We start from the raw sequence: 57,671 nt of genomic DNA, 5'->3' as shown, positions 1-57,671 counted from the left end.
GCCGAAGATGATCGTCTCGACCCGCGGGGAGGCCGTGGCGATCGCGTTGACGTTGTTGAGGCCCTGCGCGTTCTCGATCTGCGCCTCGATGCCGATCTTGCCGACCTCGAAGCCCATCGTCTTCTCGATCTGCGTCAGCAGGAGGTCGAGCGCCACGATCTGCTGGGCGTCCTGGACCTTCGGCAGCATGATGCAGTCGAGGTTCTGGCCGGCGCCCTCGACGACGGTGACGACGTCACGGTACGTCCAGTGGGTCGTCCAGTCGTTGACCCGCACGACCCGCGTCTTGCCGGTCCAGTCGCCCTCGTTGAGGAACTTCACGATGGTGTGGCGCGCCTCGGGCTTGGCGAGCGGCGCGCAGGCGTCCTCCAGGTCCAGGAAGACCTGGTCGGCGGCGAGACCCTGGGCCTTCTCCAGGAAGCGCGGGTTCGAGCCGGGCACGGCCAGGCACGAGCGACGCGGGCGGAGACGGTTCACCGAGGAAGAGGCAGCGGCGGAGCCGCTTCCGGCAAGGGGGGTGGTGGGAGACGGGTGGGCGGTCATGCGGGGACCTCCAGAGGGTCGAGCTTGTTCGCTTTCCGGATCTCGTCGACGATACGGCCGATGATCTCGGTGATACCGAAGTCCTTCGGTGTGAAGACGGCGGCGACACCCGCACGCTTCAGATCTGCGGCGTCGGCGTTCGGGATGATCCCGCCGACGATGACCGGAATGTCCTCCGCGCCCGCCTCCCGGAGACGGTCGAGGACGTCCGGGACCAGCTCGGCGTGCGAGCCGGAGAGGATCGACAGACCCACGCAGTGCACGTCCTCCGCGAGGGCCGCGTTGACGATCTGCTCGGGCGTCAGCCGGATCCCCTGGTAGACCACCTCGAACCCGGCGTCACGCGCGCGTACCGCGATCTGCTCGGCCCCGTTGGAGTGCCCGTCCAGGCCGGGCTTGCCCACCAGGAGCCGCAGCCGCCCGGAGCCGAGCTCGTCTGCGGTCCGCGTCACCTTCTCCCGTACGAGAGCGAGCGGCGTGCCCTCCTCGGCGGTCACGGCGACCGGGGCCGAGGAGACGCCGGTCGGGGCGCGGAACTCGCCGAAGACGTCCCGCAGCGCCCAGGACCACTCGCCGGTGGTGACACCGGCCCGCGCGCACTCCAGGGTGGCGGCGAAGAGGTTGCCGTCCCCGGCCGCCGTCGCCTTCAGCGCGGCCAGCGCCTCCTGGGCGCGGGTCTCGTCACGGTTGTCGCGCCACTCGTGGAGCTTGGCGACGACCTTGGCCTCGTTGGCCGGGTCGACCGTCATGATCGCCGTGTCGAGGTCCGCGGTGAGCGGGTTCTCCTCGGTCGTCTCGTAGATGTTGACGCCGACGATCTTCTCGTCGCCGGCCTCGATCCGGGCGCGCCGCTCGGCGTGCGAGGAGACGAGCTGCGACTTGAGGTAGCCGGACTCGACGGCGGCCATCGCGCCGCCCATCTCCTGGATCCGGTCGATCTCGGCCAGGCACTCCTCGACGAGCGAGTCGACCTTGGCCTCGATGACGTGCGAGCCGGCGAAGATGTCCTCGTACTCCAGCAGGTCCGACTCGTGAGCCAGGACCTGCTGGATACGGAGCGACCACTGCTGGTCCCAGGGACGGGGCAGCCCGAGCGCCTCGTTCCACGCGGGCAGCTGCACGGCACGCGCGCGTGCGTCCTTGGAGAGCGTCACGGCCAGCATCTCGAGCACGATCCGCTGGACGTTGTTCTCCGGCTGCGCCTCGGTCAGACCGAGCGAGTTGACCTGGACGCCGTAGCGGAAGCGGCGCTGCTTGGCGTCCTCGATGCCGTACCGCTCGCGGGTGACCTTGTCCCAGATGCGGCCGAAGGCACGCATCTTGCACATCTCCTCGATGAAGCGGACGCCCGCGTTCACGAAGAAGGAGATCCGTGCGACGACCTCGCCGAAACGGTCCGCCGGGACCTGGCCGGAGTCGCGGACCGCGTCGAGCACCGCGATCGCGGTGGACATCGCGTACGAGATCTCCTGGACCGGAGTGGCCCCCGCCTCCTGCAGGTGGTAGCTGCAGATGTTGATCGGGTTCCACTTCGGGATGTGGTTCACCGTGTAGGTGATCATGTCCGTCGTCAGCCGCAGCGACGGGCCGGGCGGGAAGACGTGCGTCCCGCGCGACAGGTACTCCTTCACGATGTCGTTCTGCGTGGTGCCCTGGAGCCTGGTGACGTCCGCACCCTGCTCCTCCGCGACCACCTGGTAGAGCGCCAGGAGCCACATCGCCGTGGCGTTGATGGTCATCGAGGTGTTCATCTGTTCCAGGGGGATGTCCTGGAACAGCCGGCGCATGTCACCGAGGTGCGAGACCGGGACCCCGACCCGGCCGACCTCGCCGCGGGCGAGGATGTGGTCGGGGTCGTAGCCGGTCTGCGTCGGCAGGTCGAACGCGACCGAGAGGCCGGTCTGCCCCTTGGCGAGGTTGCGCCGGTACAGCTCGTTGGACGCCTCGGCGGTCGAGTGACCGGCGTACGTCCGCATGAGCCACGGACGGTCCTTCTTCTGGCGCTCGGTCATGTCTGGGCCTCAGATGTTCCGGAAGCGGTTGATGGCGTCGATGTGCTTCGCGCGCATTTCCTCGTCGCGCACGCCCAGACCCTCCTGGGGCGCGAGCGCGAGGACGCCGACCTTGCCCTGGTGGAGGTTGCGGTGGACGTCGTAGGCGGCCTGCCCGGTGTCCTCCAGGGAGTAGACCTTGGAGAGGGTCGGGTGGATCTTGCCCTTGGCGATCAGGCGGTTGGCCTCCCACGCCTCGCGGTAGTTGGCGAAGTGCGAGCCGATGATCCGCTTCAGCGACATCCACAGGTAGCGGTTGTCGTACTCGTGCATGTAGCCCGAGGTCGAGGCGCAGGTGGTGATCGTGCCGCCCTTGCGGGTGACGTACACGCTCGCGCCGAAGGTCTCACGGCCGGGGTGCTCGAAGACGATGTCGATGTCCTCGCCGCCGGTGAGCTCGCGGATGCGCTTGCCGAAGCGCTTCCACTCCTTCGGGTCCTGGGTGTGCTCGTCCTTCCAGAACTTGTAGCCCTCGGCGTTGCGGTCGATGATCGCCTCGGCGCCCATCGAGCGGCAGATGTCCGCCTTCTGGTCGCTGGAGACGACGCAGATCGGGTTGGCGCCGCCGGCCAGCGCGAACTGGGTGGCGTACGAGCCGAGTCCGCCGCTCGCGCCCCAGATCAGGACGTTGTCGCCCTGCTTCATGCCGGCGCCGTTGCGGGAGACCAGCTGGCGGTACGCGGTGGAGTTGACCAGGCCGGGCGAGGCCGCCTCCTCCCAGCTGAGGTGGTCCGGCTTCGGCATCAGCTGGTTGGACTTCACGAGCGCGATCTCGGCGAGGCCGCCGAAGTTGGTCTCGAAGCCCCAGATGCGCTGCTCGGGGTCGAGCATCGTGTCGTTGTGACCGTCCGAGGACTCCAGCTCGACCGAGAGGCAGTGCGCCACGACCTCGTCGCCGGGCTTCCACGAGTTCACGCCGGGGCCGGTGCGCAGGACGACGCCCGCGAGGTCGGAGCCGATGATGTGGTAGGGCAGGTCGTGACGCTTGCTGAGGTCGCTGAGCCGGCCGTAGCGCTCCAGGAAGCCGAAGGTCGACACGGGCTCGAAGATCGAGGTCCAGACCGAGTTGTAGTTCACGGAGCTGGCCATGACGGCGACCAGGGCCTCGCCCGGGCCGAGCTCGGGGAGCGGCACGTCGTCGAGGTGGAGCGACTTGCGCGGGTCCTTCTCGCGGCTGGGGAGACCGTCGAACATCTCGGTCTCGTCCTTGTGCACGGTCACCGCGCGGTACGACTCGGGGAGCTTGATGTTGGCGAAGTCTGCGGAGGTGGACTCCGACGACTGGATCGCGTCCAGGATTTCCTTCACGGGATTGCCTCCGGCGGTGCGGTGTCTGAGGGGGGCGATGAGGGAGCCCCCCGCGGGGACGGGGTGGTGTGGTGCTGTGGAGGTGTGCCGTCGGTTCGGCGGGTGGTGCTGTCGGCCGCGCCGGCTCCGCTGCGCTCCGCCTTTGCTCGTGACAAAGGCGCTGAGGAAGCAAAGCTGTGCGCTGAAGTTTGCCTGTGACGCAGGCGTCCGGGCGCACAATCACGATCGCTTGTGGGGACAGCCGGCGCACGAGGAGACCTCTGCGCGCCGGCCGCCCGGACACCATCAACGTATGGCACGGCGTGTCACGTGACAAGGCACTGCGTGCCAACAATTTCACTCAGATGCAATCCGTCGGTCACACATGAGCGATGATCGATCGAAAGTAGGGGAGAAGCCTGTACGAAAACGACGAAAGCCGCCCCCCTCGGGGCGGCTCTCCTCGTGAAAGAGTGCTGGTCAGTCGCTCTTGAGCGCTTGCTGGATGGTCCGCATGACCTCGTCCAGCGGCGCGTCCGTACGCGCCACGGCGACGAGTACGCCCCCCTCGGCCGAGGCGGTGGCCGCAGGGGCCTGGGCGGCCCGCTGCCGGTCTCCCTGCGGCGTGGCCGACGGGGCGGACGCCTGCTGAGCGGCCTGGGCGGAATGCGGCGCCTGCGCTGCCTGCGAGGCCGGGCGGGCGCCTATGCCCGAGCCGAACGTCTCCCGCACGATCGCGAAGGCGTGGTCCAGCTGCGCCTCCACATCGCCCTGGCCCCCCGCCCGCAGCCAGCGCCGCAGCACGTGGTTGTGGGCGGTGACGACCGCCGAGGCGGCCACCTCGGCGAGCAGGGGGTCGTCGTTGCCGTCGTGATGGTCGCGCTCGTCGAAGTGGCCGAGGAGATAGCGCGTGAACAGCCGCTCGTAGCGGGCCACCGAGGCGATCTCGCGCTCCCGCAGGGTCGGCACCTCGCGGGTCAGCCGGTAACGCTCCACCGAGACCGCCGGCGAACCGGCGTACATCTTCATGACTTCCTTGATCCCCCGGCACACCGTGTCCAGCGGGTGCTCGTGCGGCGGCGCGGCATTCAGTACCGCCTCCGCCCGGACCAGAGTGTCGTCGTGGTCCGGGAAGATCGCCTCTTCCTTGGAGCGGAAGTGGCGGAAGAAGGTCCGCCGCGCGACCCCTGCCGCCGCGGCGATCTCGTCGACGGTGGTGGCCTCGTACCCCTTGGTCGCGAAGAGCTCCATGGCCGCGGCCGCCAGCTCGCGGCGCATCTTCAGACGCTGGGCGGCCGCGCGGGTGCCGGCCGCGCTCTCCGTGGTCTCGGAGCCGGACGCGGACGTGGCACGGGGTGACTTAGCGGCCTTGGACATGTCCTGAACGTACTGCATCGGTGCGGGAGTGTGCCCAGGTGGGGGAGGGTCGCCCGGCGCCTGACCCGGGATGCCGGAGGCGCTCCCGGGGCTCAGCAACCCTCCCCAGCCCGCGGCGGGCTCAGCGTCGGGCATATTCGCGGAAGCCGCGCCCCGTCTTGCGGCCCAGGCAGCCGGCCGCCACGAGGTGCTCCAGGAGCGGCGCCGGAGCCAGGCCCGGGTCGCGGAACTCGCGGTGCAGCACCTTCTCGATGGCGAGCGAGACGTCGAGGCCGACGACGTCCAGGAGCTCGAACGGACCCATCGGGTAGCCGCCGCCCAGCTTCATGGCGGCGTCGATGTCGTCCAGCGTGGCGTAGTGCTCCTGGACCATCTTGATCGCGTTGTTCAGGTACGGGAAGAGCAGCGCGTTCACGATGAAACCGGCCCGGTCGCCGCAGTCCACCGGGTGCTTCTTGATCTTCCCGGTGACCTCGCGGACGGTGGCGTGGACGTCGTCGGCGGTCAGGACCGTACGGACGATCTCGACCAGCTTCATCGCCGGGGCCGGGTTGAAGAAGTGCATGCCGATCACGTCCTGTGGGCGCGAGGTGGCGCGCGCGACGGCGACGACCGGCAGCGAGGAGGTGGTGGTGGCGAGCACCGCGCCCGGCTTGCAGACCTTGTCGAGCGTCGCGAAGAGCTGCCGCTTGATCTCCAGGTCCTCGGCGACGGCCTCCAGGGCCAGGTCCACCTCGGCGAACGCGTCCAGCGCGCCGGCCGGGGTGATCCGGGCCAGCGTCTCTTCACGGGCCTCGGCGGTCATCCGGCCCTTGTCGACCGAACGGGTGAGCGACTTCGCGATCCGGGCCTTGGCGGTGTCGGCCTTCTCCTGCGAACGGGCCGCGAGGACGACGTCGTAACCGGCCTTGGCGAAGACCTCGGCGATGCCCGAGGCCATCGTTCCCGAGCCGGCGACACCGACCGAGCGGACCTCCCGGCCCGGGACGGTGCCGGCGCTCTCCAGCGGGGTGAGCGCGTCGCGGACCACGGTGGCGGAGCCCGGCGCGTCGTACGAGTAGAAGCCGCGCCCCGACTTGCGCCCGGTGAGACCCGCCTCGCTGAGCTGCTTGAGGATGGGGGCGGGGGCGTGCAGCCGGTCGCGCGACTCGCTGTACATCGCCTCCAGGACGGTACGGGCGGTGTCGATGCCGATCAGGTCGAGCAGCGCCAGCGGGCCCATCGGCAGACCGCAGCCCAGTTGCATGGCGGCGTCGATGTCCTCGCGGGAGGCGTACTTGGCCTCGTACATGGCGGCGGCCTGGTTGAGGTAGCCGAAGAGCAGTCCGTCGGCGACGAAGCCGGGGCGGTCGCCGACGGCGACGGGCTCCTTGCCGAGGTCGTGCACGAGGTCGGTGACGGCCGCGACGGCCTGCGGCGCGGTCAGGACCGAGGAGACGATCTCCACCAGCTTCATCGCCTGGACCGGGGTGAAGAAGTGCAGGCCGAGGACGCGCTCCGGGTGGGCCGAGTCGGCGGCCAGGCGGGTGACGGAGAGCGCGTTGGTGCCGGTGGCGATGATCGCCTCGGGCCGGACGACGGCGTCCAGGGCCCGGAAGACCTCCTGCTTGGCCTCGTACGACTCGGGCACGACCTCGATCACGAGATCGGCGTCCGCGGCCGCCTGGAGGTCGGAGAAGGTGCGGAAGCGGGCGAGAACGTCCTGCCGCTCCTCCTCGGTGATCCGCTCACGGGCCACCGCACGGGCGGTGGAGGCCTCCAGCGCGGCGACGGCACGGGTGGCGGCGGCCTCGCTGATGTCGATGCCGATGACCTCACGGCCGGACCGGGCGAGGACGTCGGCGATGCCCGCGCCCATGGTGCCGAGACCGACGACGGCGATGGTGGAGAGAGGGGTGTCCATCAGGGGACTCCAGGGAGGGAAGAGTGACGACTGAAGGCGGCGATACGGGCGCGATCAGGGATCGCCCGCGGGGCGCGAGAGAACGCGCGGGAAAAGGTGCGGCGGACTCTGTCCCGGAGCCACGCCGAAAACTGCCGAACCGACAAACTCGGTCTCACGACAACTGCGTCACCTGGTTGTCGCGAGGGTGCGGGGGTGACCCGCTCACCTGAGATTAACCGGCGGGTAACGAGCGCGCCAGTCCCGGGGAGTTCGGAAAATGTGATCTGGATCGCGGATACGCTGACCGCCATGGATATCGCTCAGAACCCTGAATTCTGCTCGATGATCGATCGATTGCGGGACGAGATCCAAAACGACTCGGAAGCCGATCGGAAATCCATCCGGGAACTCGAAGAACTCGTCGTCGCCGACGCCCCCGAGGAGTTCGTCCGCGTGCTGGCCGCCCCCGGGCAGCCCCTCTGGGCGCGCGAGATCGCCGCCTTCCGGCTCGGCCTCGCCGGTGACCCCCGCGCCTTCGAGACCCTGGTCCTGCTCCTCAACCACCGTGACCCGGAGCGCTGCGTCTCCGCCGCCTACGCGCTCCTGCGGCTCGGCGACCCCCGCACCGCGCGGGCCGCCGCCGCACTCGCCACCAACGAACTCCGCGTCGGATACGCCCTGTTGCCGGTTCGGCTTCTTGCCGACCTGCGCGCGCCCGAGTCCGTGCCCGCGCTGATCACCGTCCTCGAACGGCGCCTCGCGCGCACCGACCCGCACTGGCGGGTCGGCCTGGCCTGCGTGGAGGGCCTCGGCGCGCTCGGCGACCCGCGCGCCCGGCCGGCCCTGGAGGCCGCCCTGCCCCACCCCCGCCTCGGCGAGGCGGCCGCTCAGGCCCTCGCCCGGCTCCAGGGCCCGACGGCGGGGCGGTCTGGCTAGGCGGTGTCTTGTGGCTCAGGCCGGATCAGTGAGCGTGCGTGCCAGGCGGCGCGAGTCCGGCGAGATCCACAAGCCACCCCTCAGGAAGCCTCCGGGACGAGTGCGTACGCCTCGATCTCGAGCAGCAGCTCCGGGCGGACCAGCGCCGAGACCTGCACGGCCGAGCTCGCCGGGAGCGGAGCCGAGCCGAAGGCCTCGTCCCGGGCCTCCCGCACCGCCGGGAGGTGCGCGACGTCGGTGACGAAGTACGTCAGCTTCACCACGTCCCCGAAACCGGCGCCCGCCGCGGCCAGGCAGCGGCGCAGGTTCCAGAAGATCTGACGGGCCTGCATCCCGGGATCGCCCTCACCCACGACCGCGCCCGAGGCGTCGAGGGAGCACTGACCGGATATCGCGACGAACCGGCCCGTGCCCCAGACGACGTGGCTGTACTGGGGGCTCGGGGCGACCCCTTCGGGTGCGGACAGGTGGGTGAGATGCGTACTCATGCCCGACATCCTCCCGTACGCCACTGACAACGCGGTCGGCACCCACCCCTCAGCCGCCCACCCCTCAGTCGCCCGCCGCCCGCGGCCGGCCCGCCCCCTCAGCCGCCCTGGCCCAGCAGGCCGTGCAGCACCGCGGCGCCGGTGCGGGCCTTCGGCGGCGCCACCGGCTTCGGCTCCGGGAGCGCCGCGCAGACCGCGTCCGCCTCCGAGGTGCCGTCACCGCGCGGCACGACCCCCGTGTCGAGATAGGCCGTCAGGTGCTCGTCCAGACAGTCGTTGCCGCTCAGCGTCACGCCGTGGTTGCCACCGCCCTCCTCGACCACGAGGCTGGAGCCGCGCACCATCCGGTGCAGCGCCACGCCCCCTTCGTACGGGGTCGCCGCGTCGTCCGTCGCCTGGACGATGAGCACCGGCGGCACCTTGTCGTTCGTGACGTCGGGCGGGGTGAGCGAGTCCACCGGCCAGAACGCGCAGGGAGCGTTGTACCAGGCGTTGTTCCAGGTGGAGAAGGGCGCCTTGGCGTGTACGTCCCAGTTGTCCTTGCGCCAGACGTTCCAGTCCCGCGGCCAGTTCGCGTCCCGGCACTGCACGCTCGTGTAGACCGAGTAGCTGTTGTCGGCCACGGCGTCGGCCGCCGCGTGGTCCTCGTACGCCTTCGTCAGCGGCGCCGGGTCCTTGTCGTTGACGTACGCCGCGAACGCCGCGGCCAGCTTCGGCCAGTACCCGTCGTAGTACCCGCCCGGCAGGAAGGTGTCCTCCAGCTCGCCGGGGCCGACCTTCCCGCCGGCCGGGCTCTCGCGCACCGCGTCCCGCATCCGGTACCACGCGGCCTCGACCTCGGCCGGGTCCGTGCCCAGCCGGTACGTCGCGTCCTGGCGGGCCACCCACGCCATGAAGTCCTTGTGCCGGGTGTCGAACGCGTAGTCCTGCGCGATGTTGTCCTCGTACCAGACGCCCTGCGGATTGACCACGGAGTCGAGGGCGAACCGGCCGACCCGCTCCGGGTGCAGCCGGGCGTACACGGCGCCGAGGTAGGTGCCGTAGGAGTACCCCAGGTAGTTCAGCCGGGGCGCGCCGAGCGCCGCGCGGATCGCGTCCATGTCACGGGCCGCGCTGACCGTGTCGATGTACGGCAGGACGTCGCCGTGCTTCTTTCCGCACGCCTCCGCGAAGGCCCGCGCCCGCTCGACGCCCCGGCGCTCGCCCTCCGCGCCGCTCGGCACCGAGTCGTGCCGCACCGGGTCGAAGTGGCCGGGTCTGCAGTCGAGGGCGGGCTCGCTCCTGCCCACGCCCCGCGGGTCGAAGCCGATCACGTCGTACCGCGCCGCCACCCTGGCGGGCAGCGCGCCGGCCACGAACCCGGCCATCAGCCGCCCGCTGCCGCCCGGCCCGCCCGGGTTGACGAGCAGCGGTCCCTGCGACTCCTTCGCCGTGTGGGCGACCCGGGTCAGCGCGAGCGTGATCGACCGGCCGGCCGGATCGTCGTGGTTCAGCGGCACCTGGAGCGTGGCGCACTGGAGCTTCGGATACGCCGGTGTGGCGCAGCCCGTCCAGACGAGCGGGGCGATCGGGCGGGCGGTCGGTTCGGGGCGGGGCTCGGCGGACGCGGGCAGGACGGTGACCGTCCCGGCGATCAGGGCCCCAGTGGCGATCAGCGTTCCTGCGCGTGGGTTCATAGGGCGTCCGTGCCCGCAAGACCGTGCGGAAGGACGCGTTCCGCCGAGAGCTCACCCGATCAGAGGAGGGTGAGCTGGGTCGGCTCGGGTTGCGCGGGCCCTTCCGGTACGGGTGTCCGGCCCGCTCCCCGCCGGCCGGGCCCGATCCCGAACTCGGCCGCCAGCTCGTGCACCTGACGGGTGATCCGGCGCTGGTACCAGGTCGGCGCGTACGCCCCGTCCGCGTACATCCGCTCGTACCGCCCCACCAGCTGCGGGTGGTGCCGCCGCAACCAGGCCATGAACCACTCCCGCGCGCCGGGCCGCAGATGCAGTACGAGCGGGGTCACGGAGGTCGCCCCCGCCTCGGCGACGGCGCGGACCGTCTCGCGCAGCTGCTCGGGCCGGTCGCCGAGGAACGGGACGACCGGGGCCATCAGCACCCCGCACCCGATGCCGTGCTCGCCGAGTGTCCTGACGACGTCCAGGCGGCGCTGGGGGGAGGGCGTGCCCGGCTCGAGCGTGCGCCACAGCTCCTGGTCGGTGAAACCGACGGAGACGGAGATGCCGACCTCGGTCAGCTCGGCCGCCCGTACGAGCAGGTCCAGGTCCCGGAGGATCAGGGTGCCCTTCGTGAGGATGGAGAAGGGGTTGGCGTGGTCGCTCAGCGCGGAGATGATCCCCGGCATCAGTTGGTAGCGGCCCTCGGCGCGCTGGTAGCAGTCGACGTTGGTCCCCATGGCGATGTGCGCGCCCTGCCAGCGGCGGGAGGCGAGGTGTCCACGCAGCAGCTCCGGGGCGTTGATCTTCACGACGATCTGGGAGTCGAAGCCGAGGCCGGTGTCGAGGTCCAGATAGCCGTGGGTCTTGCGGGCGAAGCAGTAGACGCACGCGTGCGTGCAGCCGCGGTACGGATTGACCGTCCATTCGAACGGCATGCGCGAGGCGCCCGGCACCCGGTTCACGATGGACCGCGCCCGCACCTCGTGGAAGGTGATCCCGCGGAACTCCGGGGTGTCGAAGGTCCGGGTGGTGACCGCGTCCGTACCGAACAGGGCGGTGTCTGCGGGGGCGACGGGGTCGTCGCCCAGATGGTCCCAGCGCATGGACGCCTCCTCGGTGGCTGCGGTGGCCTGAGCCGTGTCGACAGAATAGAACACATGTTCCCTTGATCGCTGCGACCCGGATTTGGGAGGGCCGGGCCCAGATGGTTGGCTGGTCCCACACCCCCGAGGAACCAAGCTGGAGGAAGTGCCATGGCGCAGGTCGAGGCCACGACGGAGCGGATCATCGCGGCGGACGCGGAGACGGTGTTCGACGCTCTGGCCGACTACAGCGGCACCCGCGCGAAGCTGCTGCCGGAGCACTTCAGCGAGTACGAGGTGCGCGAGGGTGGCGACGGCGAGGGCACCCTCGTCCACTGGAAGCTCCAGGCCACCAGCAAGCGCGTCCGCGACTGCCTCCTGGAGGTCACCGAGCCCACCGACGGTGAACTCGTCGAGAAGGACCGCAACTCCTCGATGGTCACCACCTGGACCGTCACGCCCGCCGGCGAGGGGAAGTCCAGGGCTGTCGTCAGCACCGTCTGGAACGGCGCCGGCGGCATCGGCGGCTTCTTCGAGAAGACCTTCGCGCCCAAGGGTCTCGGCCGCATCTACGACGCCCTCCTCGCCAACCTGGCCGCCGAGGTCGAGAAGTAACCTCCCCGGTGAGCCCCGCTCACCGATTCGAGTGGTTTCCCCGCGACCCCCACGAGAGCGCCCCGCGCGCCGAGGGGGCGCGGGCGCTCTCGCAAACGCGGATGATGAGCGCGCCAAGCGCCACCCGGCACACCCGGCACGGGGCGTTCGCGACCTGGCGCGCCATCGGCGCTCCGCGCCGCCCGACTTGTTCCCGCTTCGCACCCGATGCGAAGAACGGCGCGGTGCCGACGCCGTGACGAGGGGAGCGGCACGGGGGTGCGATCACGCCGGCGAAGGACGACGTGCCGCTCGTCGCGGGCGACCCGCCCTCCGGCCACGAACCGCCGCCCGCCACGGACCCGGCGCTTCGACCCCCACAGGGTCCGGCTCGTTGAGCGTCCACTCCTCCCGCGAAACCCGGCAGGACATCGGACGCACAGGCGGCGTCGTGCTGCGCGGGACGGTCCGCGCCGGCGGCGGCCGCCCGGTCGAGGACGCCCGGGTCACCCTTCTCGACGCGGCGGGCCACGTCGTCGACACGCTGACGACGGGACCGGACGGCACCTTCCGCTTCGTGGACCCGTCCTCGGGCGGGTACACGGTGATCGCGGCCGGCTACCCCCGGTCGCTACCGTCCTCCGGCTCGCGGGCGGCGGCCGCACCGAATGCGACCTGCGGCTCGGCGACGAGGACTGACGGAACGCCGGACCACCGGTGGACACGTCCTCGCCGTCCCGGTGAGGACGTGTCCACCGGTGACAAGGGGCGGCCCATGAGCAAGGATGCTCTGGCCGGTGCCTTCGAGCGGCTCTGCCCAGAAGGCCCGACCGACCTCGGGGAACTGGGAGAGCCGTGAAGATCCTGATCAGCGCCGACATGGAAGGCGCCACCGGCGTCACCTGGCCCGCCGACGTGCTGCCCGGGACTCCGCAGTGGGAGCGGTGCAGGTCCATGTTCACCTCGGACGTGAATGCGGCCGTCCTCGGGTTCTTCGAAGGCGGCGCCGACGACGTGCTGATCAACGAGGCGCACTGGACCATGCGGAACCTGCTGCTCGAACAGCTCGACGAGCGGGCCGAGATGCTGACCGGGCGTCACAAGTCGCTCTCCATGGTCGAGGGCGTGCAGCACGGCGACGTCGACGGCATCGCCTTCGTCGGGTACCACACCGGTGCCGGGGCCGAGGGGGTGCTCGCGCACACCTACCTCGCCAACTCCATCACCGGTGTCTGGCTCAACGGGGAGCGCGCGAGCGAGGGGCTGCTCAACGCCCATGTGGTCGCGGAGTACGGCGTGCCGGTGGTGCTGGTCACCGGTGACGATCTGACCTGCGAGGACGCCCTCGGTTACGCGCCCGAGGCGCGCAAGGTCGCGGTGAAGGACCACGTCTCGCGGTACGCGGCGGTCTGCCGGACCCCGCGTCGTACGGCGGCCGAGATCCGGGACGCGGCGAGGGCGGCGGCGGCCCTCGCCGTACGGCACGAGCCGGTGCGGGGCGGGCCGTTCACGGTGGAGCTGGAGTTCGACGCCGAGCACCTGGCGGCCGCCGCGACGGTGGTGCCCGGGGTGGCGCGCAGCGGTGAACGCCGGGTCGCGTACACCAGCGAGACGATGTACGAGGGCATTCGCACGTTCAAGGCGGTCACCACGATCGTCTCCGCAGCGGTGGAGGAACAGTATGGCTGAGCCGGTCCATGGCCCAGACGCCACGGCGCTCGACGAGGTGGTGACCTTCACCTCCGAGCTGATCCGGATCGACACCACCAACAAGGGCGGCGGTGACTGCTTCGAGCGCCCCGCGGCCGAGTACGTCGCCGAACGCCTGGCCGCCGCCGGGCTGGAACCGGCGCTGCTCGAGCGGACCCGGGGTCGCACCAACGTGGTGGCCCGCATCGCGGGGACCGACCCCACCGCCGACGCCCTGCTCGTCCACGGCCACCTGGACGTCGTCCCGGCCGAGACCGCCGACTGGTCCCTCCACCCCTTCTCCGGCGAGGTCCGCGACGGAGTCGTCTGGGGGCGCGGCGCCGTCGACATGAAGAACATGGACGCGATGGTGCTCGCCGTCGTCCGTTCCTGGGCCCGCCAGGGCATCCGGCCGCGCCGGGACATCGTCCTCGCCTACACCGCCGACGAGGAGGCCAGCGCCGAGGACGGCTCGGGCTTCCTCGCCGACCACCACCCGAGCCTCTTCGAGGGCTGCACCGAAGGCATCAGCGAATCGGGGGCCTTCAGCTTCCACCCGCACCCCGGCATGACCCTCTACCCGATCGCCGCAGGCGAGCGCGGCACCGCCTGGGTCAAGCTCACCGCCCACGGCAGGGCGGGGCACGGCTCCAAGGTGAACACCGCCAACGCCGTCACCCGGCTCGCCGCGGCGGTCGCCCGCATCGGCGCGCACCCCTGGCCGGTCCGTCTCACCCCGACCGTACGGGCGGCCCTCACCGAACTGGCCGCGCTGTACGGCATCGAGACCGATGTGACGGCGGACGGCTTCGACGCCGACGTGCTCCTGGAGAAGCTCGGCCCGGCCGCCGCCCTGGTCGAGCCGACCGTACGCAACAGCGCCAACCCGACCATGATGGAAGCCGGTTACAAGGTGAACGTCATCCCGGGCCATGCCGTCGCGTACGTCGACGGCCGCATGCTGCCGGGCGGCGAGGAGGAGTTCGTCGAGACGATGGACCTGCTCACCGGACCGGACGTGGAGTGGGAGTTCCACCACCGCGAGGTCCCGCTGCAGGCCCCGGTCGACTCGCCGACGTTCGCCAAACTCCGTGCCGCCGTCGAGCACTTCGACCCCGACGGGCACGTCGTCCCCTTCTCCATGTCCGGCGGCACCGACGCCAAGCAGTTCTCGCGGCTCGGCATCACCGGCTACGGCTTCTCCCCGCTGAAGCTGCCCCCGGACCTGGACTACGGAGCGCTCTTCCACGGCGTCGACGAGCGCGTCCCCGTCGACGCCCTGCACTTCGGTGTCCGCGTCCTCGACCACTACCTGCGGTCCGCGTAAAGGAGTCGAGATGGTCCCCACGGCCGCCTACGGCACCTGGCCTTCCCCCATCGACGCAGCACTCGCCGCCTCGCACGACGGGCGCCCCGAATACGTCGGCGTCGTCGGCGACGAGGTGTGGTGGACCGCCCCACGCCCCAGCGAGGGCGGCCGGCGCGCCCTGGTGCGCCGGCGCGCCGACGGCACCGAGGAGTCGCCGCTCCCCACCCCCTGGAACGTCCGCAGCCGCGTCGTCGAGTACGGCGGACAGCCCTGGGCCGGTCACGCACGGGAGGCCGACGGCCCCCTGATCGTCTTCAGCCACTTCCCCGACCAGCGGCTGTACGCGTACGAACCCGACGCCGCCCCGGGCGGACCCGCGGCCGCGCCCCGGCCGCTCACCCCCGTCTCGGCCGTCGGAGGCGGACTGCGCTGGGCCGATCCGGTCATCCATCTCGACCGGGGCGAGGTCTGGTGCGTCCTGGAGGAGTTCACCGGGCCCGCCCCCACGGACGTACGCCGGGTTCTCGCTGCGGTCCCCCTGGACGGATCGGCCGCCGAGGACCGCTCCGCCGTACGGGAACTCGCCGAGGGGCGGCACCGGTTCGTCACCGGCCCGCGGCTCTCCCCGGACGGCCGCCGGGCCGCCTGGATCGGCTGGGACCACCCGCGGATGCCCTGGGACGGTACGGAGGTGCTGGTCGCCGACGTCACTCCCGAGGGGGTCCTCCGGGACGCCCGTCCCGTCGCGGGCGGCCCCGAGGAGTCGGTGCCGCAGGTCGGCTGGAGCGCCGACGGCCGGCTGCTGTACGTCAGCGACCGCGGCGGCTGGTGGAATCTCTACCGGTCGGACGTCGAGGTCGACGCCGACACCGCCGGTGACACCGCCGGCGACGACCGCGCACCGGTCGCGCTCTGCCCTCGTGCCGAGGAGTTCGGCGGACCGCTGTGGAAGATCGGTCTGAGCTGGTTCCACCCGCTGGAGAACGGCCTGATCGCCGTCATCCATGGCAGGGGAGCCACCGCGCTCGGCATACTCGACCCGGAGAGCGGCGAACTCGTGGACACGGCGGGCCCCTGGACCGAATGGGCGTCCACCCTCGCCGGGCACGGCACCCGCGTCATCGGGGTGGCCGCGAGCCCGCGCAGCGCCTACGAGGTCGTGGAACTGGACACCCGTACCGGCCGGGCCCGGGTCATCGGCTCGGCCCACGACGACCCGGTCGACCCGTCGTACTACCCCGAACCCCAGATCCGCACCTTCACCGGACCCGACGACCGCGAGATCCACGCCCACGTCTACCCGCCGCACAGCCCCGACCGGATCGCCCCCGCCGCGGAGCTGCCGCCCTACGTGGTGTGGGCGCACGGCGGCCCGACCGGGCACGCCCCGCTCGTCCTCGACCTGGAGATCGCCTACTTCACCTCCCGGGGGATCGGGGTCGCCGAGGTCAACTACGGCGGCTCCACCGGATACGGGCGGGAGTACCGCGAGCGGCTCCGCGAGCAGTGGGGCGTGGTCGACGTGGAGGACTGCGCGGCCGTCGCCGAGGCGCTCGCCACCGAGGGCACCGCCGACCCGGCCCGCCTGGCGATCCGGGGCGGCAGCGCGGGCGGCTGGACCGCCGCCGCCTCCCTCGTCACCACCGACGTCTACGCCTGCGGCACGATCATCTACCCCATCCTCGACCTGCTGGGCTGGGCCACCGACGAGACCCACGACTTCGAGTCCCGTTACCTGGAGTCGCTGGTCGGGCCGCTCGCCGAGGTGCCCGCCCGCTACCGGGAGCGCTCGCCCCTGCAGCACGTCGAGCGGATCTCCGCTCCCTTCCTGCTGCTCCAAGGGCTCGACGACGTGATCTGTCCGCCGGCGCAGGCCGAGCGGTTCGTCGCGCGGATGGCGGGGCGGGGAGTCCCGCACGCCTACATCGCCTTCGAGGGCGAGAGCCACGGTTTCCGGCGCGCCGACACGATGATCCGCGCGCTGGAGGCGGAACTGTCCCTGTACGCACAGGCCTTCGGTATCGAACGGCCCGACGTTCCGCTCCTGGAGCTGAGGAAATGACGGAGACCCCGGCGGCGTCCGTGCCCCCGGCGACCTCGACGCCGGTGACCCCGCCGACTGCGGTGGCTCCGCTCGCCCGGCCGGCCCGGCTACGCCCCGGCGCCAGGGTCGCCGTCGTCGCGCCCAGCGGACCCGTACCCGAGGAGCGCCTCGCGGCCGGGCTCGACATACTGCGCGGCTGGCACCTGGAGCCGGTGGTCGCCCCCCATGTCCTCGACACCCACTCGGAGCTGAGGTACCTGGCGGGCACGGACCGGGCCCGCGCCCGGGACCTCCAGGAGGCCTGGTGCGATCCGTCCGTCGCCGCGGTGATCTGCGCGCGAGGAGGCTACGGCGTCCAGCGGATGGTGGATCTGGTCGACTGGGCGGCGATACGGGCGGCCGGCCCCAAGGTGTTCGTCGGCTACAGCGACGTCACCGCGCTGCACGAGGCGTTCGCCGTCCGCGCGGGCCTCGCCACCCTGCACGGCCCGATGGTGGCGGCCGGGACCTTCCTCAAGGACGCCCGCACCCAGGAATCGCTGCGGGCGACCCTCTTCGAGCCAGAATCGGTGCGGACCATCGGCCTGGACACCGCGCGGACCCTGGTCCCCGGACGGGCACACGGCGTCACCCTCGGCGGCTGCGTCAGCGTCCTCGCGGCCGACCTCGCCACCCCGAACGGCCGGCCCTCGGCCCGCGGCGGCCTGCTGCTCCTGGAGGACGTGGGGGAGGAGCCGTACCGCCTGGACCGGATCCTCACCCAGCTGCTGCGCTCCGGCCGGCTGGACGGGGTCGCGGGCATCGGACTGGGGTCGTGGGAGGAGTGCGGACCCTACGAGGAGGTGCGGGCGGTGCTTGCCGACCGGCTGGGCGGCCTCGGGGTCCCCGTCGTGGAGGAGATGGGGTTCGGTCACAGCGCGACGGCGCTGACCGTGCCGCTGGGGCTGCCCGGGACGCTGGACACGGAGTCGGGGACGCTGACGCTCGACGTCCCGGCCCTGGTCTGAGCTGACCGGCCGTCATGCAACAGCTGCACCGGCCGGCCTTCACTGAATCTCCGTCAGCAAGCGCTGCCCCGCGTGTTGACGCGGTTATGACACGTGTCACACCATGGGCGCGGCTCGGTACTTACCAGTCGGTAATCCTCAGTGTGGAGGCCCCCGTGTCCGTGTCCGCGTCCCGCGCCCTGCTCCGATCCCGCAAGGCCCGCGCCCTGGCGGCCGGCACGGCGGTCGCCCTGCCCCTCACGTTCGCCGCACCGGCGACCGCCACCGAGGCCGGTTCGTACACCGTCACCCCGCTGAGCTTCACCGTCCAGGCGGGCGGCCGGACCTGCACCGTCGACGCGGACCTCTACCGGCCCGCCGGGGTGGACGCCGCTCACCCGGCGCCCGCCGTCCTCGCCACCAACGGCTTCGGCGGCGGCAAGAAGGACGGGTCCACCGACGCCATCGGCAAGGCCTTCGCCGCCCGGGGGTACGTCGGACTCGTCTACTCCGGCCTCGGCTTCGGCGCGTCCGGCTGCCTGATCTCCCTTGACGATCCACGCATCGACGGACAGGCCGCCACGCGGCTCGTCGACTTCCTGGCCGGCACGCATGCCGCCGACGACGGCACCCGCGCCGACTTCGTGCTCAAGGACGGGGCGACCGACCCGCGCGTCGGCATGATCGGCGGCTCCTACGGCGGGGCCATCCAGCTCGCCACCGCCTCCGTCGATCCCCGGCTGGACGCGCTCGTCCCGCTCATCACCTGGAACGACCTCGCCTACTCCCTCGCCCCCAACGGCGCCGACCGCGCCACCCCCGGCGTCTTCAAGTGGCAGTGGGCCAACGGCTTCTACCTGATCGGTGAGGGCCAGCCGCTCCTCGCTCCCTCCCTCGACCCCACCCGCATCAACTCGCTGAGCTGCCTGCACTTCGTCACCGACGCCTGCGACACGGTCCGGCTGCTCAACTCCGGCCGCTACCCGGAGGCCGGCACGAAGAAGATGCTCGACTTCGCCCGGAGCGTCTCTCCGGTCTCGTACCTCGACCGGGTCAAGGCACCGACGCTGATCGTCCAGGGCCAGTCCGACAGTCTCTTCAACCTCAACGAGGCGCGGGACACCTACGAGAGGCTCCAGGCGCGGGGCGTCGACACGAAGATGATCTGGCAGTCCTGGGGGCACAGCGGCGGCGTCAGCGACCCGGCGGCCGGTGAACTGAACCTGGGGGAGGGGAACCTGGAGACGAGTTACGTCGGGCAGCGCGTCCTCGCCTGGTTCGACCGGTACCTCCGGGACGACCGGTCCGCCGACACCGGAGCAGAGTTCGCCTACTACCGCGCCTGGCGGAGCGGGTACGGCACGGCCGACCGTGTCCCCGCCTTCAGTCAGAAGCTCTACCTCTCCGGCGACGGCAAGCTCGTCGACAACCGTGCCAAGGTCGCCCGGGGTTTTCGCTCGTACAGCAACTGGCTGGTGCCCACCAGCCATTCGGAGTCCTCGCTCGCCGGGATGATCGGACTGCCCGACCCGCAGCCCTACGACACCCACGGCACCTACCTCGGCTGGACCAGCGCCCCGCTCACCGCGCCCGCCGACGTCGTCGGCTCCCCGAAGGCCACGCTGAGGGTCGTCTCCCCGAAGACCGAACGCGTCCAGGACTCCGGCGACGCCGCCGACAAGCTGGTGCTCTTCGCCAAGGTGTACGACATCGCGCCGGACGGCAGGAAGACCCTGGTCAACCGGCTCGTCGCCCCGGTGCGGGTGCCGGACGCGACCCGGCCCTTCACGGTGGAACTCCCCGGGATCGTGCACCGGTACGAGACGGGCCACCGGCTGGAGTTCGTGATCGCCGCGAGCGACACTGCGTACGCCGGCAACCGGGGCGTCAAGCCGGTGACCGTCGTGAGCGCCCCCGAGGACACGGGCACGCTGGAGCTGCCGGTCGTCCGGGGTCGGGTGGGGTAGGCGGGCGGGTCGGTCGGGCGACCAGGAGGGGGGTTAGGCCAGGGGTGTGGATTCACGCGACCGTCCGCCGTTCTTTACCTGTCCTTTTCCCATTTCGCGGCCGGTGGGACGGAGACTGTGCCTCCGCCTCTCGCACCGTGAATCGCCGGTGCGTGGCACATCCCCCCTCCTAGAAAGACCGAAGGCCCCGTGCCGCTTCCCGTTGTGCTCACCGGCCGCACCGTGCGGCTCGAGCCTCTCGCTCCGCACCACGCCGCCGCGATCGCCGCCGCAGGTGCCCAGGACCGTACGACGTACGCGTTCACCCCCGTCCCGCACAGCCCGGAGACGGCACAGGTCTACATCGAACGCGCCCTCGCCGAACAGAGCGCGGGCCGGGCGCTCCCCTTCGCCGTCGTAAGCACGGCCGACGGGCGGGTCGTCGGCGCGACCCGGTTCCTTCAGCTCGACTACTGGCAGGGGCCGCTGGTCTGGCCCGCCGTGCCGGGTGTGCCCCACGGCGACCCCGCCACGGCGGTGCCGGACGCGGCGGAGATCGGCAACACCTGGCTCGCGCCGGGCGCCCAGGGCACCGGCATCAACACCGAGGCGAAGCTGCTGATGCTCCGGCACGCCTTCGAGGTGTGGGGCGTGCGGCGGGTCTCGATGCGGGCCGACGCCCGGAATCTGCGCTCGCGGGCCGCGATCGAGCGCCTGGGTGCCGCCTGCGACGGCGTGCACCGGGCCCATTCACGAGGTCTCGACGGAGCCGTGCGGAGCACCGCCTTCTACTCGATCCTCGACGAGGAGTGGCCGGCCGTGCGAGCCGTCATCGAGGCCAGGCTCGACCGGTCGCCCCGGTCGGACCGGTCGCCCCGGTCGTCCCGGCTCGACGCGGCGGCGTCGCGCGGCCCGCTCGTACCGGCATAGCAGAGAGCCCGACGACCGCAGGCCCCCGCCCCGGCGGGGGTCCGCGGCCGTCGAGGGGCCGGGTGGCGTTTCACAGGCTGCGGGCGGTGCACGGCCGCCGACCGGGCCCTGCTCGGCTTCCCCCGCAGACCTCCGTGAACAGCCGAGGCCATGCTCTTCGGCAAGGCAGACCTTGTGTCGTGAGCAGCTCAGTCGGACGTCTGATCCGCGTCCATGCTTGCGAAGTCCTCGGCGGCGGTGAGGCCTTCGAGGAAGGACCGGAAGTCCCGGGCGAGTGTCAGTTCAGTTCGGAGTTCGGCGTCGAACCAGGTCACGGAGGGTTCTCCGTGTCGGCCGCAGGCCCGGTAGTCGAGCCCGATCCAGCACGGCGCGCTGGCTGAAACGAGTACCACCGCGGTGGGCAGTCCCCACTCCTCGACGAGGTACGGGGTGTCGAGGATGGAGAGAGTGTCCTCGCGGTGGCCGATGCCCATCACGAAGTCGAACGGAACGTGGTCGGCACTCCAGGAGGTCGGTTGAGCCGTGGGGAAGGCATCCCGGCTGTCTGCGACCACCCCTCCGTTCTGGTGACGCAGGAGGTCGAGCAGGGAACTGGGGAGCGTGACGTTCAGCAGTCGCTGGGCGTCCACGATCGCCTGGCCGGTCAGGGCCGGCTGGGCCGCGTGCTCGCTACTGGTGTCCCACAGGGAGCGGCAGAGATCCTCGAAGCGTGCCATGGCCGGCATCGTAGGCGACACGCCGCGTCGTCGGCCTCATCGGCGGCAAGCACCGCCGCCGCGGGCGCCGCAGGTGGCGCGCTCCTCTGGTGGCGCCGCCGTCGGACGAACACCGAGAGCTGACCGGCACGGCATCCGTAGAGCAACACCAGGGGGCCCTTACCGACTTCGGAGAGGGCCCCTCTCGCCCGTCGGGGCCGACCCGTGTGGTGACCCGAGGAGACCGCTGCCTCGCCGCCCTCACCCTCCTCCGGCTCGAGACGGCTGAGCCGCCCGAGAACGGGCTCGGGCGGCCGGGCCACGCCACCGCTTGAGCTCGTCGACGCGCCCGTTCGACCCTCCGCGGCCTGGGTCGTGTCCGTGAAGTTTCGCCTGGGACGCGACGCCTGGCCCGACGCTCGCCGCGTTGTCGGGATCACCCGAGTACGCCCCGTACGAGGGCGACCCTCCGCCTTGCGATCCCAACGCACCGGACGCCGCGGGCCTGCCCTGCGGGCAGACGGCGCTACTTTCCGGACACGGCCTAGCGGGCCGCGAGCGCCGCGTAGCCCGGGCGGACGACCTCGTCGATCAGCCGCTGACGCTCCGGCAGCGGCAGGAAGGCGGCGTCGAGCGCGGCGACCGTGAACTCCTCGAAGACCTCGGGGCCGTAACCGAAGGCGTCCACCATGTGCTGGAACTCCTCGCTCATGGTGGTGCCGGAGACCAGTCGGTTGTCCGTGTTGAGGGTGATGCGGAAGCCGAGCCGGCGCAGCTCGTCGATCGGGTGCGAGGCGTAGTCCTTGGCCGCGCCCGTCTGCAGGTTGGAGGTCGGGCAGACCTCCAGGGCGATGCGGTTGTCGCGGACGTACGAGGCGAGCCGGCCCAGCGTGCCGTCCTCGGCGATGTCGTCCGTGATCCGCACGCCGTGACCGATCCGCTCGGTGCCGCAGACCTGGACGGCCTCGTGGATCGACTCCGCGCCGACGGCCTCGCCGGCGTGGATGGTGAAGTGGCAGTTGTGCTGCTTGAGGTGCTGGAAGGCGGCCAGATGGCGGGCCGGCGGGTTGCCTATCTCGCCGCCGGCGATGTCGAAGCCCGCCACGCCCTGGTCCCGGTGCGCGACGGTGAGCCGCGCGATCTCCAGGGAACGGTCGGTGTGGCGCATACCGGTGAGCAGGGTACGGACGGTGATCCGGCCGCCGGCGCGGCGCTCGCCCTCGCGGAAGCCGTCGTTCACCGCCTCGACGACCTCGTCGAGGGTCAGCCCGCCCTCCAGGTGCTGTTCGGGGGCGTAGCGGATCTCGGCGTAGACGACCCCGTCCGCCGCCAGGTCCTCGGCACACTCGGCCGCGATCCGGTGCAGCGCCTCGCGGGTCTGCATCACCGCGCAGGTGTGGGCGAAGGTCTCCAGGTACCGCTCCAGCGACCCGGAGTCGGCGGCGTCCCGGAACCAGACCGCGAGCTCGGCGGGGTCCTCGGTCGGCAGGGCGGTGTAGCCGCACGCGCGCGCCAGCTCGACGATCGTCGCGGGGCGCAGCCCGCCGTCGAGGTGGTCGTGGAGAACGGCCTTCGGGGCCCGGCGGATCCAGTCGGCGACGGTGGGCGCGGCAGAGGCGGCGGGGTTGTCAGACAAGTGCATGGCGCGGAAGTGTACGCCACGGTGGGCCACCGCCGCTGTGACGGCGGCGACAGGGTGCCCGGGCCGATCAGTTGGACTGAAGCACCGGAAGGGCCGGCGCGCCCGTCGGCAGCATGTGCTTGGCCGCCAGGACCGGGGTGTCCCCGACCCGCACGACCTGGGTGACCAGGACAGCCGGGGTGTCGGCCGGGCGGCCGAGCTGCTCGCCGCGACGCTGGCCGACCAGGGTCGCGGTCACACTGCTGTGCGCCCCCAGAGGCACCCCGCGCGAGGCGCCGGCGAGCACCGCCAGCATGGAGGTGCGCTCCGCGGCCTCCACCGTGCGCAGTGCCCGGGCGAAGTCGGGGTGCACCCGCTCCAGTACGTCGTCCGCTGCCGCCCACTCCTGGCTCAGCGCCGCCGCCGTACCCTCCCCGGCCAGCAGGGACTCCCAGAACCGCAGCTCCGCCCTGGCCGGCGCGAGCAGGTGCTGGGTGGTGAAGTCGGTGGGTTCCTCGACCGCCCGGAGCAGGGCCCGGACGCGCAGCGGCGTGCCGGTCCCGATCAGCTCCTCCAGGGGCTGGATGTGCTCGAAACCGCGCCGGGGCGGGTGGTCGTTGACGGTCCGGCCGACCCCGCGTCGCACCGAGAGCAGTCCGTCCTCCTGGAGGAGCAGCAGGGCCTCGCGCAGGGCGGGGCGGCTCACGCCCAGCTCGCCGGCGAGCTTCGGCTCGGAGGGGAGGGTCGAGCCGGGGGGATAGGTGCCGTCGTGGATGGCGTCCGCGATCCGCTCGTAGAGCACCACGACCGGTCGGCGCTGCTGACCGCTGACTGCCACTGTCCCTCCTCCGCCTCACTTGTCGGCAGGTCAAAGCGTATCCGGATTCACAAGGGCCGGGGTCTTGACGTTTTACGCGCGTAGAGTCCAGCCTGTCTGGGCGCTACTTGTCTGACAAGCCCAGGCGGCTGGGGTGAGTGGCGTGCCCAACGAACATGACATCCAAGGCAAAGGGGCCGATATGTCAGCCAAATCCGACCTCACGGGCCGCGGGCCCATGCTCCTGGCGATGGTCCTCGCCGTCCTCGGCTACCAGATCAATGCCACGATGCTCAGCCCCGCACTGCCGGATGTCATCGAACGCCTGGGCACGACCACGGCCGCCGCCGGTCTCTCGCAGACGCTGTTCTTCCTGATGGCGGCCATCGGCCAGGTGACGCTCGCCCGCCTCAGCGACCAGCGCGGCCGCAAGCCGATGATGATCGTCTGCGCCGTCGTGCTGATCGCCGGAAACCTGCTCTGCGTCTTCGCGCCGAACATCGAGGTCTTCATCGCCGGCCGCGTTCTCCAGGGCATCTCGGCCGCGATGTTCACCCTCGCCTTCCTCACCCTCAACCAGCTGCTGACCCCGGCCGCCTTCGGCAAGGCCGCGGGCATCATCACCGCCGTCAACGGCGGCCTCGCGGGGATCGACGCCATCGCCGGAGGTCAGATCGCCGACACCATCGGCTTCCGCGGCATCTTCGTCTGCTCCACCCTGATCGCGGTCGCGGGTCTGCTCGGCGTACGGAAGTACGTCCCCGACGTCCCGGCCACCGCCACCGACGGCCGCTTCGACTCCCGGGGCATCGGGGCCCTCGCGCTCGGCCTCACCGGGGTCCTCGTCGGCCTCGCCCAGGGCGCCGCCTGGGGCTGGACCTCCGTCCTCACCCTCGGCTTCCTCCTCGGCGGCCTCGCCTCGCTCGTCTTCTTCGTCGTCTCGCAGAAGAGTGCAGCCAACCCGGTCATCGACATCGACGTCCTGGCCTCGCGCCGCGCCTGGCCTCTGCTCCTGACCACGATCTGCACCCTGGGCGGCGCCTTCGGCGCCATCGCACTCACGATCCCGCTCTTCTCGCAGGACGCGCGCGTCGGCCTCGGCCTCTCCGCCGTCACCGCGGCCGTCCTCTTCCTCACCCCGATCCAGCTCATCGGCGTCGTCTCCGCGCCGTTGACAGGACGCCTGGGCCCGAAGGTCGGCTGGCGCACGGTCGTCGTCACCGGCGCGGTCGCCAACTTCGCGATCTTCCTCTTCGCGACCTTCTTCCTGCACAGCGAGTGGATCCTGGTCGCCTCGCTGGCCGCGCTCGGTGTCACGTACGGCGGTTTCATGCTCACCGGCCTCAACGGCCTCGCCGTCACCACCGCGCCGAAGGACAAGCCGGGCTCGCTCTCCGGGCTCAACGGAGCCTGCTTCGGCATCGGCGCCTCACTCGGCATCGCCCTGGCCTCCGCGATGATCACGGCTGGCAGCGACGCGGGCGGCGTGACCGAGGCCGGCTACCAGCACGCCATGTACGTGGCGCTCGCCCTGCTCGGCATCGGTGTCGTCACCGCCCTGCTCATCCAGCGCCCGGAGCCGGCCGATGCCGACGCGTCCGAGGACGAGCCTCAGCTGGTGATCGCCCACCACTGACCGGACCGGCGAGACCCCTGCCGACCGGCCACCGACCGGGCCCGTCGGGTGACGCCCGCACCCTCACCCGTACGGCCCTTCCACCGCCCCCGTGGGACAGGATCCCTCCATCCCGGTCCCACGGGGGCGGTCGCGTACGGCGGCCGCGCGCGACGGAGGAGAGCGCCGGCCATGAGTTCCCAGGAGCCGACGAACGCGGGCGCGGTCACGTCCCGGGCCGCCCGAGCCGTCACCCCCGGCCGGATCGCCGTCGCGGCCGCCCGGCGGTGCGCGTGAGACGGGCGGCGATCCTCGGCGCCGGCGCCGTACTCACCCTCGCGGCCGTGGCCGGACCTCGGGCGAGGCCACGGCCGCGGTGGACGCCCCGCCGATGCCCCGCTTCCCGGGCAGAGGGCCGTGGCGCGTCTTCACGGCGCTCGACCACCGCACGCGGATGGACGTCCATGACGGGAGCGGTAGCAACCGGCCTGTGCTGCGGCCCCGAGCCGGCGGGTGTGCACGCAGCATCCGCCGGAGGGCGTGTCGCTCGACGGCCGTACGGCCGCGACGGTCGGTGTGGTGAAGCAGGGAGAGGTGCCCGGCTCGCGTCCGGTCCGCCCGGTGCCGAACCGCGCGCAAGCCTCAGCTCAGCGCTTGTAGTTGATCTTCATCGTGTCCATGTCCGTCACGGTGGACCTCAGTTCGCCGTGACCGTGGCCGAGTGCGGCGAGCGCCGTCTCCGCCCGGTCCTCGGCGATCGCCGCCGCCATCTCCTCTCCCTCCGCCGCGTCCGAGAGGACGACCAGACGGTACGAGAAGTGCTTCAGGGTCCGGTCGTAGGCCAGCGAGCCCTCCGCCGTGAACCGCATCGCCGCCATCCCGTGATCGTCGACCTCGGCGAGCAGCCGCGCCCGGCTCTCCTCCGACAGGTCTTCGAACGCGCCGCGCACGATCACCCGGTAGGTGTGCTGGGTACTCATCTCTCTCCGTACTCCCGTCAACCGTTGAAGATCCAGACTACGGCGGCGAGGATGACGCGCATGCGGAATATCGTGACCGTCGACGCCCCCTCCAATCTCGGGCTGCGCCCACCCGCCCCGGGCACCGTCCCCGGCTGCTACAAGCTCGCCGGCGCCCTGCGCGAGAACCGGATCGTCCAGCGGCTCGGCGCGCGGGACGGTGGCGTCGTCGTCCCGCCCCGCTACGACAGGGGCGACTGGCAGGAGGGCGACGGTGTCTTCAACGCGGCGGCCCTCGCGACCTACACCCGTGCCCTCGCCGACCGGATCGAGCGTCACGTACGGGCCGGGGACTTCCCCCTCGTCCTCGGCGGCGACTGCTCCATCCAGCTCGGCGCCTCCCTCGCCCTGCGCCGCATCGGCCGCTACGGCCTCGCCGCCGTCGACGCCTCGCCGGACTTCCGTCACCCCGGCAACTCCGACCGCGTCGGGGCCGCCGGGGGCGAGGAACTCGCCCTGGCCACCGGCCGAGGCCAGGACGACCTCACCGACCTGGAGGGACGACGCCCCTACCTGCGGGACGAGGACGTCCGCCTCCTCGGCATCCGCGACGCCTTCCACGACGACCCCGAACTCGTCGAGCTGCGCGCCCTGAAGGTCCCCACCGTCACCGTCTCCGAACTGCGCGCGGGAGGACCGGCCGAGATCGCCGCCGCCACCGTCGCCGGCCTCGGAACCCCCGCTCTCGACGGCTTCTGGGTCCACCTCGACGCCGACGTCCTCGACCCGTCCGTCATGCCCGCCGTCGACAGCCCCGACCCCGACGGGCTGCTGCCCGACGAACTGACCGAACTGTTGCGTCCGTTGGTGCGATCGGAGCGCTGCGCCGGGCTCAACATCACCATCTACGACCCAGATCTCGACCCGGAAGGCACCGCCGGGGCCCTGCTCACGGACCTCGTCGTGGCGGCCTTCGCCGCCGCCTGACACACGAGAACCCCCTGACCGTCACCGGCCCTGGCCAGTACGGCGTCCGGCGTGTTCCACGGTCGACATGAAGACCGCACGACGTGCCGTACCGACCCTGTCGGCGGCCGCGTCGGGCCCGGACAACCCGCTGCCCGCCCTGCGGACGCGCGACACGGCGACACGCGCGGTCGACGCACGGGGTCGACACGCGCGACCGGTGGGCCATGTCGCACGTCATGCCGCACGCCATGGCCCGGCAGCTGGGGTACGGGCTTCTGCGCACCGCGCTGCCGACTCCCGTCCGGGACGGCTCCGGGCGCGAGCGCGTCCGTAGCCGTCCCGGACGCGGAAGTGATCGAGAACGAGCGGCTGCGGGCGACCGTGCCGCCCGGACCCGGCCGCCCCGCGCGGCGCGGACACGCGGCGCGTTGCGGTTGCTCGAAGCCAGGCTCCTCTTCGCCGAGGGCGGGGAGAGCGAGGTGTGGTCCGCCCTGACCGGCCAACCGCCGCCGCAAGCCGACGAGTTCAGCGTGCGTCCGGGGCCTGGGGAGATCGGGCGCTCAGGAGCGGAGGTCGACGTACTCGAAGACGGAGCCGTCCGGGTGGACCGCGATCAGATTGCGGCCCACCGGAGTCGGCACCGGACCGGCCACGATCTTGGCGCCCGCCTCGGTCAGCGCCGCGAACGCCACGTCCACGTCCTGGACGGAGATGGTCGCGGCGACCTTGCGCAGGATCTCCAGCTCCGCCTCCGGCCCACTCATCAGCAGGAAGCAGCCGACGGCGGCGACCGCCACCCCACCCCGCTCGAAACGCTGGGCGCGGCTGCCGGTGAGCCGCTCGTAGAAGTCCACCGCCGAATCGAGATCGTCGACGCAGACACGCAGTGTGGTCCCGAGAATCTCCATACGGGCGAGCCTAGTTGAAGAGGTGCCCGCAGGTCCGGGGCGTCAGGAGACCCGGCACAGGATCTCGCCGTGCGGAACCATGTACCAGGCGTCCTCGTGCCGGCCCCACTCCCGCCACGCCCCGGCGATCTCGGCCAGCTTCTCCGGCCCGGCGTGACCGCCGTCCACGGCCAGCCGCGCGTACACGGACTCCGTCGTGCGGTCCGCCCACAGCCCGCTCCACCACGCCCGCTCCTCGGCGGTGGCGAAGCACCAGGTCGCGGCGGTCGTGGTGATGTCCGTGAAGCCGGCTCGCCGGGCCCAGGAGAGCAGCCGCCGCCCGGCGTCCGGCTCGCCGCCGTTCGCCCGCGCGACCCGGTGGTACAGCTCCTGCCAGGCGGTCAGGGCCTGCGACTCCGGGTACCAGGTGAAGCCTCCGTAGTCGCTGTCGCGGGCGGCGACCACGCCACCGGGACGGCACACGCGCCTCATTTCGCTCAGCGCCCGCACCGGATCGCCCACGTGCTGCAGCACCTGGTGCGCGTGGACGACGTCGAAGGAGTCGTCCGGGAAGTCCAGGGCGTGGACGTCGGCGACCGCGAACTCCACGTTCTCCAGCCCTCGTTCGGCGGCCACCGCGCGCGCCTTGTCGAGGACGTCCCGCACCGCGTCCACCGCGGTCACCCGGCCGGGTGCGACCAGCGCGGCCAGATCGGCGGTGATGGTGCCCGGTCCGCAGCCCACGTCGAGGACGTCCAGGCCCGGTCGCAGTTCCGGGATCAAGTAAGCCGCGGAGTTGGCGGCGGTGCGCCAGCTGTGCGAGCGCAGCACCGACTCGTGGTGCCCGTGGGTGTAGACGGCGGTCTCCTGGGGCGTGGACGACTCGGAGGCATGGGTCATGACCGGACTCCCTCTGTGGGTGGGTACGCGCCACGGTACGCGTCCGGGCCGCATGGTGAGACCGAAATCTCACCATGCGGCCCAGCAGCTCGCGGTCGGCGCGCATTCCGGGCATACGGCCCGAAGCCCCGGGTACCCGCCGAGAGACCTGCACCGGATGTCACCGGAGGGACCCGCCCGGCCCTCGCGACGGCTCGTGGAGGAAGACCCTGATGCGCTACGAAACGATGTCCTCGCTCGCCCAGCAGCTCCGCGTCGACGCCGTACGCGCCGCGGACGCGGCCGGCTCCGGCCACCCCACCTCCTCCATGTCGGCCGCCGAGATCGGAGCGGTCCTGCTCGCCCGTCATCTGCGCTACGACTTCGACCGCCCCGACCATCCGGGCAACGATCACTTCGTCCTCTCCAAGGGCCACGCCTCACCCCTGCTGTACGCCATGTACCGGGCGGCGGGAGTCGTCGGCGACGGCGAGCTGCTCACCTTCCGCCGCCGCGGGAGCCTCCTCGAAGGCCACCCCACGCCCCGGCTGCCCTGGGTCGACGTCGCCACCGGCTCCCTGGGTCAGGGACTGCCCGTCGGCGTCGGCATGGCGCTGGCGGGGAAGTACCTCGACCGCGTCCCCTACCAGGTGTGGGTCCTGTGCGGGGACAGCGAGATGGCCGAGGGGTCCGTCTGGGAGGCCGTCGAACACGCCGCGTACTGCCGCCTGGACAATCTCACCCTCATCGTCGACGTCAACCGGCTCGGCCAGCGCGGCCCCACCCGCCACCAGCACGACCTGGGCGCCTACGCGGCCCGCCTGGAGGCCTTCGGCTGGCACACCGTCCAGATCGACGGCCACGACGTCGAGGCCGTCGACGCGGCGCTGCGCGAAGCCCGCGCGACCGTCCGGCGCCCCACCGCCGTCCTCGCCGCCACCCGCAAGGGCCGGGGAGTGGCGGCCGTCGAGAACCGGGAGGGCATGCACGGGAAGCCCCTGCCCGACGCCACGGCGGCCGTGGCCGAGCTGGGCGGCTACAGCGACCTGCGGGTCCAGGTGACCGACCCGCCCGCGGCCATGCCCCCGCGGCTCGTCAGGGGCGGCGCGCCCACGCTCCCGCGCTACGACAAGGGCGACGAGGTCGCCACCCGGGACGCCTACGGGCGCGCGCTCGCCGCCCTCGGGGACGTGCGCGGCGACGTCGTCGGGCTCGACGGCGAGGTCGGCGACTCCACCCGTACCGAGTACTTCGCGAAGGCGCACCCCGACCGCTACTTCGAGTCCTGGATCGCCGAACAGCAACTCGTCGGCGCGGCCGTCGGACTCCAGGCCCGCGGCTACGTCCCGTACGCCTCGACGTTCGCGGCCTTCCTGACCCGCGCGTACGACTTCGTCCGCATGGCGGCCGTCAGCCGGGCGGGGATCAACCTCGTCGGCTCGCACGCCGGCGTCTCCATCGGCCAGGACGGACCCAGCCAGATGGGGCTGGAGGATCTGGCGATGATGCGGGCCGTGCACGGCAGCACCGTGCTCTACCCCTGCGACGCCAACCAGACCGCGAAGCTGGTGGCGGCCATGGCCGACCTGGACGGCGTCCGCTACCTGCGCACGACACGCGGCAAGACCCCGGTGGTGTACGGGCCCGAGGAGGAGTTCCCCGTCGGCGGCAGCAAGGTGCTCCGAAGCCACGGCGAGGACGACCGGGCGGCCGTCGTCGCGGCCGGGGCGACCGTCCCCGAAGCACTGCGCGCCGCCGACCGGCTGGCCGAGGCGGGCATCCCGGTGCGGGTGATCGACCTCTACTCGGTCAAGCCGGTGGACCGCGCCACGCTCGACCAGGCCGCCGGGACGACCGGCTGCGTCCTGACGGTCGAGGACCACCGCCCCGAGGGGGGCCTCGGCGACGCGGTCGCGGAGGCGTACGCCGACGGCCACGGCAACACGCCCCGCCTGGCCCGGCTCGCCGTGCGCTCGATGCCGGCCTCGGCGACACCGGAGGAGCAGCTCCACGAGGCGGGCATCGACGCGGACGCGATCGTCTCGGCCGTCGAGCTGCTGGTCGAGCGCGTCCTGGTCCGCTGATCTTCGGGCAGGAACTCCGTCCGGCGCCGCCCGGCGCGTTCCTCCTCATGGACGCACCGCGAGGGACGCTACCGGAAGCCGCTGGTGGGCGAGTTCACCGCACGGCGGATGTGGCTGCTCGCCCAGCGCATCGGGCGGATCACCACCGGACGCCTGCGGGCCAGGGAGAAGACCGGCCCGCCATCGGGTCTGGTGACCGGGTTCGCCAGGCCCGTCCCCACCCTCGTCATCGGTGAGCTGCTCCCGAGTGCCGTACGAGGACCGGGAGAGCCCGGGACGCTGTGCCCGGCCGTACCGGCCGAAGAGGTGGCCCTGCGCCCAGAGACCGCGGGCATCAACGGGGTGAAGAACCTCCGGTCGCCTGGGACGTGTGACAGCGACCGGTGGCGGTCGAGGCGCGCGCTCGCCCGCGCCACCGCCGATACCGTACGGCACCGGTACACACCCCCCCCACTCCCACCACCGTCCTCCCGAACCGAGATCCCGGTAGCTCAAGAGAACCTCTGATTCCTATGGAGGTTTCCCAGCAGGGGTCAACAGGCCGTCCATGAACGGGAATTGTGGCTGCCGCCCATAGATGTGACATGTCACAGACAAGGTTTGGGAGGGATTGTGCCAAAGAGGCCCCAGTGGTCCAGTACGCGCAGATCGACCCGTCGACCACTGCGCATGATCGCCGGTGCGGTAGCCGTCGTGCTAGCCGCCGAGACGGCCGTGGTCGTCGCCACCACCGGTCAGGCCGTCGCCCTCGGCTCGCAGCAGACCGGCGCGCGGGCAGCCGCAGTGGAAGCCGCGCCCAAGGGACCCGCCGTGGCCCAGGACGAGGCGTCCGCCCGGCTGATGGCCCGGTTGCAGAAGCGCAGGATCGAGGTCCTGTCGGCGCGCACCGAGACCTCGGCCACCTATGCGCTGCCCGACGGGCAGATGCAGACCGCCGTGTACGCGGCGCCCGTCCGGGTCAAGAAGGACGGCGCCTGGCAGGACATTAACACCACGCTCGCCGACGCCGGCGCGGACCTGCGGCCCAGGGCCGCGACGGCGGACGTCACCGTCTCGGACGGCGGAGACACGAAGCTCGCCTCCGTCGCTCGCGACGGGCGCGGCTTCGCCATGGGCTGGGAGAAGAACCTGCCCGCGCCGAAGCTGAAGGGGGACACCGCAGCGTACGACCTCGGCGGCGGCGAGACGCTGACCGTCACCGCGCTGCCCCAGGGCTTCTCGCAGAACGTCCACCTGGCCAAGGCGCCCACGGAGCCGGTCAGTTACCGGATACCCGTCGAGGCCAAGGGGCTGAAGCTGTCCCAGGCGCCCAGCGGACGGCTGCTGCTCAAGGACTCGGCGGACAGGCTGGTCGCCGAGGCGCCCGCGCCGATGATGTGGGACTCGTCCAAGGACCCGCGTTCGGGCGAGTCCAAGCACCTGGCCAAGGTCCCGGTGAAGATCGAGACGGCGAAGGACGGGAAGCAGACCCTCGTCCTGTCGCCGGACCCGAAGTACTTCACCAAGGACCTGACCTACCCGGTCACGGTCGACCCGACCTCGACCCTGGCCGCCTCCACCGACACCTGGGTGGCCACCAACTACCCGGACTCGCAGGTCTCCTCGGCCGAGCTGAAGTCCGGCACGTACGACGGGGGCACCACCAAGGCCCGCGCCTACCTGAAGTTCGACGTGTCGGCCTTCAAGGGCAAGCGCGTCAACGACACCAACCTGGGCCTCTACTCGTACTACTCGTCGACCTGCTCGACCACCGGCTCCGGCACGCAGGTGCGGCGCATCACCGGTGACTGGAACTCCTCCACGATCACCTGGGGCGCGCAGCCGGCGACCACCGACGCCGGCGCGGTGACCAGCACCGCCGCCAAGGGCTACAACTCCACCTGCCCGGCAGGCACCGTCGACTTCGACATCGACGCGATCGTGCAGGCGTGGGCCGACGGCCAGCCCAACCACGGTCTGCAGATCCGCGGTACCAGCGAGACCGACTCACTGACATGGCGGCGTTACCGCTCGGCGAACTACGTCAGCGGCGACCACGCCCAGGAGCCGCACCTGACGGTCACCTATGACTCGTACCCGGGTTCGCCGACCGCCTCCGCGATCTCCCCGTCCGCCGTCAACGCGTACAACGGCATCCGGTACGTGACCTCGGTGACCCCGACGATGTCCGCGAAGGTCACCGACCCCGACGGCGCCACGGTCCGGGCCCAGTTCGAGATCACCCCCGACCCGGCGTACAACGAGACCACGTACACGTACACGGGCACCAGCGCCGCCGTGGCCTCCGGGTCGACCGCGACGCTGACCGTCCCGTCGGCGAACCCGTTGCCGTCGGGGCCGAAGCTGCGCTACCGCGTACGGGGCTACGACGGGACGTTCTACGGCCCGTGGAGCGCGTACATGCCGTTCGGCGTGAACACCGCCAAGCCGGCCGCGCCCACCATCAGTTGCCAGACGTATGCCAAGGACACCTGGACCGCCCGCGCGAGCGGCGCGGTGACCTGCACCCTGGACACCGCGTCCACCGACGGCCAGGGCTTCCTGTGGGGTCTGGACGACGCCAACCTGCCCCAGCGCGTGGACGACACCGTCAACGGCACCGGCGGTGACGCGCTGACCATCTCGGTCAACCCGGAGGACGGCTGGCACACCCTGCGCGCCAAGACGATCGACTCCGGCGGCAACCTCTCCACGGACGTCACCAGCTACAGCTTCGGGGTGGGCGCCGACGGCGCGGCCGTCATCTCCCCCTCCGACGGTGACGACACGGCGCGGCGCGTGTCCCTGCAGGCCAAGGGCAAGGCCGAGTACACCGGCGTGACGTACGAGTACCGGCGGGGCGAGACCGACGCCTGGAAGACCGTGCCGACCGCCCAGGTGACGACCACCACGGGCGGGGCCGTCAGCTGGCCGGCCCAGGTCACCTCCGGCACCGCGCCTCCGCTCGTGTGGGACGCGGCCACCTCGCTGGCCGAGGACGGCGTGCTCGAACTGCGGGCCGTGTTCGACTCCGGCACGACCGCGAAGTACAACTCCCAGGTCGTCGAGGTGACCCTGGACCGGCAGGCCGGCAACGCGCCGAGCGTCGAGGTGGGCCCCGGTACGGTCAACGCGCAGACCGGTGACTTCACCTTCAGCGACACCGACGCGGACGTCTTCGGGCTCTCCGCCGAGCGTTCGCACTCCTCGCGCCGGCCGGTGGCGCAGGAGGTCCAGGAGGGCCAGGCCGCGATCTTCGGCCCCAACTGGTCCTCCGGTGTGGGCGCGGAGGACGCGGGCACCGACTGGACGGTCCTGCGCAAGACCTCGGCCACCTCGGTCGAGATCCTGGACTCCACCGGTGTCGCCACCGCCTTCACCGCGACCAGCGGCGGCGGCTGGAAGGCCGAGTCGGGCTCCGAGGACCTGACCCTGACGGGCTCGCTGACGGGCTCCTTCACGCTGAAGGACACCGGCGGCACCGTGAGCGTCTTCCGCAAGGTCGACACGGCCGCCGCCTCCTGGACGCTGGCCACCACGGCTCTGTCGGTCGACGACTCCACCACCACCGTCGTCTCCGAGAAGGTGACCGTCGGCGGCGCGGTGCAGTCCCGGCCGAAGTACCTGATCGGCGCCTCCCCCGCGGTCGACGCGGCCACCTGCCAGGCCACCCCGGCGACCAACGGCTGCCGCGTCCTGGAGTACGTGTACGCGTCGTCCACCACGGCGACGGCGACCGCGTTCGGCACCTACGCCGGACAGGTCGCGCAGCTCAAGCTCTGGGCCACCAGCCCGGGTGCGAGCGCGGCCACGGCCGAGACGGTCGCGCAGTACGCGTACGACGCCTCCGGGCGGCTGCGCGAGGTGTGGGACCCGCGGGTCAGCCCGGCGCTGAAGACCGCCTACGCATACGACAGCGCGGGCCGGCTCACCACGCTCACCGAGCCGGGCGAGCTGCCGTGGACTCTGACGTACGGCAAGGCCGGCACCGCGGTCACGGCGGGCGAGGGCATGCTCCTGTCCGCGTCGCGGCCCACCCTGAAGCAGGGCAGCGCCACCGAGACGGACGGCGGCAAGGCGGTCACCACGGTCGTCTACCAGGTGCCGGTCTCCGGCTCCAACGCCCCCTACCAGATGAACGCGGCCGCGGTCGCCGTCTGGGGCCAGAGCGACGCCCCGGTCGAGGCCACCGCCGTCTTCCCGGCGGACCAGGTCCCGGCCTCCAACGTCGGCACCTCGCTGACCGCGGGCGCGTACAAGCGGGCGACGATCGTGTACGCCGACGCGTCGGGCCGTGAGGTCAACACGGCGCAGCCGGGCGGCCACATCGACTCCGTCGACTACAACCAGTTCGGCTCCGAGGAGCGCTCCCTGACCCCGGGCAACCGGGCTCTGGCGGTCGGCGCCACCGACGCGGCCAAGGCGGAGCTCACCCGGCTCGGCATCATCGACGCGACCGTCGCCGAGCGCGCCGAGCAGCTGTCCACCCGCACCGTGTACAGCGCGGACGGAAAGCGCGAGACCGAGGAGTTCGGTCCGCTGCACCTGGTGACCCTGGAGCGCGCCCTGACCGGGGGCACCGCCGAGGGGACGCTGCCCGCGGGCACCGAGGTCCCGGCCCGTACGCACACCGTCAACACCTACGACGAGGGCCGTCCCGCCGACGCGGCGGTGGCGGACCTGGTGACCACCACGGTCACCGGGGCCGCCGTGCAGGGGTACGCCACCGACGCCGACCGCCGCACCACGGCGACCGGCTACGACTGGGCCTCCGGCCGGCCGACGCGCAGCGTCGTCGACCCGGGCGGCCTGGGCGTCACCACCACCACGGCGTACGACGCCGCGGGCCGCGAGATCCGGAAGACCTCCGGCCGTTCCGACGGCGGCGACGCGCTGACCACCCTGACCGAGTACTGGTCGGCGACCGGCACCGGTGCCTGCGCGGGCAAGCCCGCCTGGGCCGGTCTGGTGTGCCGCACCCGTCCGGCCGGGACGGTCACCGGCGGCGGCTCCCACCCGGCCGAACTGGTCACCAAGACCTACGGCTACGACCGCTGGGGCAACGTCTCCACGGCCACGGAGACCGCCAACGGCGCCACCCGCACCACCACGGTCACCACCGACGCGGCGGGCCGGCAGATCAGGTCCGCCGTCACCGGCGGCGCGGGCACCGCGGTGCCCGAGGCCACGACCGTCTACCACCAGCAGAACGGCGAGGTCGCCTCGCAGACCGCCGCCGGTGCCACCGTGGCGTACGGCTATGACGCGCTCGGCCGCCGGATCAGCACCACGGACGGCAGCGGAAACACCGTCACCGCGGCCTACGACGCCCTGGACCGGCCGGTCCAGGTCTCCGACTCGGCTCCGTCGACCACGACGTACGCCTACGACACGGCCGTCGAGCCGCGCGGTCTGGCCACCAAGGTGACCGACTCGGTCGCCGGGACCTTCGCCGGCACCTACGACGCGGACGGCGAACTCGCCACCGAGTCCCTGCCCGGCGCGGTCTCGCTGACCGTCGACCGGGACCCGGCGGGCAACACCACCGCCCGCACCTACGCGGCCGCCGACGGCACGGCCCTGCTGTCCGACACCACCGGACACACCGCGCACGCGCAGCAGGCCGGGCACAACCAGTCCGACGGCACCGCCACCTCCACCGCGTACACCTATGACGCGGCGGGGCGGCTCGTGACCGCGAAGGACACCGCGGACGCCCTGTGCACCCGCAGGTCCTACGCGTTCGACGCCAACAGCAACCGCACCGGTCTGACCACGGCCGACTGCTCCGAGGGAGGAACCGCCTCCACCAGCACCTCGCACACGTACGACAGCGCCGACCGGATCGTCGACAGCGGCTACGCCTACGACGCCTTCGGCCGCACCACCGCGACGCCGTCCGGTGCCCAGCTGACGTACTACGCCAACGACCTCGTCCACAGCGAGACCGTCGGCGACCGCCGCCAGACCTGGAACCTCGACGCCACCGGCCGCCTGGCCGCGTGGACCGTGGAGGCCAAGGGGACGGACGGCACCTGGACGAGGACCGAGGCCAAGACGCACCACTACGGCACCGGGGACAACCCGACCTGGACCGTGGAGGACGCCCAGGGCACCCTCACCCGCTACGTCAACGGTCTCAGCGGGCAGCTGACCGCGACGACGGACAAGACCGGCGGGCTCGTCCTGCAGCTGCTCAACCTGCACGGCGACGTCTCGGTGCAGCTCCCGGCGGACACCACCCAGGCGCCCGTGGTGCTGCGCACCGACGAGTACGGCAACCGGACCGAGGGCACGACCGCCGCGCGGTACGGCTGGGTCGGCGGCCACCAGCGCTCCTCGGAGACACTGAGCGGCTCCACGCTGATGGGCGTCCGCCTCTACTCGCCGGCCACCGGCCGCTTCCTGCAGACCGACCCCGTCCCGGGGGGCTCGCTCAGCGCCTACGCGTACCCGGGCGACCCGGTGAACTCGCAGGACCTGGACGGCCAGCGCTGGAAGAAGAAGAAGGTCTGGCACGTCAAGAAGAAGAAGGCCAAGAAGCTGGCCCGCGCCCTCAAGGCGGGCGCGCGTCTGGCGTCGGCCTTCGGCCGGGTCGGCCTGGTCATGCCGTCCTTCTGGGCCAAGATCGCGGGCCTGGCGCTGGAAGCCATCGGCGGTGCGATGCGGTGGTTCGCCACCGAGATCCAGATCAAGAACGCGATGCCCAAGAGCAAGGGCGTCAAGATCACGGTCGGGATCTGGCAGCACAAGGGGTTCTGGTCATGGGTCATGTACCCGAAGATCAAGGTGAACCGCTGGAAGAAGTAGCGGGCTGAGGGGAGGGGGTCGGCACGACCGGCCCCCTCCCCGCACCTCTCCGTTTTCCCGGACTTCCCACGAAGCGAGGACGTCTCAGTGATCGTGTTCCAAGCCGCTTTCCTGCTGCTCCTGGCCACCCAGGCCGTACTGGTCGTGCGGCACGGCCGTGGCTGGAGACTGGAGTCGGCCGTCACCGCCGGATTCGCCCTGGCCTTCCTCCTCCTGCCGCCCGACGGCGGATGGAACCTGATGGAGACGGCGGTCAGGGTGTACGTGGCGGTGGGCGTCGCTCCCCTCGTCGAGAAGGCCCTCCGCAAGGCCGGCACCCCGCGCAAGGCCCTCGACGACCCCCGCTCCCCGCGCTTCTGGGCGGCGGCAGCGGCCTGTGTCCTGCTGGCGGCCCTGGTCGCGCGCGTCCCGCTCTAGGTCGTGTCCGAAAGTAGCGCCGTCTGCCCGCGGCCAGGCGCGACTTCACGGACACGGCCCAAGGCTCCCCGACCGGCCCGGTCGGGCCCCTCGCGTCAGGCGTCCGCCAGGCGCAGCTCCCAGCGGACCTCGCCGTCCTGGCGGAGGTCCGTGGGGGTCAGGCCGACCGCCCGTGCGACGGCGGCCGAGGCGTGGTGGTCGGGGTGGATGCGGGCCAGGACGGTACGGACCTCATGGGACCGGAGCCAGCCGACCAGCGCGGAGGCCGCTTCGGAGGCGAAGCCCCTGCCCTGCCACGCCGTACCCACCACCCAGGCGATCTCGGCGACCCGCCCGGCCGGAACCGCGTCCGAGCCGGCGTCCGTGTCCGTGACGGTCGCCTGGACCGTGCCCGCCAGGCTGCCCGCCGCGCGCGGACGCAGGACCCAGTTGCACCACGAGACCCCCGGGTCGGGCGAACCGGCGAGCATCCGCGCGTACCGCCCGCGCAGCCCGGGCTCGGAGTCGGGGGCGCCGCCGATGAACGTGTGCAGGGCCGGGTCGGCGAGGACCGTCGCCATCTCGGGGGCGTGGTCGATCCGCAGCGGCACGAGGTCGATGCGAGCGGTCCGTAGGGGGACGGCGGTGAGATCGCTCATGGGACCAGTCTGCGACCGGTCCGCGGCGGGCCTGCTCCGTTCCCTGGTGGGGGAGCGGCACCGCCGGGCGGCGGCTCGACCCCGCCGTCACCCGGACGGCCCTCGTCGAGTCCGCCGGAAACGGCCGGCCCGCGTGGGCGGTCCGCCGCACGCGGGGCGTCACCCCGGCACCGCGGTGAGGCGCCCGGTCGCCGTCGTCCGAAGCGGCGCGCCCGCCCGAACCTTCGTATAAAGGCACTGTGGCGCCGTGCGGGGCGCCCGCCGGTGTTCAGGAGGTACGGGAGATGGGGCAGACGGGTCCGGAAGGCCGCGGCCCGGTGCGCTACGGGCCGCCCGCCCCGGAGCCGGGGCTGCCCGTGCCACCGGGACTCGCCGCCGTCCTCGCCGCGGCGGCCGGCCGCACCGCCGCCGAGCCCTCGGGCGGCGGCCCCCTGCTGCGCGACGCCGCCGGCGGCTACTGGTGGCGCCGTGGCATGCGCACCCACGCCGAGGACGTGGTCGCCGCGCCCGGCGCCCAGCCGCTCCTGCTCGCGCTGATCGCCGCCCACGGCGGCGACGTCCTCATGCCCCGGCCCTGCCCCGCCTGGTGGACCCCGCAGGCCCGGCTCCTCGGCCGCCCCGCCTACCACGTGCCCACGCCCGCCGAGTGCGGCGGTGTCCCCGACCCGTACGCCCTGCTCGAAACCGTGCGGCGGGTCCGCGCCGAGGGCGGTCACCCCCGGCTCCTGCTGCTCTCGGTCCCCGACGACCCCACCGCCACCCTCGCCCCACCCGAACTGGTCCGCGAGGCGTGCGAGGCCGCCGTCGCCGAAGGGCTGCACATCGTCAGCGACGAGACCTGGCGCGACACCCTGCACCGGCGCCACGACACCGTGCTCGTCAGCCCCGCCGAGATGTGCCCGGACGACGTCACCGTCCTCACCGACCTCGCCGGAGCTCTCGCGCCGGCCGCCTGGCCCTGCGCCGTGGCCCGCTTCCCGCCCACCGACCCCTCCCGCGCCGACCGCTGGACCGACCCGCGCGCCCGCACCCTCGACATCCTCACCGCCCTGGGCGCCGTCGTCGCCGGCCCGATCGCCGCCGCCGCGGCGTACGCCCTCGACGAACCGGAGGACGTGACCGTACGGGCCGGCCGCGCCGCCTCCCTCCACGCGCGGGTCGCCGCGGCCGCCCACCGCGCCGTGCTCACCGCCGGCGCACTCGCCCTGCCCCCGCAGGCCGGGCGCCATCTCTACGCCGACCTGGGGCCACTGCGGCCGGGGCTCGCCGCCCGGGACGTCACCGACTCCCTGGAGCTGGAGAACCACCTCACCCGGCGGCTCGGCACACCGGTCCCCGGCGGCCACCGCTTCGGCGACGAACTCGGCGCCCTGCGCGTCCGGTTCGACACCAGCGTGTTCCTGGGGTCTACCGAAGAGGAGCGGGCGGAGTCCTTCACTTCCCCCGAGCCCCTGGAATTGCCGCACGTGTCACGCGCGTTGAGCTCCTTCGGAGCCGCCCTGGAGGAACTCCGCCGGGATCCGGGGGAGTCCGGCACCACGGCGCACCGCTGAGGAACCGAGCACCCGACGACCCGACCCGCGTCCACCACGTCAGGACGGAGCCCCCAGATGACGGACCAGACGGAGCGCGCCTCCCGCGACACCCCGGCCGCGCCGTCCGGGCGCCCGTCGGTGGCCGGGGGAGGCCTCCAGCCCCTCGGCAGGATCCGGAACGACTGGCCGCGCTCCTTCGCCGACCGGCTCACCGCACCGCTCCCCGGCCTGCGCGCCATGGCCCGGCTCGCCCGCGAGGGCGCCGTGCGCCCCGGCCCCGACGGACTGCGCGACATCCCGCTCCTGCCGTTCGCGCCGGGTCCGCTGCCCCCGGCCGGGCCCGGGACCCTCGCCGTCACCTGGGCGGGCCACGCCAGCTGGATCCTCCACGTCGGCGGCCTCACGGTGCTCACCGACCCCGTCTGGTCCCGCCGCATCCTCGGCACCCCCGCCCGGATCACCCCGGTCGGCGTCCGCTGGGAGGACCTGCCGCCCGTCGACGCGGTCGTCATCAGCCACAACCACTTCGACCACCTCGACGCCCCCACCCTCAAACGGCTGCCGAAGGACACCCCGGTCTTCGTCCCCGCCGGACTCGGCCGCTGGTTCGCCCGCCGCCGGTTCGCCCGGGTCACCGAGCTCGACTGGTGGGAGGCAGCCGAACTCGGCGGCGTACGCTTCGAGTTCGTCCCCGCCCACCACTGGTCCAAGCGGACCCTCCTCGACACCTGCCGCTCACTGTGGGGAGGCTGGGTCCTGACCGACCGGGACGACCGGAAGGTGTACTTCGCCGGGGACACCGGCTACGGCCACTGGTTCGCCGAGATCGGCCGCCGTCACCCCCGTATCGACCTGGCGCTGCTGCCGATCGGCGCGTACGACCCGCGCTGGTGGCTCAGCGACGTCCACACCGATCCCGAGGAGGCCGTCCGGGCCTTCCAGGACCTGGGGGCGCGACGGATGGCGCCGATGCACTGGGCGACCTTCGTCCTGTCCTCGGAGCCGGTCCTCGAACCTCTCACCCGGGTCAGGGCCGCCTGGAGCCGCGCCGGCCTGCCCCGTGAGGACCTGTGGGACATCCCGGTGGGGGCCTCACGGGTGCTGGCCCCGTGAAGCAGCCCCCCGGCGGGCGCTCCGTCGGGTACGCCGGGCCTCCCGCAGGCGACGCCACAGCGCCGGCCCCGCGCTGATCAGCACCGTCAGGACCACCGCCGCCACCACGCCCTGCCACGGCTCGGGGAACAGCGAGCCGCCCAGGATCCCGATGAGCTGGTACGTCGCCGCCCACGCCAGACAGGCCGCCACGTCCCCGCGCAGGAACCGGCGCAGCGGCATGCCCGACAGCAGGCACGCCAGCATCACCGGGATCCGCCCCGCCGGCACCAGCCGGGACAGGACGAGTACCGACACCTGATGGGCGTCCAGCTTCGCCTGCGCCTGCGCGAGCCGGTCGGGGGTGACCCGGCGGCGCAGCGCCGCCAGCCACCGGGATCCGTTCTTCGAACGGATCCCGCGCTGCCCCAGCCAGTACAGCGCCGCGTCTCCCAGGAGCGCGGCGAAGGCCGCCACCAGGAACACGAACAGCAGCGCGAGCGGCGACGTCTGATGGAACGCGACCACGGCCGCCGAGCTCACGACGGCCCCGGTAGGCACCACCGGCACCAGCGCGCCCAGCGCCACGAGGAGGAACAGCGAGGGGTAACCGACCGCCTGCTGCGTCGACTCGGGCGGCAGGCCCCCCATGAGCCTCATCAGGCCGTCGATCACCGGGCGACCTCGGGCCGCACCCGCTCGCCGTGGCCGAGCAGATGCACCACCACCTTCGGCGCGAGCCGCGCCGCGTGCCGCACGAACTCGTCGCCCGGGGAGTGGAACTCGTGCGGGCGCACCCCGTCCATCCCGATCGGCCAGTACGTGCCGTAGTGCACCGGCACGGCCGCCGCGGGGGAGAGCGCCGCGAGCGCCCGCGCCGCCCGCCCCGCGTCCAGATGACCGTGCCCCAGATACGGCCCCCAGCCACCCACCGGGAGCAGCGCCACGTCCACCGGCCCGACCGCCTCCGCCATCCCGTCGAAGAGACCGGTGTCGCCGGCGAAGTACGTCCGCGCCTCGCCTTCCACGACGTACCCGAGCGCGGGGGAGCGGTGCGGCCCCACCGGCAGCCGCCGGCCGTCGTGGAGCGCCGGCACGGCCCGTACCGTCACGCCCTCCACGCTCACCTCGTCCCCCGGCCCCATCTCGGTCAGCCGCAGCCCCCGCCCGTCGAGCCGCCGCAGCGCCGGTACGGCGCGGGGCGCGCCGCGCGGCACGAGGAGCCGGGTGCCGGGGGCGAGCCCGGCGAGCGAGGGCAGATGGAGATGGTCCGCGTGCAGGTGGGAGACGAGCACCGCCTCGGCGACCGCGGCCCGGGCGGGCGGCAGCGCACCGCGCCGCCGCCGCAGATGCGCGAGCCGGCGCGCGAAGAGCGGATCGGTCAGGAACCGGACACCGGAGTCCTCGACCGTGCAGGTGGCATGACCCCACCAGGTGACCTCCACCGCACGCCGTCCTTCCACCGAGCCGATGGGACTGGTACCGAGGGTAGATGTCCACGGCGGGTGACGCGGGGCGTCCGCGGTGGGTCGCGGGGGCAGCCATCGGTCAGCAAGGGGACGGGAGCCGCGGTGAGCACGAGAGGAACGAGGGGCGTCACGGGAACGAGGGGCACGACCGGGAACGGGGGGCACGATCGGGAACGCGGCGCGGTGTCCGCGGTGCGGGGGCGTCCTGGCCGTCACCCAGGACGGGTGGAGGACCTGCCACACCTGCGGATACTCCTCGCCGCCGTGACGCTGGGGCGCGCCCTCCTCGACCGCCGCCGTTCGGAGTAGGGTCGCTCCATGGACGACGTTCGGGTGGCGGCGATCGCCAGCCTCACCCCGCTCGAGGAACTCGACAGCGACCCCTTCCTTGTCGACACGCGCAGCCAGCACGCGATGTGCGCCCGCTGGGCCCACGACAAGGGCTATGTCGTGACGAGGCAGCTGCTCTTCTACGGGATCCGGCCCGACCACGACGCGCTCTGGGCGGACGTGGACGCCGGGCACGTCGACCTCTTCGTGGCCCCCAACGAGCGGGTCCTGGCACGGGCCTTGACCGACGTGCCGGGGTTCTTCGCGGAGTGCGAACGCAGAGGTGTACGGCTGGAGACCGCGGGACTCGACGAGCCGTCGTACGACGCCGCCGGGAAAGCCGACGTACACCGCAGGCTCTCCATGCCCACCGCAGGCTACGACGGCTGTTAGACCCCCCGGGGCGCCCCGCGACCCCGCGCCCTGTCACCGGCCCGATCCGGCCGACGGCCCCGGGCCCGACGGGCGTTGTGCCACGCTTGAGGCAGGAAACGGGTGAAAGGCGAACCAGGCGTGGGTGACGGGCGATGGCGTACCGCCGGCCGGTGGCGGACCGCGGGCAGCGCCCTGGCGCGGGTGATCGTGGTCTGGGCGGTGTCGACCCTCACCATGCTGGCCCTGGCCGGGTTGCTGCCCGACTTCCAGCTCCAGTCCCCCGACGGCGACAGCATCACCCGTACCGCCCTCACGGCCGTCTGGGGCGCCGGCGCGTTCGGCCTCCTCGGCGCGCTGGTGTGGCCCGCGATCGTGCGGGCGCTGCTGCTCGTACCGGCTCTGGTGCTGGGCTTGTTGGTCTTCTTCCTGAACGGCTCGCTGCTGCTCGTCGCGCTCTGGCTCATCCCCGACGGGCGCGGCGCCGCCGACCCCGAGACCGCCGTCGTGGTCGCCGCCGTGATGTCGGCCGTCGCCTCCGCCACCTCCACCGCGTTCGCCGTGCGCGACGACGAGGCCTACCGCCGCCGCCTCTACCGGCTCGCCGACCGCAAGCGGCCCCGGCGCGTCACCGGCGACGGTGCGGAGCCCGTCCACGGCACCGTCTTCCTGCAACTCGACGGCGTCGGACACCAGGTGCTGCGCGACGCCGTCGCCGACGGGCTGATGCCGACCGTCGCCGACTGGCTCGGCACCACCCACCGGCTCACCCCCTGGCGCACCGACTGGTCCAGCCAGACCGGCGCCAGTCAGCTTGGCATCCTGCACGGCTCCAACGAGGACGTGCCCGCCTTCCGCTGGTACGAGAAGGACACCGGCCGGCTGATGGTCAGCAACCGGCCCGCGAGCGCTGTCGAACTCCAGCGGAGGGCCATCGAACGCACCGGTGACGGCGGGCTGCTGACCCTCGACGGCGCCTCCCGCGGCAACCTGTTCAGCGGAGGCGCCGACCAGCTCGCCCTCGTGCTGTCGATGGCCGCCCGGCGCGGCCGGCGCAACCGCTCGCGCGCCGGCTACTTCGCCTACTTCTCCGATCCCGCCAACGCCGTCCGTACCGCGGGCTCGTTCCTCGCCGAGGCGGCCCGGGAGATGGTCCAGTCGACCCGGTCGCGGCTGCGCGGGGATGCCCCGAGGGTCTCGCGCGGCGGCGCCTATCCCTTCATCCGGGCCTTCGCCACGGTCGTGGAGCGCGATGTCGTCGTCGCCGCGGTGATCGGGGACATGCTGGCGGGGCGGACCGCCGTCTACGCCGACCTCGTCGGCTACGACGAGGTCGCGCACCACTCCGGGCCGCACGGCCGGGACACCGATCAGGTCCTCGCGCGGCTGGACCGCTCGATCGCGCTGATCGCGAAGGTCGCCGAGCACGCGCCCCGCCCGTACCGGATCGTGCTCCTCTCCGACCACGGTCAGAGCCCGGGCGAGACGTTCGAGTCCGCGTACGGCCTGACCCTCAAGGACCTGGTCCGGGCCGGCTGCGGGCTGCCCGTGCCGCGCCGGGTGCGGCGCACCCGCAGCGGTTCGGAGGCCAGGGACGCGGCCCGCGACGCGCTGCGCAGCGCCCTGCACCGGCCGGTGGACGCCTACGACGAGTGGGCGACGGAGGGCGCGGAGGCCGGGTCGCCGGCCGCCCGGCCGTCCGAGCCGGTGGTGCTGGCCTCCGGGAACCTGGGCCTGATCTCCTTCCCCGACGTGCCGCACCGGGCGACCCGCGAGGAGATCGACCGCCGCCACCCCGCTCTCCTGGGCACCCTCGCCAACCACCCGGGCATCGGCTTCCTGCTCGTGGCGAGCGCCGAGCACGGTTCGGTCGTGCTGGGGCGGGACGGGGCGGAGGTGCCGGTCGCCGAACTCGCCGAGGACGGGCCGCTCGGGCCGCTCGCGGTCTTCGGGCCGGGCGCGGCGGACGCGGTGCGGCGTACGGACGGATTCCCGCACGTCGCCGACATCATGGTCAACTCGATGTACGACCCGGCGACCGGCACGGTCCACGCCTTCGAGGAGCAGATCGGCTCGCACGGCGGTCTCGGCGGCGAGCAGTCGTACCCCTTCCTGCTGGCGCCGGTGGACCTGTCGGCGCCGGTCGCGGACGGGGCCGAGCTCGTGGGCGCGGAGCGGGTGCACCGGGTGCTGCGCAGGTGGCTGAGAGAGTGCGCGGGTCCGCAGGTGCCGCTGAAGATTTCACCGCCGACCGGCGATGTGGAAGCACTTCTTCCGGTTGATGACCCCGTAGTACCGGACAAAAACGGGTGATTTGGTGGGGCGTCTCGTATCCCGGACCATGTTCGGGTTTGTACGACGAGAGGCGCACCACCCCCCATGAGCACGGCCATGTCCGAAGAACAGAACACGCACGCCCCGCGCGCCGCACAGGCGCCCCACGCCGCCGAGGCCCCGCAGGCCGAGGAAGGCGAGCGCGGCACGCAGGGCACGCACGCCCGGCGGTTCGGCCTGCCGGTCGCCACGGCCCTGGTCATGGGCAACATCATCGGCGGCGGAATCTTCCTGCTGCCCGCCTCCGTCGCCCCCTACGGCACCGTCAGCCTCGTCGCCTTCTGCGTCCTCACCCTCGGCGCGATCGCCCTGGCCCTCGTCTTCGGCCGCCTCGCCCGACGCCATCCGCTGACCGGCGGCCCCTACGTCTACGCCCGCGAGGCCTTCGGCGACTTCGCCGGATTCCTCGCCGCCTGGTCGTACTGGATCACCACCTGGGTCTCCAACGCGGCCCTGGCCGTCGCCGCCGTCGGCTACCTCGACGTCCTCCTCCCCGTCCAGGGCTCCACGGCCGCCACCATCGCCGCCGCGCTGGCCCTCCAGTGGCTGCCGGCCCTCGCCAACCTCGCCGGCACCCGGTACGTGGGCGCCGTGCAGCTCGTCGCGACCGTCCTGAAGTTCGTCCCCCTCCTGCTGGTCGCCGTGGGAGGACTGTTCTTCTTCGACAGCGCCAACCTCGGGCCCTTCCAGGCCGAGGGCGACAGCGCCCTCGGCGCGATGTCCGCCTCCGCCGCGATCCTGCTCTTCAGCTACCTCGGCGTCGAGTCGGCGGCCGTCAGCGCGGGAGAGGTCCGCGACCCGCGGCGCAACGTCGGCCGGGCCACCGTCCTCGGCACCCTCGGCGCCGCCACGATCTACCTCCTCGGCACCCTCGCCGTCTTCGGCACCGTCGCCCACGACCGGCTCGTCGAGTCCGACGCACCCTTCTCGGACGCCGTGAACGTCATGTTCGGCGGCTCCTGGGGCGGGATGGCCGTCGCCTGCATGGCCCTCGTCTCCATGGTCGGCGCGCTCAACGGCTGGACGCTGCTCAGCGCCCAGACCCCCTACGCGGCGGCGCGGGACGGCCTCTTCCCGAAGGTCTTCGCGCACAAGCGACGCGGGGTCCCCACGGTCGGCGTCGCCGTGACCGTCGTCCTCGCCTCGCTGCTCACCGTCTACAACTACACAGCGGGCACCCAGGGCGTCTTCGAGATCCTGGTCCTCGTCACCACCTTCACCGCCACCGTGCCCTACCTCCTGTCCACCGCCGCGCAGATCTACTTCCTGCTCTCCGGCCGGACGGAACGCGTCCACCGAGCCCGCCTGATCCGGGACGCGGTCCTGGCCGGGGCCGCCTTCACCTTCTCCATGTGGCTGGTGGCGGGCTCCGGCTACGCGGCGGTCTACCAGGGAGTGCTGTTCCTCTTCGCCGGTGTGCTCGTGTACGCGTGGATGGCGGCCCGCAAGGTCCGGGACCGGGCCACGGTGACGGCGGCGGTCGAGGACGCACCCGAGCCGGTGAATTCCGGCCTGCCCGCGTAGGCCGCGCGGGCGGATCCGTGACCGCTCCCGGCAAGGCGCGCACGCCACGGGGCAGTACGCAGTCTCGTGAGCCACGCGCCCGTCCCCGCGCACCGCGCCGAACCGCCCGCCCCCGTGGACGGCTCGGCGCGCGGGTCGTCCACGGCCGCGACCGGGGCGATCGGCCGGGCGCGGCGTGGCTTCCTCGTCCTCGGGCTGGTGCTCGCCGCGCTGTTCGGGGTCTGCGCCGGGGGCGCGGGACCGGTGGGCGCCGAGGCCAGGCCGCCCGCCGCGAGCACCGCTCCGGACCTCGGCGGGGAGGGCCAGGAGGTCACCGAGACCGAGGCCGCCCCGCCCGGCCGGGCCCGGCCCCGGTACCGGGGCGTCCGTACCCGGAGCGCGCGGCCAGGCCCGGCCCCCGCCCGGCCGTCGGCCCTCGCCCCCGTCTCCGCACCCCGCACGAGCGACGCCCACCGGTGCGTGGTGATGCGCTGCTGAGAGGCCCCGCCTCTCCCAGCCCCCACCCCAGCGCACCCCAAGGAGCTCGCCATGCCCGTCGACCCCTTCGCCGTTCTCAACGCCATGCTGCGCGCCGAGGCAGCCCGCCACGACAGGACCGCCCGCCCGGCCCGTGCCCCCCGCGCCACGGAGTCCGAATCCGAACGCTCCCGGTTCCAGGAGAGCCCGTCCGAGGCGGCGCCCGCCCGGGAGGCGGCCGCCGGCCGCTGACGGAAACGCCGCCCGACCCCCGGGTCCGGGGCCGGGCGGCGACGGCTGGGCCGCGCCGGCACCGCCGACGGGACGGACGGGCGCCGACACGGCCCTGTCGTCCGCCTTCGTCCCGGGCCCCCGGGCCGCCTCCCGCGCCGGTCGGACCCACGCGGCGAGGCGGACGGGGCGCGGCAGTGGAGCGTGACGACCAGCATGAGGCCGGCGGCGAGCAGCGCCGGCGCCATGAGGGCCGGGACCAGGCCGACGAGCGGCCCGGCCACCAGACGGCAGAGACCGCCCACGGCGAGGGCCGTCGGCCGGTCCACGCGCAGGGCGATCACCGCCGCCCCCCAGCGGGAACACGCCGACGCCGCCGGTCGACGACCAGCCCACGACGCCGTGCGACGGCTCGGCGAGACCGTGGTGGCCCGTGCCGGCGACCCGTTGCAGGACCTTCTTCATGCCGATGGCGCTCGGCACGGCGCCGCGCGAGCAGCAGCCCGGCGGCCGCGGCACCGAGCACCGTTCACCGAGCACCGCGACGGTGAACGGAGCGCCGGACGCCTCCGCCCATCGCCACGATCGACTCACCGAGCACGATGGCGACGATCAGGCGGTGCGGTGCGGTCCGGTTCGGCGAAGTGCGCGGGCGAGCCGCCCCGCCACCCGGAGGGCCGGGTGAGGTGGAGCCCGCCCTCGTCGACGGCCACCGCGCCGAGCCGCAGCAGGAGTTGGACGATGCCGCGGGCCCCAAGAGCGGCAGCACCAGCGGCGGCACCACCGGGACCGGTGCCGTGGGCCGCAGGGTGACCGACGGCGGTCCCCCGGCCGTCCGGCGCGAACAACACCCGTGCACGGCGCCGCCGCGGCTCTTTGGCAGACTTCCCCTGCCCCGGCGGGAGACGCCGGAAGTGGACCGAGGAGCGGCAGCGTTGAGCGTCACCATCGAAGGACAGATAGACCTCGCGGGACCGGTGGGCAAGCTGCTCCACCGGCGCCCGCTGAAGAACTCCACCGTCATGCAGTCGTTCGGCATCGACCCGGTCTCGGGCGACGTCTTCGTCCTCCAGCCGATGTCGGGCGGCATCCAGCTCACCGGTGAGCCGGCGGCCGTCGACTACGCCACGCGGATCGAGCACGGGGACCTGTGCGTCACCCGCCTGAACCCGGCGGGAGCGATCACCGGCCACATGTATCTGCGCGGCTTCGGACACGGAGTCGGCATGGGCCTGGAGAACCGGGCCGGCGTCATCCGCCTCTGGACCGAGACGGCGTCCTTGCCCAACGGTTCGAAGAAGGGCTTCGGAACGGCCGTCACCAGCTTCGAGTTCCGTTCCGGCACCGTTCTCGACCACGGCTCCCCACTGCACACCCCGCCCTACCGGCCGGGAGCGGGTGCCCGCTTCGTCACCTGCACCGTCGACCGCTCCGCCGGCGAGCTGGTGCTCCGCTTCGAGCTCGACCTGAAGATGTACTTCGAGCGGTACGACCTGGCCAAGGCGTCGGCCGGTGTGTGGGAGCCGATCCAGCGCATTCCCCACCCCGACCAGAAGGGCTGGTTCCAGGGGTACACCTCTCACGGCGGTGTCCTGTACATGCTCTCGGGCATGCCCATCCACCCCGACTACCCCGAGAACCCACCGCCGGGCAACACCTATCTGACGGCGGTCGACTGGACCACCGGCGCCATCCTCGACCAGCGGCTGTGCGTGGCCGCTCCCGGCCTCGAGTACCGCGAGCCCGAGGGCATGACCGTCGCGCTGCGCGACGGCGTCCCGCACCTCTACTTCGGCTTCGCCTGCGAGGAACCCGGCCCGCGCACCTGCACCATCCTGTTCCTGTCGGCGGCGCCGGAGACCGACGGCGTGAAGGTCCTCACCGACTGGCAGCCCCTCACCCTGAACGCCGGCGTCACCGCCGACCAGAACGCCCCCAAGGGGCGGCTCGTCAGCATCGCCGGCGCCACGACGCTCCAGCTCAGCGGCGGCGTCAAGGGCTCCTTCGCCGCCGACACCGCCGTCGCGACCCTGCCCGACTCCCTGACCCCGACCATGCCCGCCCGCGCCAACGTCCCCCGCAACAACACCGGCGGCCAGTGCGTCGCCCGCCTGGAGGCCGGCACGGACCGGCAACTGCGGCTCTTCGGCGGACGCGACACCAACGTCATCACCTGGGCCCAGCTGGACAGTTTCAGCAGCGTCTGGCGCTGACCGGCCCGGCGGCGGCCGCGTCGGTCCCCACGAGCCGCGACCCCCCTCACCCGCATTACCTCGGACGTAATCGACCCGCCGCACGCGTCGCGGCATCGTGGTGTCCACCGGAACTCGGCCGGCGCACTCCGGCCGAGCTCCGGGTCCACCACCAGCGCGAACGTCCCCCATGGAGGGTGATCCGTCATGTCCCAGGCCCTGCTCGCCGGTCTCTCCCGCACCACCGAGCCGCAGTCGATGGTGCGCCGGTTCCTCGCCCTCGACGCCGTCGTCACCGGCGGCAACGGGCTCGCCTACGTCGCCGCCTCCGGACCCCTCGGGGAGCTGCTCGGCGTCGACTCCGGGCTGCTCCTCGGACTCGGCCTCTTCCTCACGGTGTTCGCCGCCGGCGTCGGATGGCTCGCGAGCCGCCCGCGGCCCTCCGCCCTCGGGGTGAAGCTCGTCGTCGACGCCAACATCGCCTGGGCCGTGCTCAGCGTCGTCGCCCTCGTCGCCTGGCTGGAGCCCACCACCGCCGGACTGCTGTGGACCCCGATGCAGGCCGCCACCGTCGCCGGCTTCGCCGGACTGCAGTGGTCGGCGCTGCGGGCTACGGAGTAGGACGCGACGACCGCAGATACGCGACCGTCGCCGGGTCGGCCGGGAGGAACGTCTCGATGGCCAGCTCGGCGACCGTGACGTCCATCGGCGTGTTGAACGTCGAGATCGACGACACGAACGACAGCACCTGCCCGTCGTGCTCGATCCGCATCGGCAGCGCGAAGTACGGATACGGCTCCGGGTCCTCCCGGTCGTCCGGCGCGCCGGCCGCCTCCGGCGGCGGGTAGGCGGCGACCTCCTCGTACAGCTCGCGCAGCGCCTTCGAGCGGGCCAGACCGATCTGACGCTCCATCTGGGCCAGCAGGTGCCCGCGCCATTCGCGCAGGTTCCGGATCCTCGGCGCCAGACCCTCCGGGTGCAGCGTGATCCGCATCGCGTTCATCGGAGGGGTCAGCAGATGCGCCGGAAGCCCCGTGAGCAGCATCCCGATGCTCTGGTTGGCCGCCACCACCGTGTACGAACCGTCCACGACGAGCGCCGGATACGGGTCGTACCCGGCGAGCAGTCGCTCGATCCCCTCCCGCAGGGTCTCCAGCCGCGGATCGTCGAGCGCCGACTCCGTGTACCGAGGGGCGTACCCCGCCGCCAGCAGCAGCGCGTTCCGCTCCCGCACCGGCACGTCCAGGTGCTCGGCGAGGCGCAGGACCATGTCCTCGCTGGGCCGTGAGCGACCCGTCTCCACGAACGAGATGTGCCGGGCCGAGGAATCGGCGCGCAGCGCCAGCTCCAACTGGCTCAGCCGCCGCCGCTCGCGCCAGCCGCGCAGCAGCGGTCCCACCCCCGTACCGGTCGCCACAGTCGTCATGGTCAGACGGTAACCCAGGTGTCGAGCGGGGTATCGACCCGTGGAGGGCCGTATCGTCACCGTCAGCAACCCCGACCGGAGGGAGTACGGACGTGCCCACGGAGCCGCTGTCGCAGAAGGAGATCGAGGACCGGCTGAGGGAGCTCCCCGGCTGGTCCCTCACGGGTGACCGGATCGCCCGCACGTACCGGCTCGGCGACCACTTCGCCGCGACCGCGCTCGTCGTCCACGTGGCCCGGATCCAGCAGGAGCTGGACCACCACTCGGATCTGACGCTCGGTTACAACACCGTGTCGCTCTCGATGAACACGCATTCCGCCGGAGGCGCCGTCACCGAGAAGGACTTCGAGCTCGCCGAGCGGGTGGAGAGCATCGCCCCGGCCCACGGCGCCGGTTGACCCGCGTGGGCGCCGTAGCATCTGCCGGGTGAGGGACAACCTGCCGGACTACGACGCCGAGGCGGACCGCTACGACGAGACCCGCGGCGGCGTGCCCCGGGCGGCTGCCGCCGCCGAGGCCGTGCTGCGCCTGATCCCGCCCGGGGCCCGCACCCTCATCGACCTGGCCTGCGGCACCGGCCTGGTCACCGAGCGGCTCACCCGCGACGGGCTGCGGGTGTACGGCGCCGACGCCTCGTACGGCATGGCCCGCAAGGCCGTGGAGCGCGTCCCCGGGAAAGTCGCCCTCGCCGACGCCCGACGCCTGCCCCTGCCGGACGCCGCCGTCGACGCGGTGAGCGCGGTCTGGCTGTTCCACCTCGTCCCCTTCGTGGACGAGATCGTGGCCGAGGCGGCCCGCGTCCTGCGCCCCGGAGGTGTGCTGATCGCGACCGTCGACAAGGACGCGGCCCACGACGTCGGCAGCGACATCGACCGCGTGCTCGCCCCCCACCGTTCCTCGGCAGGCGCCTTCGACCGGGGCGACCGGGTGACGGCGTACGCGGCCGTCCACGGCCTGGAGCCCGCCGACAGCACCCGCTTCACCGGCCACGGCCAGGGCGGCACACCACGCCGCACGGCCGAGAAGCTGCGCAGCGGCTACTTCACCTCCTGGTTCCGCGGCGGACCGCGCGCGATCGACACGCTCGCCACGGAGCTGGCCGCACTGCCGGACCAGGATCGCCGCCGTGACGACCCCCGGTACCGGCTGGTGTCCTACGTCAGGCGCGGCTGAACTCCATCACCCAGTTCGTCACCCAGTCCTCGCTGCCGACGGGCGCGAACGCCTGCTCCCATCGGGCCGTGGTGGACGAGATGCCGGACCAGCGGAAACGGACCCGGACGTCCTGCCCGTCGTAGGTGTCGAGCCCCTGGAACTCGCCCGTGCCGTCCTCGGCGAACCGGCCCCTGACCGGCGGATAGAGCCGCCCCGTCGTGCTGTTGGACCAGTTGAGCGTCCATTCGCCCGTCTCCGGCTCGTACAGCCGCAGGGTCAGCCCGCGGAACCCCTTCGACGGGAAGGCGATCTCGTCGACATGGGCACGGCCGTCCCAGAAGAGCCGGCCCGTGGTGTGCCCGTCGAACTCCTCCCAACCGCTGTCCGGATCCAGGTGGTCGGCGAGTCTGCGGTTGCGGACGGTCCACTGTCCGTCGAGGAAGCCGAAACCGAAGTCGTCGGCCGTGAGCGAATTCTCTGCGGGAGTCATGGCCGGATTGTAGGAGCGTCCCCTCGTGACGTGCCCGACACGACCTCACCCCATGCCTCGGCGGCGAAGGCCGTGAAGTCGCGCGGCTCGCGGCCCAGGACGCGCTTCACCCCGTCCGTCACCGACGCGTTGCCGCCGTCGAGCAGCGTCGCGAACAGGGCTGCCAGCCAACGCGCTTGGGGCTCCGGCAGGCCGAACCGCTCCAAGAGGTCGGCGTATTCGCTCTCGCTCATCGGCACGTACGCGACCTCGCGGCCGGAGGCGCGGGAGATCTCCGCCGCCGCCTCCGCGAAGGTCAGCAGCCGCGGTCCCGTCAGCTCGTGCACCCGGCCCGCGTGCTCCCGCGCCGTCAGCGTCTCGACGATCACGTCCGCCAGATCGTCGGCGTCGACGAACGGCTCGGCCGTCCCGCCCGCCGGAAACGCGATCGTGCCCGCCGCGACGCCCTCGGCCATCACCCCCTCGGAGAAGTTCTGCGTGAAGAACGCGGCCCGTACGACGGTCAGTTCGGCGCCCCCGGCGCGCAGTGCCTCCTCCGCCCGGACCGCCTCCGGCTCGCCGCGCCCGGACAGCAGCGTCAGCCGCCGCACGCCGTTCGCCACCGCCAGCTCACCGAAGCTCCGCATGGCCTCGACCGCGCCCGGCGCGGCGAGGTCCGGGTAGTAGTTCACGTACGCGGCGTCAGCGCCCCGCAGGGCGGGCGCCCAGGTCCCGCTGTCCTCCCAGTCGAACCGGGTCGTGCCGGTACGGGACCCCGCACGGACGGTCGCGCCGCGCTCCGTGAGCCGCTCGGCCACGCGCCGCCCGGTCTTGCCGGTGGCGCCCGTCACCAGAATCGTGTGCGTTCCGGCCATGTCCGTCCGCGTGTCGATGGTCGTGCCGGTGTGCGTGTTCGGGTTCGTCGTCATGTCCTCAGACTCGCGGGCGGCGGGCCGGCTTCCCATGCTCCACAGGCTCATTCCCATACGCCTGCGTCTACGCTTCCCACCCATGGACGCTCTCGCCGGACTCCTCGACGGACCGCGGGCCAAAGGGGCCTTCCTCCTGCGGATGGTCATGGAGCCGCCCTGGTCCGTCCGGATCGAGGATCGCGCACCCCTCTGCCTGATGTGCGTCACCGAGGGCGAGGCCTGGATCGTCCCCGGCCGGGGCGCGCCCGTCCCGCTGCGCCCCGGCGACATCGCGATCGCCCGCGGCCCCGAGCCGTACACCGTCGCCCACCGCGCCGACGCCCCGCCGCACGCGGTGATCGGCCCCGGCGGCGTCTGCACCACCCTCAGCGGCGAACCGCTCGCCGAGACCATGCACCTGGGCGTGCGGACCTGGGGCAACGCCGTCGACGGCTCCACCACCGTCCTCGTCGGCACCTACCCGATGGACGGCGAGGCCGGCCGACGTCTGCTCGACGCCCTGCCGCCCCTGCTGCACCTGCCGGCAGAGGTGTGGAACTGCCCCCTGATGCCCTTCCTCGACGAGGAGATCTCCCGCGACGAACCCGGCCAGAGCGTCGTCCTCGACCGGGTCCTCGACCTGCTCCTGATCGCCGCGGTCCGCGCCTGGTTCTCCCGGCCGGGCGCGCAGGCCCCGGCCTGGTACCGCGCCATGGCCGACCCCCTCGTCGGCCGCGCCCTGCGGCTCCTCCAGAACGACCCCGCCCGCCCCTGGACGGTCGCCACGCTCGCCGCGGCGGCGGGCGCTTCACGGGCCGGGCTCGCCCGCCGGTTCACCGACCTCGTGGGGGAGCCCCCGATGACGTACCTCACCGGCCGGCGGCTCGCGCTCGCCGCGGATCTGCTGCGGGAGACGGACGCCACCGTCGAGGCCGTGGCCCGCCAGGTCGGCTACAGCAGCGCCTTCGCGCTCAGCGCCTCCTTCAAGCGAGTACGGGGCGTCAGCCCGCAGGAGCACCGCACCCGCCTCTGAACGCGGGGCCCCCGTCCGAGCCGTCGGACATTTTGCCGGAACGGCAAGAGTGTTCGCCGTTCCGGCGGCTGCTGTCGCACGCTGTCCCCATGAGCCAACACCGCCACCACCACCACGACGACAGCGCCCACGTGGACTGGGCCGAGATGGCCGCGCTCCTCGAGCGCCAGGCCGAGATCGAGAGTCCCCTCTACGCCGAGGCGGCCGACTGGCTGGCCACCCTCGTCCCGGCTGTCGGCGTCCGCCGGATCCTGGACGTCGGCAGCGGACCCGGAGTCCTGACCTCGCTTCTCGCGGAGGCATTCCCGGCCGCCGAGGCCGTCGCCGTCGACGGCACCGCTCCGCTCCTCGAACGCGCCCGGGCCCGCGCCGAGGCCCGAGGGCTCGGCGACCGTGTCTCCACCCTGCACGCCGAACTCCCGGGCGCCATCGGCGATCTCGGCGAGGCGGACCTGATCTGGGCCGGCAACTCCCTGCACCACATCGGCGACCAGCGGGCCGCGCTCGCCGCCTTCGCCGGGCGTCTGCGGCCCGGCGGCCTCATGGTCCTGATCGAGGGCGGACTGCCCGGCCGCCACCTGCCGTGGAACCAGGGCATCGGCCGCCCCGGCCTGGAGGCCCGGCTCGACGCGCTGAACGCCGAGTGGTTCGGGCAGATGCGGGCGGCCCTGCCCGACGTCAAGGAGGAGGTGGACGACTGGCGCGCTCTGCTCCTCGCCGCCGGACTCACCCCGGCCGGCACCCGCACCTTCCTGGCCGACGCCCCCGCGCCCGTGTCGCCGGTCGTGCGCGAACAGGTCGTCGCCCACTTCGAGCGCCAGAGCTCCGCCTACGGTGAGCACCTCGCGGACGACGACCGCGCCGCCCTGGACCGCCTCCTCGACCCGGCCGAGCCGCTCTCCCTGCACCGGCGCGATGACCTCTTCCGGCTCGCCGCCCGCACCGTCCACACCGCGCGCAAGGGATAACGCGCGCCGTCAGCCCGTCAGCCCGTCAGCCCGTCAGCCCGTCGTCCCGGCGGCCTTCGTCCTGTCGGCCGTCGCGACGACGCCGGCCGTGCTGCCCTCGGCCGTTCTGCCGTTGGTCGTGCTGCCGCCCGTCGTCAGGTGGAAGGTGCGGCGGTAGGCGGCCGGTGAGACACCGACCAGCGCCCGCATGTGCTGCCGCAGCGAATTGCCGCTGCCGAAACCGGTACGGTCCGCGATGTGATCCACCGTCAGGTCACTGGTCTCGAGCAACTGCTTCGCCAGCTCGACCCGTTGGGCGGTCAGCCACTGTCCCGGTGTCGTACCGGCCTCGTCGCGGAAGCGGCGCGTGAAGGTCCGTACGCTCATCCCCGCGTGCCCGGCGAGCTCGGCCAGGGTCAGCGGCCGCTCCAGCCGTCCCAGCGCCCAGGCGCGGGTCGGTGCCGTCGTGGCCGAGGACGGCGCGGGGACCGGACGCTCGATGTACTGAGCCTGGCCACCGTCCCGCCACGGGGGGACGACACAGCGCCGGGCCACCTGGTTGGCCGTGGCGCTGCCGTGGTCCTTCCGCACCAGGTGCAGACAGAGGTCGACCCCGGCCGCAGCCCCCGCCGAGGTCAGCACGTCGCCGTCGTCCACGAAGAGCACGTCCTCGTCGAGCTTGACCAGCGGGAAGAGCGACCGGAAGTGTTCGGCCTCCCACCAGTGGGTGGTGGCGCGGCGCCCGTCGAGCAGACCGGCCGCGGCGAGGGCGTACGCGCCGGTGCAGATGGAGACCGTGCGCGTGCCGGGCCGGACGAGCCTCAGCGCCGCCGCCGCCGGCCCGGTGCCCAGCGAGCCGGCCTCCGCGAGCGCCCGCAGCTCGTGCGTGGGCGGTACGACGACGGTGTCGGCCTCGCCGAGGATCTCCGGCCCGTGGGCCGCCAGGAGCGAGAACCCGTCGGAGGTGCGGACCGGTCCGCCGTCGAGGGTGCAGACCCGCACCTCGTAGAGGGGCGAACC

General features: G+C 72.7%; 48 protein-coding genes and 1 pseudogene (2 of these 49 only partly in view). 28 read left to right on the top strand and 21 right to left on the bottom strand.

Going from position 1 to position 57,671, the window contains the following annotated elements; all coding sequences use genetic code 11:
• The 5 genes from IE136_RS22970 to IE136_RS22950 all read right to left on the bottom strand — a co-directional run.
• Positions 1 to 543, bottom strand: the 5' portion of a protein-coding gene (locus tag IE136_RS22970; RefSeq protein ID WP_158992053.1) for an HpcH/HpaI aldolase/citrate lyase family protein. 477 nt of this gene lie to the left of the window's left edge; the window shows 543 of its 1,020 coding nt (coding positions 1-543); its start codon is at positions 541 to 543; the stop codon falls past the left edge of the window.
• Entirely contained in the window at positions 540 to 2,555 is a 2,016-nt protein-coding gene (locus tag IE136_RS22965; RefSeq protein WP_158992055.1) for an ethylmalonyl-CoA mutase, read from the bottom strand. The genes IE136_RS22970 and IE136_RS22965 overlap by 4 nt, the downstream gene beginning before the upstream one ends.
• A gap of 9 nt (positions 2,556 to 2,564) precedes the next feature.
• Positions 2,565 to 3,902 (bottom strand): crotonyl-CoA carboxylase/reductase, encoded by a 1,338-nt coding sequence (ccrA, locus tag IE136_RS22960; RefSeq protein WP_158992057.1) that lies wholly within the window; start codon positions 3,900 to 3,902, stop codon positions 2,565 to 2,567.
• 459 nt (positions 3,903 to 4,361) lie between these two features.
• Complete coding sequence (locus IE136_RS22955; RefSeq protein WP_189601271.1) at positions 4,362 to 5,258, bottom strand: TetR family transcriptional regulator; 897 nt, start codon at positions 5,256 to 5,258, stop codon at positions 4,362 to 4,364.
• A 121-nt stretch (positions 5,259 to 5,379) separates the two neighbouring features.
• The gene (locus IE136_RS22950) at positions 5,380 to 7,161 is read right to left on the bottom strand and encodes a 3-hydroxyacyl-CoA dehydrogenase family protein (RefSeq protein ID WP_158992061.1); all 1,782 of its coding nucleotides are present in this window, start codon (positions 7,159 to 7,161) and stop codon (positions 5,380 to 5,382) included.
• A gap of 291 nt (positions 7,162 to 7,452) precedes the next feature.
• Between IE136_RS22950 and IE136_RS22945 the strand changes: the two genes are divergently transcribed.
• Complete coding sequence (locus IE136_RS22945; RefSeq protein ID WP_158992063.1) at positions 7,453 to 8,079, top strand: HEAT repeat domain-containing protein; 627 nt, start codon at positions 7,453 to 7,455, stop codon at positions 8,077 to 8,079.
• Positions 8,080 to 8,159: 80 nt separating this feature from the next.
• On the opposite strand, the gene IE136_RS22940 is transcribed toward IE136_RS22945, so the two are convergent.
• The 3 genes from IE136_RS22940 to IE136_RS22930 form a co-directional block, all read right to left on the bottom strand.
• On the bottom strand, positions 8,160 to 8,567 hold the full coding sequence (locus IE136_RS22940) for a RidA family protein (protein WP_158992065.1): 408 nt from the start codon (positions 8,565 to 8,567) through the stop codon (positions 8,160 to 8,162).
• Positions 8,568 to 8,665: 98 nt separating this feature from the next.
• Positions 8,666 to 10,243, bottom strand: coding sequence for an alpha/beta hydrolase (locus tag IE136_RS22935; protein WP_189601270.1), 1,578 nt, complete (start codon positions 10,241 to 10,243; stop codon positions 8,666 to 8,668).
• 59 nt (positions 10,244 to 10,302) lie between these two features.
• Positions 10,303 to 11,328, bottom strand: coding sequence for an Rv2578c family radical SAM protein (locus IE136_RS22930; protein WP_189601269.1), 1,026 nt, complete (start codon positions 11,326 to 11,328; stop codon positions 10,303 to 10,305).
• 150 nt (positions 11,329 to 11,478) lie between these two features.
• Between IE136_RS22930 and IE136_RS22925 the strand changes: the two genes are divergently transcribed.
• The 8 genes and pseudogenes from IE136_RS22925 (at position 11,479) to IE136_RS22890 (ending at position 20,805) form a co-directional block, all read left to right on the top strand.
• Positions 11,479 to 11,922: an SRPBCC family protein gene (locus IE136_RS22925; protein WP_158992071.1), complete on the top strand. Its 444-nt coding sequence runs from the start codon at positions 11,479 to 11,481 to the stop codon at positions 11,920 to 11,922.
• A gap of 376 nt (positions 11,923 to 12,298) precedes the next feature.
• Positions 12,299 to 12,600, top strand: a pseudogene (locus IE136_RS22920) (carboxypeptidase-like regulatory domain-containing protein); the annotation flags it as partial.
• A gap of 156 nt (positions 12,601 to 12,756) precedes the next feature.
• Positions 12,757 to 13,590 (top strand): M55 family metallopeptidase, encoded by an 834-nt coding sequence (locus tag IE136_RS22915; RefSeq protein WP_158992073.1) that lies wholly within the window; start codon positions 12,757 to 12,759, stop codon positions 13,588 to 13,590.
• Positions 13,583 to 14,917: a M20/M25/M40 family metallo-hydrolase gene (locus IE136_RS22910; protein WP_189601268.1), complete on the top strand. Its 1,335-nt coding sequence runs from the start codon at positions 13,583 to 13,585 to the stop codon at positions 14,915 to 14,917. Before IE136_RS22915 ends, IE136_RS22910 begins: the two co-directional genes overlap by 8 nt.
• A 10-nt stretch (positions 14,918 to 14,927) precedes the next feature.
• Positions 14,928 to 16,961, top strand: coding sequence for a S9 family peptidase (locus IE136_RS22905; protein WP_189601267.1), 2,034 nt, complete (start codon positions 14,928 to 14,930; stop codon positions 16,959 to 16,961).
• Complete coding sequence (locus tag IE136_RS22900; protein WP_189601266.1) at positions 16,958 to 17,950, top strand: S66 peptidase family protein; 993 nt, start codon at positions 16,958 to 16,960, stop codon at positions 17,948 to 17,950. Before IE136_RS22905 ends, IE136_RS22900 begins: the two co-directional genes overlap by 4 nt.
• Positions 17,951 to 18,105: 155 nt before the next feature.
• Positions 18,106 to 19,896, top strand: a complete 1,791-nt coding sequence (locus IE136_RS22895; RefSeq protein ID WP_229819053.1) for a CocE/NonD family hydrolase — start codon at positions 18,106 to 18,108, stop codon at positions 19,894 to 19,896.
• Positions 19,897 to 20,085: 189 nt separating this feature from the next.
• Positions 20,086 to 20,805 (top strand): GNAT family N-acetyltransferase, encoded by a 720-nt coding sequence (locus IE136_RS22890; protein ID WP_189601264.1) that lies wholly within the window; start codon positions 20,086 to 20,088, stop codon positions 20,803 to 20,805.
• A 188-nt stretch (positions 20,806 to 20,993) separates the two neighbouring features.
• On the opposite strand, the gene IE136_RS22885 is transcribed toward IE136_RS22890, so the two are convergent.
• From IE136_RS22885 to IE136_RS22875, 3 genes are all read right to left on the bottom strand, one after another.
• Positions 20,994 to 21,521, bottom strand: a complete 528-nt coding sequence (locus IE136_RS22885; protein WP_198422522.1) for an SMI1/KNR4 family protein — start codon at positions 21,519 to 21,521, stop codon at positions 20,994 to 20,996.
• Positions 21,522 to 22,044: 523 nt separating this feature from the next.
• Positions 22,045 to 23,142 carry an adenosine deaminase gene (locus IE136_RS22880; RefSeq protein WP_158992083.1) on the bottom strand — a complete coding sequence of 366 codons (1,098 nt, stop codon included), beginning with the start codon at positions 23,140 to 23,142 and terminating at the stop codon, positions 22,045 to 22,047.
• Positions 23,143 to 23,209: 67 nt separating this feature from the next.
• Complete coding sequence (locus IE136_RS22875) at positions 23,210 to 23,959, bottom strand: GntR family transcriptional regulator (RefSeq protein ID WP_189601263.1); 750 nt, start codon at positions 23,957 to 23,959, stop codon at positions 23,210 to 23,212.
• 181 nt (positions 23,960 to 24,140) lie between these two features.
• Between IE136_RS22875 and IE136_RS22870 the strand changes: the two genes are divergently transcribed.
• Positions 24,141 to 25,574: an MFS transporter gene (locus IE136_RS22870; RefSeq protein ID WP_158992085.1), complete on the top strand. Its 1,434-nt coding sequence runs from the start codon at positions 24,141 to 24,143 to the stop codon at positions 25,572 to 25,574.
• 626 nt (positions 25,575 to 26,200) lie between these two features.
• Here IE136_RS22870 and IE136_RS22865 read toward each other — a convergent pair.
• Complete coding sequence (locus IE136_RS22865; protein WP_158992087.1) at positions 26,201 to 26,533, bottom strand: DUF6204 family protein; 333 nt, start codon at positions 26,531 to 26,533, stop codon at positions 26,201 to 26,203.
• Between the two features lie 60 nt (positions 26,534 to 26,593).
• Here IE136_RS22865 and IE136_RS22860 point away from each other — a divergent pair, with 60 nt between their 5' ends.
• Positions 26,594 to 27,499: an arginase family protein gene (locus tag IE136_RS22860; protein WP_158992089.1), complete on the top strand. Its 906-nt coding sequence runs from the start codon at positions 26,594 to 26,596 to the stop codon at positions 27,497 to 27,499.
• A gap of 542 nt (positions 27,500 to 28,041) precedes the next feature.
• Here the strand turns inward: IE136_RS22860 and IE136_RS22855 are convergent.
• Both IE136_RS22855 and IE136_RS22850 read right to left on the bottom strand, forming a co-directional pair.
• Positions 28,042 to 28,389, bottom strand: coding sequence for a VOC family protein (locus IE136_RS22855; RefSeq protein WP_158992091.1), 348 nt, complete (start codon positions 28,387 to 28,389; stop codon positions 28,042 to 28,044).
• Between the two features lie 42 nt (positions 28,390 to 28,431).
• Positions 28,432 to 29,268: a methyltransferase domain-containing protein gene (locus IE136_RS22850; protein WP_189601262.1), complete on the bottom strand. Its 837-nt coding sequence runs from the start codon at positions 29,266 to 29,268 to the stop codon at positions 28,432 to 28,434.
• A 212-nt stretch (positions 29,269 to 29,480) separates the two neighbouring features.
• On the opposite strand from IE136_RS22850, the gene IE136_RS22845 reads away from it, so the two are divergent.
• The 4 genes from IE136_RS22845 (at position 29,481) to IE136_RS22830 (ending at position 38,537) form a co-directional block, all read left to right on the top strand.
• A complete protein-coding gene (locus IE136_RS22845; protein ID WP_189601261.1) occupies positions 29,481 to 31,331 on the top strand; it encodes a transketolase in 1,851 nt (616 codons plus the stop codon).
• A gap of 84 nt (positions 31,332 to 31,415) precedes the next feature.
• A complete protein-coding gene (locus IE136_RS22840; protein ID WP_189601260.1) occupies positions 31,416 to 31,838 on the top strand; it encodes a hypothetical protein in 423 nt (140 codons plus the stop codon).
• Positions 31,839 to 32,024: 186 nt separating this feature from the next.
• Positions 32,025 to 38,120: a DNRLRE domain-containing protein gene (locus IE136_RS22835; protein WP_229819051.1), complete on the top strand. Its 6,096-nt coding sequence runs from the start codon at positions 32,025 to 32,027 to the stop codon at positions 38,118 to 38,120.
• Positions 38,121 to 38,207: 87 nt separating this feature from the next.
• Positions 38,208 to 38,537, top strand: a complete 330-nt coding sequence (locus tag IE136_RS22830; protein ID WP_158992099.1) for a hypothetical protein — start codon at positions 38,208 to 38,210, stop codon at positions 38,535 to 38,537.
• Between the two features lie 95 nt (positions 38,538 to 38,632).
• Here the strand turns inward: IE136_RS22830 and IE136_RS22825 are convergent, their stop codons facing one another.
• On the bottom strand, positions 38,633 to 39,175 hold the full coding sequence (locus IE136_RS22825; RefSeq protein WP_189601259.1) for a GNAT family N-acetyltransferase: 543 nt from the start codon (positions 39,173 to 39,175) through the stop codon (positions 38,633 to 38,635).
• Between the two features lie 284 nt (positions 39,176 to 39,459).
• Between IE136_RS22825 and IE136_RS22820 the strand changes: the two genes are divergently transcribed.
• Both IE136_RS22820 and IE136_RS22815 read left to right on the top strand, forming a co-directional pair.
• Positions 39,460 to 40,728, top strand: a complete 1,269-nt coding sequence (locus IE136_RS22820) for an aminotransferase class I/II-fold pyridoxal phosphate-dependent enzyme (protein ID WP_189601258.1) — start codon at positions 39,460 to 39,462, stop codon at positions 40,726 to 40,728.
• 57 nt (positions 40,729 to 40,785) lie between these two features.
• Positions 40,786 to 41,823, top strand: coding sequence for an MBL fold metallo-hydrolase (locus IE136_RS22815; protein WP_158992105.1), 1,038 nt, complete (start codon positions 40,786 to 40,788; stop codon positions 41,821 to 41,823).
• Here IE136_RS22815 and IE136_RS22810 read toward each other — a convergent pair.
• Together IE136_RS22810 and IE136_RS22805 are read right to left on the bottom strand one after the other, a co-directional pair.
• On the bottom strand, positions 41,803 to 42,453 hold the full coding sequence (locus IE136_RS22810) for a DedA family protein (protein ID WP_158994857.1): 651 nt from the start codon (positions 42,451 to 42,453) through the stop codon (positions 41,803 to 41,805). The two genes, IE136_RS22815 and IE136_RS22810, sit on opposite strands and share 21 nt — an antisense overlap.
• A 20-nt stretch (positions 42,454 to 42,473) precedes the next feature.
• Entirely contained in the window at positions 42,474 to 43,247 is a 774-nt protein-coding gene (locus IE136_RS22805) for an MBL fold metallo-hydrolase (protein ID WP_189601333.1), read from the bottom strand.
• A gap of 342 nt (positions 43,248 to 43,589) precedes the next feature.
• On the opposite strand from IE136_RS22805, the gene IE136_RS22800 reads away from it, so the two are divergent.
• The 7 genes from IE136_RS22800 to IE136_RS22770 all read left to right on the top strand — a co-directional run bounded on the left by IE136_RS22800 (position 43,590) and on the right by IE136_RS22770 (position 51,331).
• Positions 43,590 to 43,994 (top strand): serine integrase family protein, encoded by a 405-nt coding sequence (locus tag IE136_RS22800; RefSeq protein ID WP_158992109.1) that lies wholly within the window; start codon positions 43,590 to 43,592, stop codon positions 43,992 to 43,994.
• Positions 43,995 to 44,114: 120 nt separating this feature from the next.
• On the top strand, positions 44,115 to 46,286 hold the full coding sequence (locus IE136_RS22795; protein WP_189601257.1) for a phage holin family protein: 2,172 nt from the start codon (positions 44,115 to 44,117) through the stop codon (positions 46,284 to 46,286).
• A gap of 78 nt (positions 46,287 to 46,364) precedes the next feature.
• Positions 46,365 to 47,831 carry an amino acid permease gene (locus IE136_RS22790; protein ID WP_189601256.1) on the top strand — a complete coding sequence of 489 codons (1,467 nt, stop codon included), beginning with the start codon at positions 46,365 to 46,367 and terminating at the stop codon, positions 47,829 to 47,831.
• Between the two features lie 66 nt (positions 47,832 to 47,897).
• Positions 47,898 to 48,308, top strand: a complete 411-nt coding sequence (locus tag IE136_RS22785; RefSeq protein WP_189601255.1) for a hypothetical protein — start codon at positions 47,898 to 47,900, stop codon at positions 48,306 to 48,308.
• Positions 48,309 to 48,359: 51 nt separating this feature from the next.
• On the top strand, positions 48,360 to 48,539 hold the full coding sequence (locus IE136_RS22780) for a hypothetical protein (protein ID WP_158992117.1): 180 nt from the start codon (positions 48,360 to 48,362) through the stop codon (positions 48,537 to 48,539).
• 914 nt (positions 48,540 to 49,453) lie between these two features.
• Positions 49,454 to 50,731 carry a phage baseplate protein gene (locus IE136_RS22775; RefSeq protein WP_189601254.1) on the top strand — a complete coding sequence of 426 codons (1,278 nt, stop codon included), beginning with the start codon at positions 49,454 to 49,456 and terminating at the stop codon, positions 50,729 to 50,731.
• Positions 50,732 to 50,917: 186 nt separating this feature from the next.
• Positions 50,918 to 51,331, top strand: coding sequence for a hypothetical protein (locus IE136_RS22770; RefSeq protein ID WP_158992121.1), 414 nt, complete (start codon positions 50,918 to 50,920; stop codon positions 51,329 to 51,331).
• Here the strand turns inward: IE136_RS22770 and IE136_RS22765 are convergent.
• Positions 51,321 to 52,136 (bottom strand): helix-turn-helix domain-containing protein, encoded by an 816-nt coding sequence (locus IE136_RS22765; protein WP_189601253.1) that lies wholly within the window; start codon positions 52,134 to 52,136, stop codon positions 51,321 to 51,323. The genes IE136_RS22770 and IE136_RS22765 overlap by 11 nt on opposite strands.
• A 92-nt stretch (positions 52,137 to 52,228) precedes the next feature.
• Between IE136_RS22765 and IE136_RS22760 the strand changes: the two genes are divergently transcribed.
• On the top strand, positions 52,229 to 52,534 hold the full coding sequence (locus IE136_RS22760) for a 4a-hydroxytetrahydrobiopterin dehydratase (RefSeq protein WP_158992125.1): 306 nt from the start codon (positions 52,229 to 52,231) through the stop codon (positions 52,532 to 52,534).
• Positions 52,535 to 52,574: 40 nt separating this feature from the next.
• Positions 52,575 to 53,309, top strand: coding sequence for a class I SAM-dependent methyltransferase (locus tag IE136_RS22755; protein ID WP_189601332.1), 735 nt, complete (start codon positions 52,575 to 52,577; stop codon positions 53,307 to 53,309).
• Here the strand turns inward: IE136_RS22755 and IE136_RS22750 are convergent.
• Both IE136_RS22750 and IE136_RS22745 read right to left on the bottom strand, forming a co-directional pair.
• The gene (locus IE136_RS22750; RefSeq protein ID WP_158992127.1) at positions 53,296 to 53,781 is read right to left on the bottom strand and encodes a hypothetical protein; all 486 of its coding nucleotides are present in this window, start codon (positions 53,779 to 53,781) and stop codon (positions 53,296 to 53,298) included. The two genes, IE136_RS22755 and IE136_RS22750, sit on opposite strands and share 14 nt — an antisense overlap.
• Positions 53,778 to 54,689, bottom strand: coding sequence for an NmrA family NAD(P)-binding protein (locus tag IE136_RS22745; protein WP_189601252.1), 912 nt, complete (start codon positions 54,687 to 54,689; stop codon positions 53,778 to 53,780). The genes IE136_RS22750 and IE136_RS22745 overlap by 4 nt, the downstream gene beginning before the upstream one ends.
• Before the next feature lie 82 nt (positions 54,690 to 54,771).
• Here IE136_RS22745 and IE136_RS22740 point away from each other — a divergent pair, with 82 nt between their 5' ends.
• Entirely contained in the window at positions 54,772 to 55,704 is a 933-nt protein-coding gene (locus IE136_RS22740) for an AraC family transcriptional regulator (protein WP_158992131.1), read from the top strand.
• A gap of 89 nt (positions 55,705 to 55,793) precedes the next feature.
• Positions 55,794 to 56,672 (top strand): class I SAM-dependent methyltransferase, encoded by an 879-nt coding sequence (locus tag IE136_RS22735; protein WP_189601251.1) that lies wholly within the window; start codon positions 55,794 to 55,796, stop codon positions 56,670 to 56,672.
• 33 nt (positions 56,673 to 56,705) lie between these two features.
• Here IE136_RS22735 and IE136_RS22730 read toward each other — a convergent pair whose 3' ends face one another.
• On the bottom strand, positions 56,706 to 57,671 hold the 3' portion of the coding sequence (locus IE136_RS22730; protein ID WP_189601250.1) for a GlxA family transcriptional regulator. Its footprint extends 114 nt past the window's final position; the window shows 966 of its 1,080 coding nt (coding positions 115-1,080); the start codon falls outside the window, past its right edge; its stop codon occupies positions 56,706 to 56,708.

The organism is Streptomyces lateritius (assembly GCF_014649715.1).
Classification (GTDB): domain Bacteria; phylum Actinomycetota; class Actinomycetes; order Streptomycetales; family Streptomycetaceae; genus Streptomyces; species Streptomyces lateritius.
Note: the sequence above shows the minus strand (reverse complement) of the source record. Positions and strands in the feature narration are given on the sequence as shown.

Excerpts from the sequence above, each read along its gene's own strand:
- IE136_RS22870 (WP_158992085.1), top strand. The coding sequence starts at position 24,141 with ATGTCAGCCAAATCCGACCTCACGGGCCGCGGGCCCATGCTCCTGGCG.
- IE136_RS22860 (WP_158992089.1), top strand. The coding sequence starts at position 26,594 with ATGCGGAATATCGTGACCGTCGACGCCCCCTCCAATCTCGGGCTGCGC.
- IE136_RS22820 (WP_189601258.1), top strand. The coding sequence starts at position 39,460 with ATGGGGCAGACGGGTCCGGAAGGCCGCGGCCCGGTGCGCTACGGGCCG.
- IE136_RS22780 (WP_158992117.1), top strand. The coding sequence starts at position 48,360 with ATGCCCGTCGACCCCTTCGCCGTTCTCAACGCCATGCTGCGCGCCGAG.
- IE136_RS22750 (WP_158992127.1), bottom strand. The coding sequence starts at position 53,781 with ATGACTCCCGCAGAGAATTCGCTCACGGCCGACGACTTCGGTTTCGGC.
- IE136_RS22925 (WP_158992071.1), top strand. The coding sequence starts at position 11,479 with ATGGCGCAGGTCGAGGCCACGACGGAGCGGATCATCGCGGCGGACGCG.
- IE136_RS22955 (WP_189601271.1), bottom strand. The coding sequence starts at position 5,258 with ATGTCCAAGGCCGCTAAGTCACCCCGTGCCACGTCCGCGTCCGGCTCC.
- IE136_RS22810 (WP_158994857.1), bottom strand. The coding sequence starts at position 42,453 with ATGGGGGGCCTGCCGCCCGAGTCGACGCAGCAGGCGGTCGGTTACCCC.
- IE136_RS22765 (WP_189601253.1), bottom strand. The coding sequence starts at position 52,136 with ATGACGACTGTGGCGACCGGTACGGGGGTGGGACCGCTGCTGCGCGGC.
- IE136_RS22850 (WP_189601262.1), bottom strand. The coding sequence starts at position 29,268 with ATGACCCATGCCTCCGAGTCGTCCACGCCCCAGGAGACCGCCGTCTAC.
- IE136_RS22965 (WP_158992055.1), bottom strand. The coding sequence starts at position 2,555 with ATGACCGAGCGCCAGAAGAAGGACCGTCCGTGGCTCATGCGGACGTAC.
- IE136_RS22880 (WP_158992083.1), bottom strand. The coding sequence starts at position 23,142 with ATGCACTTGTCTGACAACCCCGCCGCCTCTGCCGCGCCCACCGTCGCC.
- IE136_RS22905 (WP_189601267.1), top strand. The coding sequence starts at position 14,928 with ATGGTCCCCACGGCCGCCTACGGCACCTGGCCTTCCCCCATCGACGCA.
- IE136_RS22930 (WP_189601269.1), bottom strand. The coding sequence starts at position 11,328 with ATGCGCTGGGACCATCTGGGCGACGACCCCGTCGCCCCCGCAGACACC.
- IE136_RS22770 (WP_158992121.1), top strand. The coding sequence starts at position 50,918 with ATGTCCCAGGCCCTGCTCGCCGGTCTCTCCCGCACCACCGAGCCGCAG.
- IE136_RS22800 (WP_158992109.1), top strand. The coding sequence starts at position 43,590 with ATGGACGACGTTCGGGTGGCGGCGATCGCCAGCCTCACCCCGCTCGAG.
- IE136_RS22910 (WP_189601268.1), top strand. The coding sequence starts at position 13,583 with ATGGCTGAGCCGGTCCATGGCCCAGACGCCACGGCGCTCGACGAGGTG.
- IE136_RS22945 (WP_158992063.1), top strand. The coding sequence starts at position 7,453 with ATGGATATCGCTCAGAACCCTGAATTCTGCTCGATGATCGATCGATTG.
- IE136_RS22825 (WP_189601259.1), bottom strand. The coding sequence starts at position 39,175 with ATGAGCGATCTCACCGCCGTCCCCCTACGGACCGCTCGCATCGACCTC.
- IE136_RS22735 (WP_189601251.1), top strand. The coding sequence starts at position 55,794 with ATGAGCCAACACCGCCACCACCACCACGACGACAGCGCCCACGTGGAC.
- IE136_RS22940 (WP_158992065.1), bottom strand. The coding sequence starts at position 8,567 with ATGAGTACGCATCTCACCCACCTGTCCGCACCCGAAGGGGTCGCCCCG.
- IE136_RS22845 (WP_189601261.1), top strand. The coding sequence starts at position 29,481 with ATGCGCTACGAAACGATGTCCTCGCTCGCCCAGCAGCTCCGCGTCGAC.
- IE136_RS22900 (WP_189601266.1), top strand. The coding sequence starts at position 16,958 with ATGACGGAGACCCCGGCGGCGTCCGTGCCCCCGGCGACCTCGACGCCG.
- IE136_RS22865 (WP_158992087.1), bottom strand. The coding sequence starts at position 26,533 with ATGAGTACCCAGCACACCTACCGGGTGATCGTGCGCGGCGCGTTCGAA.
- IE136_RS22790 (WP_189601256.1), top strand. The coding sequence starts at position 46,365 with ATGTCCGAAGAACAGAACACGCACGCCCCGCGCGCCGCACAGGCGCCC.
- IE136_RS22740 (WP_158992131.1), top strand. The coding sequence starts at position 54,772 with ATGGACGCTCTCGCCGGACTCCTCGACGGACCGCGGGCCAAAGGGGCC.
- IE136_RS22855 (WP_158992091.1), bottom strand. The coding sequence starts at position 28,389 with ATGGAGATTCTCGGGACCACACTGCGTGTCTGCGTCGACGATCTCGAT.
- IE136_RS22745 (WP_189601252.1), bottom strand. The coding sequence starts at position 54,689 with ATGACGACGAACCCGAACACGCACACCGGCACGACCATCGACACGCGG.
- IE136_RS22885 (WP_198422522.1), bottom strand. The coding sequence starts at position 21,521 with ATGGCACGCTTCGAGGATCTCTGCCGCTCCCTGTGGGACACCAGTAGC.
- IE136_RS22950 (WP_158992061.1), bottom strand. The coding sequence starts at position 7,161 with ATGGACACCCCTCTCTCCACCATCGCCGTCGTCGGTCTCGGCACCATG.
- IE136_RS22935 (WP_189601270.1), bottom strand. The coding sequence starts at position 10,243 with ATGAACCCACGCGCAGGAACGCTGATCGCCACTGGGGCCCTGATCGCC.
- IE136_RS22815 (WP_158992105.1), top strand. The coding sequence starts at position 40,786 with ATGACGGACCAGACGGAGCGCGCCTCCCGCGACACCCCGGCCGCGCCG.